Origin of the sequence: Pseudobacillus sp. 179-B 2D1 NHS (genome assembly GCF_045370945.1) — a bacterium.
In the GTDB taxonomy this organism is placed as follows: Bacteria; Bacillota; Bacilli; order Bacillales; family Domibacillaceae; genus Pseudobacillus.
Map to the genome: position 1 here is coordinate 1 of NZ_JBIQDP010000017.1, position 55897 is coordinate 55897.

Sequence of the window (55897 nt, forward strand, 5' to 3'; positions counted from 1 at the left end):
GCTTGCTTTTTATTGCAACAGTTTACTTTTAATGGAAAAAATCCTGCGGACTAGAGCAGCAACCCTGTCACTAAGCCATAAAGGTAAAAGCGTTAGGGAGGTTGTTTTTGTCAGCATACTCGTTCCATCCAGAAATAGTGGTAAAATGAGCCGCGTTTCTCTCTGCAATCATAATAAGATCAGTGTTTGAGTATAGAGGGTGAAGACGTACAGCATTTTTTGTTGCCCTCCACGATCCAAAACATTTTTCATAAGTTGCAACCGATGGCAGGTTATGTCTTTGTGCGTGCAGTTCCCAAGTTTTTATGTTCTTTAACCATTTTCTATGTTCTACTGCTATACTTAACAACTCTTCTTTTGTCAATAACTCTGTCATAATCAACTTTCTCCTTTGATCTCGAGCATTTCACCGCCACTTTGTTTTAATTCCTTTTGTCTGTTTTTTCTTTTTAGACAATATTTACTCAAGTGATAAAAGTCTATCTTCGAATATTTTAACTCTCATTTTTGATCCAATTGATTTCTTCTCAAATATATCCCTCGGTACTGCGATATTATAATTCTGTTCATCAACATACAATTTTAAAGAGTAGTTGCTTGATGTTGTGCCAGGTATTATGGAAGCAGTCGTTAATGTCATATTACCGACCATAAATGGCGTCATCATTAATTGATCCGCGGTTGAATTATTGACTTCTTTTTTATCAATCACCAAGGCTTCAGCATCTTTTCCTTTTCTTAAGATTTCTGCTTCCAAACGCTCTGCTTCTTCTTTAGATTCATTCGCAGTTTTTCCTATATCATTAATAGCTTCTTTGTATGAGTCACCCGTATAGTCAGCAACAAGAGTAACAGTAACAAGTAATACTAAACCAACCAATATAGTTCCGATCAAAATTCCATTATCCTTTATTACATCCATTTGTTCATCATTCTCCTTAAACTTTTAAATTAATGGCGAAAGCCATTTTGTATGAAAAATATTCCTGATGTTGCAAACAAAAAGACAACAACAACTCCACCTACTTTTTTAAGCACATCCATTATCATGCTAGGTAACGTAATAGTGTCATCCTGTAATTTATTTTCTTTTGAAGCAGAATCATTAACTAATGATTGGATATCGTTATCGTATTTTACAGGTTCATGAGTATCGGAGTTAATGTAAACAGGCTCTCCATCATCGGTAATACTGTCTAATAGTAAATACACACCAGCAGCAGTTAGAAGTGTTGTTGGAAAGGATGTGTTATTCTTATTTGAATTTGTTTTATTAGTTGAATTATTACTTTGATTGGTTGACTTATTTTTCGATCCGTTACTTTTTTGTGCGGGACTTTTTATTGCTGTATTACTTCCTTTGCTGCTAGAATAACCGGTTGTTTTTGCTTCCCCAATAAGAGGAACATTTAGAAACAGGATAATAAACAATACGAAGAAGGAAACTATTTTCACCATGATTTCTCCTTTATTCATTTTAAATTTCTTGTTTTATTAATTGATTACTTTTGAATCAAAGTATGTTATACGTTCATTCACCTTTAATTTCTTACTTAGATACTTCCTAGCTAGAAAAATCCAACCTAAAAAGAAGGCAATTACTCCAATCCAATAAAACAGGTTATCAATCTCCACAATTTTACGGTTTAACAATATAAGAAAGAAGCTGAAGCCGCTTATAAAATAACCATTCAACAGCATTAACTTGATAATAAATTTTTTTGGCATTCTCATTTTTTTATTTCTCCTTTATTTTTTCGAAGTAGTAATACTTTTGGTTTGATATTTCATTTAAATTGCCTCTATAGCAGCAATGCATATATGAATCTAAAAACTATAGATATTATGAAGAACAAAACACATTCGTCAAGGTGAAATTCAAATAATGGACAGAAAGGTTTCTCTACTTTTCGTCAAATTGAAATTTGGCGCAAAGTAGGAAATTCCAGAGCACGCCCCTTCTTGTACAGTTGACGGTTGACACAAAAGTACGTATAAATGTACAGCGACAAGAAATGCGCTACTCTCCTAAAATATTATTATGTATATAATAGTGGGCAGGATCAACGAATTGCGACAGCTTACTGAGCGGTTTTATCTGCTCTTTCATAGAAGCAGTGGTGCCAAAACATTAAGCATATATATAAATAGAAGATCGCTCCAGCAAAATATAAAAAGATAAGTAATGTTGTTTTCACAGTAAAAATAATTCCAATGCAGTAAAGGAATATAATAGTTAATAAAACGATTATCAATCTAGCATACCGAATAGTATTTCTTTGATTTGTACCTAATCCCCACATTATAAAGCCAACCCCCACAAAAGAAGAAGTCACAAAGACATAATATGAAATAGGTGTTTTGCTTGGCTCTCCATTGAAAAATATGATTTGTAGTGCTTCTAAGAGACTAGGTGCAAAAAAACCGATTATTATTCCTAAAAGTAGAGTATATGTTTTCTGACTCATGAGCTATCCGATCCTTTCTTTATATATTCCTGTAGCATACAATTGAATTTGTTTTTTCATTTGAAACTCAATGTCTCCGTGTATTTCCTCCACAGAAAGAGACATGGTTATCTCCGATAAAAATTCACCTCTAAAAGTTATTTAAGAATTTTTCTATACTCCTATCATCAAATTCTCTTTGTTCTTGTATCCTTTTATTAACGATATACTTTTTATAAATTTTATAATTAAGAGCAAGACAATCAGCATGATAATCCATCCACTTGTATTCCTCTTTAACCCTACTAACCTCATGATTTAGACAATACGGACAAGCATCTTCACTAAATTCTCTCTGATAACCTCTATGATGTCTATTGCAATTCGCACACTCATATACAAAATTTAACATTTTTATTGGAAAATGGCTTCTTTTTGTTACGTAGTGTGTCCTCAAAATAATATCCTCGATAATAGAGTGTAAGTTTACTTGAAGCATAATTGTCTCCTCTTCTACTGTATTAATTTGCATTCTATTCATACCTCACAGTTTCTTTCACTTTTTATGTCAACCCCGCTTTATCTACGTACACAACTCTACATCCTTTTGACAGTTGACACAAAAGTCCATACTCTTTGATAAAAATACCTTTATATTAGGGTTTTAGCTGTACACTTCTTTTTATTTTGAAATATTGCTTAACTTGCATCATTTTATTTAGATTCTCTTTTATTGCTCACTTTCTTTTTCACTGATAATCTCTTCCAGAACTACAAGAAGCAATTGTCGAATGTTAGTAAGCTTTCTAAAATAATAAATTGAAAGACCAGTGGATATAACTGCTACGATGCTAGAAATAATCGTGTACATAGTTGGATTAAAAGATATAGCAAGCTCTCCATTTATGTACATGATGAATAAAGCTAACAAAAATGAAAAAGGCACGAAACTAAAATGCGAAAGCCAATAAGTAACAGATGAAAATTGTTTAAAGCTAAAGTATTGCTCTATTATATCTCTTTCATCAGCTCTTTTTTGTTTCCATGTTTTTTTTGCATTTTTTATCTCTATAGGAAGTTCTGTATCCATGTTTTCTGTATCAATGTTTTTTGATGTATGACGAATAATAATCTCTATACTTAATAGCAAATGCCAAAAGGAAAACGAAAAAAGTAATAGATAAGAAATGGTTGTATATATCCCTAAATTGTGAACACCGGCAGATTTATTGAACAATTTAATCATCACCGCTGAAAAAAGAACAGAAACAATAATCATTGATATTTTCTTTATTGAAGGCCCATTTTTCTTTTTTAAGATTTGTTGTTCTTTCATAGTTCCCTTCCTTCTTTCTTATTAAATGGAAATTTATCCACTATTTTACCTATGTTATTTCTTTAGTAATGGATCTTTTATCCTTCCCTTTCAAGAATCGAGTATAGCATACCTTTAATCTGGGTGTCTTAGTAAGATAAACTTTTTAAGGTGTATCAGAACAAATTCATAATCTCTCAAAACTTTACCTTGACTAGAGAGAATTACTGATCATAATTTCTTTGAAAACAAAAGTCAAAAGCCTTTATACATAAAATTTTTGACTGCTATTGAATTCTTGTATAGTGAGGAGACAAATCAATGATATTAAAAGGTAATGTTGAATTTACGGTAAAACAAGCGAGCATTAATGAGTTCACTGAATTGGTGGGAAATATTCATAAATATAACATTTTGATTGCTGGTTCTATGGGAAGCGGTAAAACCGAATTATCAAAGATCTTATTAAATTTAATGGATCGCGGGCAAAGGAATATTGTCATTTGTAATTATTCTAATGAGTATTTACAAATGAACTCATCAAACTATATACACTTTAATAATGAGGGCTATGAGTTGAGCCTTAAGAAGTCTCTGAAATTGAATCCTGACCGAGTTTTGTTAGACGAGACAAGGCTTCCTGAGGATGTTGTTCTACTATCTAACCTAGCCTCAGTAGGTAAGAAAGTAATTTCTACTATGCAGGCTACTTCTCGTTTCGATGCTTTTTCACGCTATCGCAAACTTGGACTTGAAGGATTGGAAAGTTCTTCTGAAGCTGCGGAAGCGGAAATTTCTAAGTCTATTGATGTCATTCTTTTTGTTGAAAGAGTAGATTCAGGTCCTCGTCAGATAAGTATAGAAATGATGCATGACTAATTTCTTCTTGATTATAACTTTGTTATAATATCTCCTATACAAAAGAAAACCGTTTCTAGACACTATAGAAGCGGTTTTCTTTTGTATTTAGCCGTTAACCTTTTGATAATAAAGTAATTTTCTTTCACATATTATGTGAATGTCGCACTATCTACGTACACGGCTTAATATCCTTTAGTGGCAATTTAGTTTAATCAATGGAGTTTGAATATATGGGGTATATTGGATATAGTTTAGATGCAAAACAAAAGAGAAGTGCTGTAACACTCCTCTTTTGGCAACATTGCCGTAAGGACGGTTGTTATTATGTTGATGAATTAAGCTTTATGCGATCCACCCTTTTTCTGCTTGTCACGGCGAGGGGTGGATTCTTCTTTATCTTTTAAAATGTTTCTCGGAATACATATGCTGAATCATGAATTTATTTCAACTCTTTCATTAGTTTCTTAACAAAATCGATAGACCCTTTTTTACTGTAAATCTAATATCAAAAGTTATGAATCATTTGTTACTTACTCCTTTTTTGAGGCTTACTTTTGAGTAATTGCAATGTAAAGCCTATTAGTGTTACTCCCATTAGATACGGGAAAATAAGCATACCATAATCGGTACCGTACTCTTTAATATCTGAAGTGAAATGAAGATATATTCCCCACATGGCATAAGCGACATACCCTATTAATGCAGTTATAAACCATACCCATTTCTTTGTAAGTAGCGGAAAGATCAATGGACCACCTAAAATTAAAAAAAGGATGACCATACCTAAAAACTTATCGATCATACTGTTACCTCTCTCCCGAACAATAATTATTTCTTCATTTTCAACAGATCAATATATTCACTATGCTTTTGATAGTTGAGGTAGTGATTATGTTTCCTCAATCACTCACTCTTGGTTAGTATGCAGGTTTCTCGGTGCTACATTACTAGATGGAAATCTAAATTCCCCATATCTTTTCTTTAATTTTTATTGTCCAAAATGCTATCGTTGCAAAGCCAATAAGAGCTGTTGCAAATACTGCATAAAGTGAACAAAGAATTCCAAGTGGGCTCCAAAAAATAACCTTAAATCCAACATATAAATAACCAATATAGACAAATATCGCGTTAACATAAACAAGTATTAGAAATGGCAATAATCTGCTGGATCTTCCACCTGGAGAATCCGGCAGATTGTTTAAAAATGTACATGAGATTAACACTAAAATTTGCAAAATAACAAGACAGATTATAATATAATTATTCATTTAAACTATTCTCCTCTAGATTGCTGCACTAACAGCTTTGTCTCAATCATTTTCAATTCTCCTCCTAGTTAACGACGAAAAAATAATCGCATTTTTTATTAGTTATCACTTTTTTGATATATATCGATTTTAAGTCTTAAGCTGCAGAGGATACATTAAAATAGATATAATAAACTCTTTCGTCCATTTCTACCTCTAAAATCTCTTTACTAGAAATTGGCATACCAAGTCGATATTGAGTTGCTAAATAATAAATATCTTCTTCGTTTACCCAGTTCAGTAATTCCTGTTTAAGATTTTCACCTATTTTTCCATTCACCTTATGTAAAGGGACATTAAATACTTTAGAAAGGGTAACAGAGGTGTATCCTTTTCCGAATTTATTTGAGTTTATATAGTCTTTTACATACTCTTTAATATCTTCTTCATCTACAACCATGAAATTTGTTCCACTCGAAGCTGCTCCATAAATAAAACGTTCACACTTATTGTTTGCAGTCCATGTTAATTTTTCTAGAAGTGCTAGTTTGATTCGATCTTTGTTTGTTAGTATCAAAAAATTCTCCTCTTTTCTTCTGTTTTCTGTTTAGTGTTGCTAACGTTGTTATAACTTCCCTTTTTAACCAAAACAAAAGAGCATCTGTTTATAGCAACAACTAGTGACAGTATGATTGCTATGGGCTATCATTCGAAGAGCGACTTTGCATAACTTTAATAAAGAAAACCGCTTCTATAGGGCCTAGAAGCGGTTTTCTTTATTAAGTCATTATCATTCTTGGTAATAAAGTAAAATTACTTACCCAAATTGCTGGTTTGTCGAAATTACCAATATCTATCTTTGTTATTCTACCTTAGAGAGCATTTCTATTATTGTATTTGAATACGCTTCTATCTGGTGTAACCCTGAATCAATACCATCACGAAGATATTCTTGGACAGTCATTGGAGCATGTTCTACCAGGTTGATGTCGCTAACATTGGTTTCCCAATACTTTATAAGTTTTTTTGCACCACTTTTAATATTAGCTGTTTTTTCAGAGAACCACGGTGTAAAATCTACTCCCCTATTATCCATTATCTGTTTTGGGAAACGAGCACCACCAACGACTTCTTTAGGTAGCCCAAAGAATTCTCCTGTTGTCTTATCTGGATTAAAAGTCTGTGCTACATCATCACTAAGATTTAATATTTGAAGTAGCTCATAGGAAATGTTTGGCTTTTCCTCGGAACTTATTAAGTAACCAGCTAATTTTTCTTTTACAGCTTGTGTCATTTCATTAATTTTAGTCAGTTTAGGAATTAATTCCTCTCTAATATCCTTCATATTTAATCACCTTCTCCTTCATAATTCTCTTGTCATTAGAATCTAGTTAGTTAAGTATCCTTGTTAGCAGTACTGCTTACTTAGCCCAATTCATGATATTAAAATATCCAGTGCCCATTACAGTCCTCTCTTTGTCCGATTAGGAATATTGTATCAGAATGATTACGGTCGTGCAGACAGAAAACCACCTTTAGAATATAAGAAACTGTTCATTACTTTGAGCTAGTCCTCTTTATACGAACTATTACATATACTCTTCATAAACAAGCTATCTATTGACTTATACTTCTAAAACCATATTGTGTTAAAATTGTGATTGTAAGCCATTAAAAAGGAAGGTGCCTGGTATTGAATAAACGTTGGATTGTATTACCTATCTTACTAATTGTTCTATTAGGTCTTTATTTTCTTATAAATAGCGGGAGGTCTACATCTATTCAAGAATTATTTACAGATGAGGGTATAAATCGGTCTGAAATTACGTCCATTGATACAGTGAAATCTTCAACAGATGAGAAGGTATCCATTACAGAGCCAAAACAAATTAATAAAATAGTGACCGAAATATCTAAATTACAATTAAAGGAAGAAAACTTTACTGAAGCAGAGAATTCTCAATCATATTGGGTAACCATAAAAGCTAATAATGAGAGACGATTGGGAATGACTTTTTTTGACCAAGATTTTTTATCAATTTATAATTTTAAAGATAAAAAGCAATACAATTATAAAATCACTGATAATTCAAATATAAATGCCATTAAAGATTTATTTAAATAAAAGGAATGCCCTGAAAAATATGACGGGTTCTCTTTTGGAAGGGAAAACAATAAAATAGACACCGAAATAGCAGACAAATTAACAATATATTAGTCTGCTATCTTTATTGAAAAATTGTGTATTTTACCAAAATCCAATGAAAAATAACAGTGTATTTGCACCTGATTTTCAAGAGGACAACAAACTTTGTCTGTGCTAATTAAATGTCTGAGTTTGAAGCATTACGAGAATTAGGTGTGATTCATGAGTTAGTAATTAGCCTCTTTGAAAAATTGGATGGCCAAGTGTTACAAGACGAAGTATCAGTTATTAGAGAAAAAGTTGTCACAGCAACTCAAAGACTATTGGACTCTTAATTACTGCATAATACGAGTGTTTAATTCAATTAGGCGTTAAAAAGGCACCCAAAACCGGATGCCTTTTCTAGTATTAAAACCTTTGCTAATTCCATTGTTATTTGTTGCTTATAAGGTCGCTTTCTCTTCCAAAAGAGAACCAGTTATGAAAAACAGGGCATTCTCTTTTTATAAGGTGATCCAGCCACTTTTAGATTGTACTCTTTTTACTACGCGTTTTCCGGTAATTTTATTTGGTTTTCATTTCAGAAAAAGCTACTCCTGGATAACTAAACTTGTCAGGTATAATTTTTTTAATAATCTTACAAGCTTCTCGTGGGAATGTTTTTTCAGAAAAAAAGACTGCCTTTTATTAGACAGTCTTGATACAAAAGAGTAACAAAAAGTTATTTAAACTTTTTATAATCTCTCAATTAACTATAATATCTTCTACTTCAGGAGCCTGATCGTCTGGGGTATTAGAGTTTCCTCCGTCTTCCCTTTTTAATTTTTCTAAGTTGTATAACATGATCGCGAGCTCTCCTCTAGTGAGCTGATCTGCAGTTCCGAACTTTGTTTTGGTCTTTCCGTTAGATATTCCATTAGCAACTAATGTATTAACAGCTGATAGATAGCGTGGAGATACATCAGAAAATTTTGTCGTACTCTCATTCACCGGGGATAAATCATAAGCATTAACAAGAATGAGAGCCGCTTCACCACGTGTAAGTGTATCATTTGCACCGAATAATGAGGTAGTCTTTCCATTAATGATCCCCAATGAACGAAGTACTTCTACTGCTGGTATTCCCCTTGTTGGTACATCAGTAAATTTAGAAGTTTTTGCTGCCTGTTCAGGAATGAGATTTCTAATTTTGGCAATCATGATTGCACTATCGACACGCTTTATAGGTTCTTGTACTCCAAATTTCGTTTCCGATAGCCCTGATACAATATGATTATTGTGGAGATAGGTTACCGCTTCAATATATCTGTCTGATACATCAGTAAAAGTAGCTGCTGAAGTATTGCTAAAAGACGCTGTAAATACTCCTCCAGCCAAGATACCTGCAATCATAGTTTTTGTTACTTTATTCTTCAATGCTTTTCTCTCCTTTTGGTAAAATGGTCCTTTGTATATAAAATACTATAATATTAGCAAAATAAGTATTTAGTTTTAACTTCTATATCATAGCATAAGGATTTTTTCTTTGCTCGGCTTGTTGGAATTCAAGACTATTTACCTAATTATGTTTTAAGTATATAATTTAAAAACCGCGAGCAAGAAAGGATATCTCATCTTGTTCGCGGTTTAATCTATTTTTTACATTTCTTCTTTGGTAAGTGGATCATTCATCTTCATAGTCATATGGGTTGATATTATTTGCTATTTGCCAATTTTCTAATTCGGCTTTCTCAATCATTTCTTGTTCTGCTTTTATTTCTTCATATGTTGGGTATTTCATTGCTTTTCCTCCTTAATTTGTATGTTCAACTAAAAATTTATCTATATCGACTAATGTTAATAGCCTAAATAATTAGTAAGTCTTTTCGCAATCCACACAAACATCATCTACATAATCAACGACATTAACTTTTTCTTCTTTGTAAGAGTGGCCACAAACAGAACAAGTTATTAAGCTCTCATCTTCTAACATCCATATTGTTCCCCTCGATTCAACAGTGTCATAAATTAATTTTTTCAAATCTTTATCTGCTAGCATTTCGGGTGAAACGTAACCCAGGACTCGAAAATCTCCATTTTGAAGCACACAGATATTTCCTCTATTTTCTTTTTTAAATGTTTTACCGATCCAAATATGTCCTTGATAATGCTCTAATGTTTCAAAGTTATTCCACTTGTTCACTGTAAACGCTCCCCTCGTTGCACATCTGCAAGAAGTTGGTTTAAAAGACTTAAGGCTTCTTTCTCTTTCCCTTCTTCTAAAGCAACAATTACAGGGTTAAGCCGCAGCATTTCTTCCTCATATTCGTAATCTTCCAATTTTAATTGAATATCTTCTGCTCTTTCCAGTGTAGGGTTATTGATAAGTTGTTTAATTAGCTCAATTTTAATAACATACGGTTCAAAATTAGGAATTTCCTTTTCTCCCCTTTGCATTGGAACCAAAACAGGGAGTAAATATTTGGCTAAATACTCCTGGTTAGAACAAGACATAAGAAATCCCATCGAGGTTGCTATTAATTGTTGATCAAATACATCGGTAATGATCACATTTTGCATGTGATACTTCAAAATAAACGCACTAATTTGTACCGGGTTATCATGTATTAAAATTGTATCTTCTCCTTTTACATAACCTAATAAAAATTCTGCCTCTGTGTTTGCTAGTCTCTTGTTTTCCATTTCATATCTTCCTTTCGATTATAATCTGATTGTTTAACTAACCATTCTGATAGCCTACTTTGTTTACTTTTCTCTCAAAATAATTTTTCATATAAAATGAAACTTTACGGATTTAAATAGTTTTTATTATGCAATCCCCCTATATTTATTTTTCAACAACAAAAAGCCCATCGGGATGATTATTCAAAAACAGCTAAACAGAAGCTGTTGATCAAATCACCCGATGGGCTTGTAATTATTGTTGTTTTGGTAAATTAAAAAGAAAAAAAGAAAATACTTCTATGTTGAGTGTACTAAATTTCTATATGAACTGCAATCACTTACATACATAGACACAACCAGACCTTGCTGATATTTACTAAATGTTTGTTTACTCAATGCGGAGCTTCAGTCGCAGCCTCCCCCACCAGAATCACTACTTGATGAATGCGAAGATGAGTCATAAGATCCGCTGTCCTGGTAATGAGTATGAGACGACGATTTATGGGAAAGCATATCTGAACAACTTCCTGACCTATTATCATGGTTGTCCGTCCACAATGGTGTTACGGAGTATAAAGGATCTACTTGTTGAGAATCAGACTCCCTTTTTTGTTTATAGAATTCCTTTTGTCTCTTTTCTTGCTGTGGGATAGAATGGCCACTTCTCCTTCTGTTTTCAAAACTATAGGTATCAATACCTTCTCTATTACGCTTTTTTAAAGAGGGATCTTCTTTAAAAAACCACAAGTAGGTCTTAATCACTCCCCATAGCAGGGAAATACCTATTAATACCATTATCACGATGACAAATTGATTCATGTATAACGCCTCCTTTATTTCAGTGGTTATAGATATGATGTTGGTTCTCTCACGATTTGTAAAGGGATAATTAACCTTAAATTCAATACTTTTGTATAATTGAAATATATTTACAGACTAGAAGCCTTTTATGTAAAAAGGGTAGAACAAGTATGAGGAATTACTTCCTGTTATCCTTTGCTGACCTCACAACCTCTTGAGCTGTTTCCCAGGTGCTGAAGTGGATACAGAATGTGCTTCCCGTTGGAAGTTGATGATCTTTCGCATAGTGATTCCACTCTGATATTTTTAAATTAAAATGGTTAAAGTGCTTTAAAGCAATTCCAATTAATTGGTCACTGGAATACTTTCTAATTGACTGGCGCTTTAGAATTGCTGCTGCGTCGTTGAATATTTGTTTTTTTGCATGGTTCCAGCTTTGAAAATGCTTTATAAAGACACCACTTCTTAGTAAGTCATGTTGAACAGCAAATGAATCCCATGCTTTTATAGAGGTAAAGTGATCTTGATATTTTTTCGCAGTCTCGATTAAGTTTTCTTTAGAAAACGACCTTTTTTGCTGAAGGACCGCCTTACTTTCTTGAAATATACTATCCTTTGCCTCATTCCAACTATTAAAATGATTTATAAAAACATGAGCATTCGGTAAACCGTGCTGAGCAGCATAGCGACTCCATGTATTTTGGCTAGTAAAATAAGTGCTATGCTTTCTGGCAATCATGACAAGTTGTTCTTTGGTGTAAAGGTTCCGGAAGAGCGGCCTCTCGGAACCAAAGATTTTTATTTTTGCTTCATTCCAACCGTTAAATTTATGCATATAGACTTTGCTACTGAGCAAATCCTTTTCCGACGCAAAAAAATTCCAATCTTTCTGCTTTTGAAAGTAGGAGCTATGTTCTTTGGCGATTTGTATTAACTCTTCTTCGGTAAAGGAGGGTTCGAATCTTGCTCCAACTGGTACATTATCACCAAAAATCTCTTTCTTTGCTATATTCCATGATCCAAAATGATAAGCAAATGTTCTTGCTCTAGGAAGTTGATGCTTTCCTGCATAACTATTCCATATCGAAACGGAAGTGAAATATTCATTGTTCTCTTTCGCTATGTGCTTTAGTAAGGTTTTATCATACCTCATCTTAGACTCCACCCTCTTAAGAATGTAATAAAAAACAGGAGGTGCTAAGCCCCCTCCTGTTAGAATATCAGATATATGTGCAACTGTAGCAATGATGCAAGGATTGTCGTAATTTTTAAATGTCGAGCGGCTCCTTATATGGCTCACTTTGCTTGAATATTTTACAGGTAGTAAGACAGGATACTTCTGCACTTTAGTAATATAGATGAGATTGTAGCTTTATAAAAAAGATTGATTAGAGCAACAGCTTTCTGATAACGAAAAGAGCCTATAAAAAAGATTAAATAAATTCAAGCTAAACTAATTATTATATAAAGAAGAAAAAGGAACAGAAAAATACCACTCAATATGTAAATAGGAACTAAAGCAGCTTCTAACGCTGGTTTTGCTAAGTGTGGCTTATTATCTTTCCAAAGAAAGTACATTAAAATGCCTAAAGGAAAGATAAGAAAAGAAATGATTTGCACTCTATCAATACGCTTAACTCTTTTCCTATACGCTTTAGAACACGGTTTGCATCTTTTCTTCAATGGATAATAAGGATCTATTTTGTATATTCCTCCACAATCTATACACCTTGCTTCTGTAACCCATTCCCGAATACGAGCCATAATCTTCCCTCTCCTCATACATGAAGTCAGTACGTTTTTTTATGTATATCACTAAACAGTGACGCTTTTGCGTGTCTACCCTATAGGGAATCTTTTATTATTCATCAAGGGTCGTTGCCTGTTCGTCAATTGCAGACTTTTTATCTCCATTCGTTCTGTACACCCAGACGTTGTTATCTTTCTTATAGAAATAAGAGAATTGAAGCGCTTTGTCATCCAGTAGCATGACTTCGAGTACATATTCGATATCTTCACTTAAAATTTTATCAAATGGAAGGAACGCTGGATCGAATTCTACAGTTTCAGGGCTTTTGTCAGTTTCTTTACTGTCATATAACCAAATTTCGTATTTTTTATCATTTGTAATTATTTTCGGTTCACCAAATATGTTTTTTACTTCTTCTTTCGTAAAGTTTTCTTTTGTTTTTTTTTCTACAGATTCTTTTGTAATGGGCGGGGGTTCAGATGAACATGCACTTAACATAAGTATAATGATTAGGATTGCAAACAAAGACATCTTTCTCAATTTAAAGGCACTTCCTTTCGTTCATGAATTGCAACCAGATGCACCTAATATTGATTATAAATTCACAATAAAAATTACTCGAAGTGGAATTATGCGCTTAACTGGAAAACATGATGGATTTCCTGCATATGAGTTATGGAAGAAAATTGATGGCCAATCTCCAAAGAAAGTGTGGTCTCGACTTCCTGGGCCTGGTGATACTCCACTTTTACTAGGCGGTGTGATGGATAAATCGGTTGATAAAAACTTAGAAAAATAACCATTTTAGGCGTTAACAACTATTGGGTATTTTTTCCGCTAAATAGGTTGTTTTTTCCTTTTTAACCATACTTTATAAGGTAAGTTAAGTCAAATGCGGATTCTAATTTTTCATAAAAAGACCCTCTTTACTGATGAATGTAGTCGAGTTTCTTCTATAAGACAATCATGGGAGCAGAGTTATCACATTAAGAAGAAAGAAGCTACCCGTTTGGACAGCTCCCTTAAAACAATTAATCTTTTTAACAAGCTTCATTTTACACATCATGGATTCCTGAGTATGTGTGTGTTCCAGCCGAACTGGACCGACCATTAAGTCATTGGTCCAATTTGGCAATGCCATTTGTGCTCGCCAAGCTTAATTGTGGATCGACTGTATTACATTTCGACTCTTCAAAAAGTAAAGCCTTTTCTGATTGATGAATTAACCAGACAGCATGTTCAACTGGTAAATTGACGGTAGGTACTTCATTAGGAACTGAGCGGCTCCTGGTTATGCTCACTTCGCGTTTGGCCACTTTTATTATAGGATGATCCGATCTTTCTTCCGTCCTATCTTCTTTTATTGAATATTTCTCTACCTCTTGTATGAGCCAATTAATTTGCTCTTTATTGAGGCTTGTATGAGCATATTCTTCTCCCTCAGTCTCTGTTGCAAAAGCTAAGTTTTCCTTTATTTCTTTAAGTTTTGACATTCCTTTTCTCTCCCTTTGATTGTATGTGTAGCTCCCAAAGATCAAGATTACCAGTTCTTATTTTTTAGTCTCACAACTCAAACAAGTAAAGCTGTAGATGACTTTTCCCTCGGATTTAATAGCTTGTTCTGAATTCATAATCATCTTTTCCTTACATTTAGGGCATCGCATAAGAATTTTCCCTTCCTCTCTTTCCTTTTTCAAAGCAAGGAATTTATCTATTCATTTAAACTATGATTGTTTGCATTTTATCAATGAAATACAGATTAATTTTAGTCATTATTAGTAGGACTAAAAGATGAAAGTGGATTCAAAGGATTCAATAGAGAATTTGAGAAATCATCTTTTTGAATATATCTATCACTGGCATTATTACTTTTGCTTTCTCCCTTAATAGAACCACAAGTCTGACATTTTCCATTGATATGCAATCTAACACAAAAACACTTGGGACAATTAATAAATTTCTCCAATAAAAATACCACCTTTAATAAACAACAAGTGTCAATAACATAAAGAGTAGATGTTACACTTCATTCACGTACTGTTCATCAACTTCTTTTACTGATTCTCCATCCAATTATTGGTACAATAAAGGTAGGAGGTGTTTTTAGTGATCAAAAAATATTCATTCATTGTGTTTTGTTTTATATCCTTACTTCTTGTTTTTACTGGATGCCAAACGAACGACTCAAACCTAGAAAAATCCCCTGCTCAAAAACGTTCCGAATCGGAAAATGGTGTTACTATCAAAACTGAAAAAGCGGAATATCCAATTTCAGTTAAGACGATCACTGTTGAAATTCAAAATGACAGTAATGAAGAATATATGACTGGTGCTCACGTTTTTCTTGAAAAAAAAGTAGAAGGCATATGGCGTACAGTGCCCATGAAAGCAGAATCTTTCACAGAGCAAGGTATTATTCATCCTCCAAATAAATTGTCATCTCTAGATCTTAATGTAAATGATCTAAAATATAAGCTTACGCCAGGTGAATATCGGGCTACTATTGGCGAACTTGCTGCTCCATTTAAAGTTGTAGAATGAGAGAGAACTGCTGCTGGTTCTTTCTCTTTTAAATCAATTATTATCTGAACTATTTCAAAGTATGTGTCAGAAACGCAGCAAATTAATTTTAGGCTTTATCCACGAACAGTGACATAATTACTTTCCCAAGATAAAGGCATAAATATAGTCTCTCCTTTCATTTTATCTTTGCAGAATACATGAATACCTTTTCCTAAGTCTCCAAAAAAACCATAAACTTTCCAATCACATGGTTTTTTCTGAACTTCCTTCCCACTATTACACTTATATGGATTTGATGAAATGCCTTCGCAACCAGGGCATCTAAATTGCTTTTCTCCTATTGCCTTCAACATATCTTCAACAGTTTCAAAAATCTTAACTTTGTCTGCATCAATGGACGGTTGATTAGCTTCCTGATAGTAATTAATAGCGCTATAATCTCGCTGTTTTTCCCAGGCTTCTAGAATGACCTCTTGAGGGATATTTAGAGCGGTGGAATATTCTCTTAACTTGTTTCTTAAATAACTTTCAAGGTCTTCGGCTCTTTGATCACCGGTTTCTCCTGATGATGATTTTCGGGCTTGCTCTTTCAGTTTCTCTATTGTCTGTTCCATTATTTTTCCTCCTTCAATATCACATCATTAGTTTGGTTTGTTACGGAAGCATCAAACCTTTGGTCTGCTTCCAGTAAGGCCATATTTGCAATAAAACTTGCGGGGGGCTCAAGTTTGGCACCAATAAGCATTAAAGCATGCTTATACATTTCTGCTCTTTTTGCTTGTTCAACTAGCCAATCAAGGACTGTAGCATCTTTCTGACTAACTATTAATTCCTCTTCACCGTTTTCAACTGCATGTTTTATCTCCTCGGTTAAATCGTTCGCATAATCTAGCATTTTATTTTCTTCCACTCTGCTCACCTCTTGTCACTCTATATACCTAAAACTATCCACCATACGGCAGCTAGTTAATCTCTTATTGGCAATAGCTTGAAATACTGGATACACGAATTTCAATAAATAAACATTCATAGTAATCATGTGGAGTTTTTTAAATTTGTAAAGAGAGAAATTTATACAATACTAAAAAAAGAAGGACACATTAAGTATCCTCCTGTAAAACAAATGGTCTTCTAATATATTTATTCAATCTTCATATTTCTTTAAGCCCTTATGTGTAAGAGCAATATTTGTTTCCGAAAGTTTAACAGTGTAATAGTAAGCATAGAAAATAGATGTTGTAATACGAGCCTTTGTAATAAAAGATCCATAGTCTTTTTCCGGATAGTGTAATCTTAAGGTATATCCATCGAACTCATAATTCCATGTGGTGTTTCTTATAGAATCTTCTATCGTTAACAGGCCTTCCTCTGCAAAATTAACTCCATAGGGGTCTAATTCTTTATAAGATCGTTGAACTTCGATTACTTCACCTATATGACCAGCGTACTTTCCACTTATAACCTTTACTTGATCCCCTACTTCAAATGCAACATCTGCATATGCATCCTTTAACTCTACTATTCGGTCATGAATCTCAGTGATAGGTGCATTATTTAAACCATGACCTTTAAGGTTTCTTGTTTCACCTATTTTTGGAGTGTATTCTACAACAATTAAATGGTAATTATTTTCCTTTGTTTTATCCATACGAATCTCAAATGCGATGTTACGGTTGATTTTGCCCACTTCTATTCTTTTTGTATTTGAGTCTTTCTGTGGTACTTCTTTTTTTAAGATTTCTAAAGCTGTTAGTAAAGATTGAGTCATTTAATTACTCCTCCTGATTTATTATGGTCGTAATCCTTTTAGTAGTAATGATTAATTTTTAAGCCAATCAATTGCAGCTTCCTTAAAAAAATCCATTATGTTATCTTTGGATATATCTTCTTTAAATGAGTTTGACAGGCCGTTCCCGGTAACTTCGTTATATCCCACTTGGGAGACGGCATAATCCGGTAAGGACCAAACCCCTTTGTTTTGTTCACTTGCTTCTTTTTCAGCGTTTAAAAACTCTTGTAAGTATCTAGTGTTTGGCTCCTGGACATAGCGGACAATGCCCATACCTTCACGTAAGACCATTTCTTGAAAACTCTTCCCATCCACATACAGATAAGCCAAATATCGACCATAGTGATCTTTCTTTTCTCCTTCATCAAATTCAAGTTCCACAGTTTTATTGCTGAGTGTTCTCTTAGCAAAATCACTTGCTTCTTTACCAAAAGGCATTCCTGCATTTGGACCAACAGACTCCGGTGTATCTAATAAAAGTAGGCGAACCTTTAATAGACTTCCCTTCTTAATAGAGAGATTTTCTTCGGGATGGACATAATTTGATTCAGCTCTAACCGTTACTGTGTCGCCATCCGATATAGTCTGTATGCTAGCAAAAAGGCGGTCAGGAGGGCTGGATCGGTCCTCTTTTAGATTATTCTTAACTGGATAGCAACCGCTCCCAATCATTAATAAAATGATGATACAAAGGCTCGTAAATATAGATTTCTTTTTTGTTATCCGTCTCTTCTTTTTCCACATTTTTTGCTTTAAAAAATTCTTCATGTTTTCTCCTCCATTGTTTTTAATAATTAATAGTCTCAGTCCTCTCTAAATAGCTCGTCTATCTCTCCTTCCTGTGCAAAACACAAAAAAGCCCTTTGGATTGGTAAAACAATGCATTGAAAATACATTGTCTTCACAACCCAAAGGGCGTATGTTTGATTTTTGATAAAAAAATTAAAAAGAAAAAAGAAAAAAATACTCCAATATATACAGCTTATCATAAAGCCTTGTTAAAGAAAATTGTTGATATATAAAATTAAAAAATCTCTTGTGGAAGGAGAATGGATATTTACACTATTGTTTCTATTTACGTGAAGCACACGACTTTTTTATAAGCAGTACTCCCTTATTTCAAACCTACATTTGATTAACAATATGCAGAAAACGAAACCAACTCAAATTTAAATGGAGACAGTAGAAAAAGTTTAAAAGTGGCAAGAAAGGTGCGCAGCTGGGACATAAATGGCAAGCTAAACTTTTCGACAAACCTCTTAATGCTCAAAAATCATTTGCGTATCGGAACATAAGTTCGTATAATTACAATAAAAAGAACTGGTGTTCTAGGAGGCGTTTTAGATGTTATATAATGACCGCAAAATGATGAAATGGAGAGGGCTCTTGTTATCCGAGCATTCTGAGGAGTTGCAAAAAAAGGATATTCTTAAGGAAGCCCATTATATTGATGAGCAAGAAAAAGAGCAGTTTAATCGGATTGTAGAAGAATCTTTTCATTTAAAAGTACCCATTACTGTCAGGTTAAATACCTTCGGCCGCCCCTATTTTAATGTGATAGGTATAGTTGAATCCTTGGTTGACAAAAATTACTTACACCTTTCTGGTACCGGTAAAATTCCTATTGCTGATATTGTCTCCATAGATTTGGCTTCCAATGATGGTGAAAGGAATGGACATTGATTACAGTACTCTTCCTAAAAGGTCTATACTTTGTGTAGATGTAAAATCTTTTTTTGCGAGTGTTGAGGCGGTAAGGCGTAAAATCCATCCACTTGATGCATATATCGTTGTTGTTGCAAATAAACAACGGCCTGGTGCGGTAGTGTTAGCCTCATCTCCTCTGGTAAAAAGGGAATTTGGTATAAATACTGGCTCCAGAGCTTATTCAATCCCGAATGATCCACGCTTAATCATAGTAGAGCCTTCAATGAAGTTATACTTAAAGGTTAACAATATGATTATGAATATATATAAGCGATTTGTTTCTGACGACGACTTACACGTCTATTCGATTGATGAAGCATTGATTGATGTTACTGCATCTGAGAAATTATTTGGTGATAAATTTGAAATTGCTCATAAGATACAGAGAACCATTTTTAAAGAGTTAAAGCTTATTGTCACTATCGGAATTGGAGATAATCCTCTTCTTTCGAAGCTAGCACTCGATAATCAGGCTAAAAATGCCGCTAACGGCTTAGCATACTGGTCATACGATAATATCAAAGACACTGTATGGAAGATCCCTAATTTAAAAGATATGTGGGGTATTTCAAGCGGATACATAACTAGATTACAAAGCATGGGTATTAATTCTGTGTATGATCTTGCCCATGCTGATAAATATAAGCTGAAAGAAAAATTTGGAGTATTGGGTTTACAAATGTTTTATCATTCATGGGGTGTAGACTATACGATCTTATCGGAAAAGGTAGAAACAAAGTCAAAATCCTATTCCAAGAGCCAAATTTTAATGCGTGATTATTATAATGAGCGAGAGATTTTGATTGTGATTCATGAAATGGTCGATGAAGTAGCTATGAGACTTCGTTCGCACCGTGTATCAGCAGGGAAAATTGCTCTTGCTATTAGTTATTCTAGGGACATTGAAGAGAGAGGATTTAAACATCAAATGCAGCTGCCTCGACATACAAATTGCACAAAAGACCTAAATACTCAATTTGAAAAACTGTTTAAGAAGCATTGGAGAGGACAGCCAGTCCGACAAATTTTTGTGGTATGCGGCAAATTGGAACCTGCCTTGTACGAACAAATAGATTTATTTAGTACTAATGAAGAATTGGAGAAAAAACATGCACTTGATGAAGCAATGGACGAAATTAGGTTCCGTTTTGGGAAAAGTTCAATCTTTTGGGCGCACAGCCTGCTACCAGCAGGAACATTCTTAAAAAGAGCTAATACAATTGGAGGACATAAAGGCTAAGAAGAAGAAAAGAAAATTAATCGTATACTGATAACAGGCCGGCACACATAAAGTACGTGCCAGCCTGTTATTTTATTGACATAGAAGATTACGATTCTTTACGTTTATTCCAGGATTGAGCCTTCATTAGAGCTGAGTCTTATTATTTGGGTTGGATTATAAATAATTACCTCACTCTCATCAGCACCTAATGGCGCTAAGGTAACATATTTGGAGTGTATGAGTATAAATTCCGTTGAAATCTTTCTCTTAAGTGTTAAGTCTGACCAGTGAGTTTGATTACTATATTTTTCATTGATGTTATCCCGGTAAGAAAAGGAAGAAAGGATATTCGTATCCAAGGTCACTGGATTCATTCCAGCATACACCCCTTGATTTTTCTCATTCTTTGACAGTTGGCGCCACAAGGGGATTGTATTTTCTCCGGCTTTTTTTATTTCTTGTTGCGTTTCAGATACAATAAAACGCAATTCATTTAATGCACGCTCATACTCCTCGGGAAATTGTTCCTTAAAAGAGTCATATATAGGCTGAAAGAGTCGGCGTTTCTCTTCCATTTCCCCATGTTCCTGCGTTCTCTTAATACACTCTAAAGCATCGTAAGTAAGAGCGGTAAAAAGGTGACGCCCCAAACTTCTTGGTTCAGCTCCTTCTTGATAGCCCTTAATATCAAAGTCATACCTATGTTCCTTATAAAAATTCCAAATTTCCTTTTCTTTTGGACTCATATAAACCCTTTTTCCAACAAGAGCACACATGAGTAGAGGTTCTTCAATGAAATGAATGTTCACTTTTACTTCCACCTTCGGATATCATAAATTTGATCTCTAGAGCAATCTGTTTAATAGGTCTTTATTTATTATAGAAGTAATTTACATAAGTATTAATATCATCGATTTCTACTTGAAATAGAATAGTGCTCCCTGGCATATGCCAAGATTGGTCTGCAGTTAATAATGTCAATATCAAGCCCCTTTCCCTAAGCCAATTCGTTAATTCTGTGGAAAGGGCAATTGTCTTTGTATCTTGATAAGGCTGGGACACTAAAACCCTAGAACCGTCTAAACGTTCATAAATACTAAGGTGGTCCGAATAAGGCATAATGTCATTATCGCGTTCCGCAAAATGTCGTCCTTTTAATAGACAAGTCCATGAACAAGTTTCACTTACCTTCTTCTCAATTTCTTGTTCCCTTACCCATGATAAAAATCGATTTTTATCTGCTAAAGAAGATAGGTCGTCTAGCAGTTTAATTTCATCTAGTTGAACACATGGCATAATCCCTCCACCATCCTTTGATTTCTTTTATCATGATGAATGTTTTAAAAATCTTATATGGCCCGCCTCTTTCTTACAGCTTCCAACAATGCTCCATAAGGATTTGTTTTCACTATATTGCTACGAAGAGCTTGAGAAAACGCTGCTAAGTAATCTGACTCAAATTGGATACCGCTTCCTTTTCTCAAAATAGACATTGCTTCTTCAGATGTAAACGAACGTTTTCTATAAACTCTTTCTTCGGTTAATGCATCATACACATCTACAATAGCAACGATTTTCGATAAGGGGTGAATTTTATTTGTTTTTAATGCTTGAGGGTAGCCGCTTCCATCATTCCGTTCATGGTGTTGCAGAGCAACAGTACTTAATATATTTTTCTTTTCATCTTTTAATGCCATTAAGCGATTATAGCCAAGCTCGCTATGCATTTTGATAATTCTGTATTCATCGTCGCTTAATCTTCCAGGTTTGTAAAGAATACAATCTTCAATATCTAGCTTTCCAACATCATGAAATAAAGCAGCTGCACCTAAATTCATCATCTGTTGATGGTTTAGCTTTAGCCTTTTTCCAATCATTAAACTAAACATCATTACATTCACAGAATGGTGAAATATATCTTTTCTACGATGCAATTCTTGATAAAGGGTAAATCGTTCTTTGCACTTCTTGGTTTCATCCATAATGCTTTGAATATACAAGTTAATCATCGAGTTACTCGACCCCTTCTCTGTGTTTTCACAAGAGAACCCTCTTACTTCAGGATTTCTATAATCAAGTCTGTTATCTAGGGAATCTTTGTTTCAACACCTGATTCTGAGAATAATTAAAGGGGTGGAAACGTGTATGTAAGAATAATATTGTTTTTAATCCCAGAAGACTTTAAATAGTAAGAGTTTGCTCTTATTTTGCGCTTATCTCTTCAACAGGAATTATGTGGCGATTTGCTGATTCCGCAAGGGCCAATTTTTATTTTGATTTATCTCTAATTGAATGCTGTCACAAAAAAGACACAAACGTAAATCGTCTATTTATATTTACCGATAGTATGATTAATCAATTAAATGTTCATCCAATATATTCAACACTACTTTTTGCATATTAGTCTTCTCTTTCTCTGCTTTTTGTCGAATTTTCTCCTTTAACTTAGAAGGCAGTTGTATGGTCATGAGATCCATACCGGATTCAATTAACACCTGTTTACCTGTGACTTCTATTCTCCCTTCTTCTATTCTCTCTTTTAAAAAACTACTGAGTTGCAGGGATACGTTCTCAAATACTGTATTTTTTAACTTTATGGTAAGCATTGTTGGAGATACTGCGTCAAATTCAAAATAAATGTTAGCAAGATCACTTTGCTGATAAATTATATCTATCCATTGAAAAGTAAGCGGATGATCAAGTGGAAGGGTCGCTGTAGCCAAGCCAGGATGACCAATTTGTTCACCGTAAGTTAGAGCGTAGTCTGGAGTTAAAAGATGTCTATAAATCCCTTCATGAAATGACAATATCTCACGAGTAGGGAGAATCATAAATTGCCACTTCTTCTTTTTATCCCAAATTAATCTGGCTTCATTAATTGAAGGAGATGAAAATCTTTGATACAAAGCGATATTATGCTCTCGATCATAGAAAGGACGCCTTTTGATGTATTCCCTTCGTATATATCTTTCATGCTTTTTGCCAAATATACGAACATCCTCTTCCTTAATGTAATAGGCATCTTTCCCTTGCATTTTCCCCTTTATAGCTGGCAATTGCCCTTCGTGAATAAAGTGCTGAATGGTCGAGCGGGAAAGACCAAGAAACTGAGCTGTCTCTGCTGTGGTCCAGCCCAGTTTTTCATCTTTTTGTTCTTTAGCTAAATTTTCAACATCTTTTTTAGAAAGCAATCGCATTCCTCGTTTTTCCCAGTAAGTAAGAAGTGTAAGCTTTCCTTCTTTTATGTATTTATAAATAGTGGATTTTGATTTATTTAAAATAGTAGCTGCTTCTTCAATTGTATAGCCCTTAGGTTGGTAAACTGACATGTGGTACCTCTCCTCCAGTGAAAGGGGAATTAGTTCTATTAAGCTGCCTATACTCTCTTATAAAAGATGGAATTTCGGAACAATAAAAGATTTTCAATTCATGATAAGAGATAGGTAACCCTCTTCTTATAACCTTTTTATATATTACTTCTAAGATAGAGTCTCTTACTTTTTGAGGTAAGACTATACTCGGTTCCTTTAATTCATGTAGATACCTCTCTCTAAGCAGATTATAAATCCAGTCTCTTTCTACTTTTGATAATTTATAAAATCTACTCTTTTCATGTGTGAAGTTCTCTTTGTTTTTCAATTCTTTGTTCATTTTTTCTTTCCCCTTTATGTAAGTATAGAACCTTATCGTACTTCCACCCATCCCTTTTTGATAGCGCTTACTACAGCTTGTGTTCGGTCGTTTACATTCATTTTTTGCAGGACACTACTTACATGATTTTTAACCGTTTTATCACTTATATCAAGATGCTCTCCTATTGCACGATTACTTTTGCCGTCAGCTAATAGCTGCAATATGTCACATTCACGCGGGGTTAAAAGATGAAATGGTCTTGCTACCTCTTTTTGTCTAAAACCAGTTTTGTGTATTGATATTCGACGATAATCTTCAAGAACGTTTTTTGTTATTCTTGGATGTAAGAAAGATCCACCATCTAGAATGATATTTAAAGCCCTTATTAGATCAGCTGCCCCCATGTCTTTTAACATATAGCCAACTGCTCCTGCTTGAAGTACATGGGTAACGTAACTTTCATCATCATGAAAAGAAAGAATCGCTATTTTTGCGTTAGGATCCCTTTTCATGATTTCTTTGGTGGCTTCTACTCCATTTAAGATAGGCATGTTTATATCTAATAGAATAATATCAGGACGATGCTCTTGATAGAGAGTCAATGCTTCCACTCCATTATTACCTTCTGCTAAAATTTCAAAGTTATCTTCAAACTCAATAATACGGCGTATGCCTTCTCTAAATAGTTGATGATCATCAATTAGAATAATGCTGCTTGTCATTTTTTGTCACCTTTCTTTATACTCTTCTAAAGGTACTGAAATTAAAACAGTTGTACCTTGTTTAATTTTAGATTGAATTGTAATCTTTCCATTTAATAGATCAGTCCTCTCTTGCATCCCCATGATTCCAAAACTGTCTACACTTTTCTCTTGGACATTAAATCCTGTACCATCATCTTTTATTAGACAAATAATTCTATCTGTCTTCATTTCAACCTTAACTTGAATCAGACTAGCGCTAGCATGTTTAATCGCGTTTTGCACACTCTCTTGTACCAATCGAAATAAAGCCACTTCTATTTCTCCTGGCAGCCTTTTCTCCATTCCTAGATTGATAAACTCAATAGACGTGCCCTTTCCGCTTTCCTTAATATAATCATTTGTTGTTTTTAAGTACTTTTTTAGTGTTGGAAATAGCCCTAGATCATCAAGAGCCATTGGGCGTAAATTATAAATAATTTGTCGTACCTCTGATAAGGTAGAACGGACAGTTTTCTTCATGTGTCGAATTTCTTCAAATGCATACTCAACACCCTTCTCAGTCCAAAGCCTTTCTATCAACTCAGATCGAATTAGTACATTGGCTAACATTTGAGCCGGCCCATCATGAATTTCACGAGATAGTTTTTTTCTTTCTTCCTCTTGTGCCTTCATAATTTGCAAAGCAAATACTTGTTTTGTCTGCGCGTGTTCTAGAGCTGCACCAAATTCTTTCATATCTTCAGATAAGAAACTCAGAATGACCGATACCCGAGAAATGAGTAACTCAGCATGTTCTATGGTTGCTTTCAATTCTCTTAACCGTCGTTCTATATCATTTCTTCGGTTAATCATTTGTTTTTCTTTTTCTTCATGAATTAATAAATTGACATGTATTTGGTGAGCATACTCATATGTACTCTTAACAAGTTCAGGGGATGAGTTTTTAAAATCTTGGTTAACTTCGGCTAGTTTTTTTCTTGCTAACCTGGATTTGGACTCTAATACTTTTTGCTCCTCGAAAGATTGTTGAATATCAAGCTTTAACTTTTCTAGTTCAGTTGTAAGGCGTTCATTTTCATTTCTCGACTGATCTACTATACGAAAAACTTGACCTTTACTTTTAGTAACGTTTTCAACCATTTCTTCAAGTATCGAGTTTAAAAATTGAGACTCGTTACTTACCATATCCTTCAGACTTTCCTTTCTATTTGCAGAATGTGCTGTTCTTAAAGAGTTGACCATACTATCGTCTCCTTGATTTTAGAAAGATATATTCTTTCCATATCTGCCGTAATAAAAGTTAGCATTCCAACGTAACACTTAAGACCATTATTTACTTATAGAAAAAGACAAAATAGTTACAACCAGGTTATCTGTTCATAGAGGTCATCATTTTTTTCACTTTACTTTTATCAATCTGCTTAACCTGTTCATCACAAGAAGCCAGTGGATCAATATTTGAAAAGTGTTTCGATTCTTTCAGAAGAATTGACTCCTTTATAACGTGAAATTTTCGTGCTTCAAAACAACCGGTGTGTGAATATTTATTGGGAAACTGAGAAACATAAAAATAATCTGAGCCATTAGGGAACAGATAAACAAACTCCGGAAAGGAGCCGGCTAACTCTTGATCTACACATTTTCCTATCATCATGTTGGCTGTCTCCTTTCAATTGTGTAAATACTAGTTAAATTACGCCTAGTTCAGTATCATAAAAGATACCTACCTCATCAAGCGTCTCAAATTTAACAAATACATTGTACCTATGCTCCTCATCAGACGGATAAAGCACCTCTTTAATTTCAGTTACCATACCCTTTTTTTTAATAAATCGTGAGCAATAGGCAGCTGATTCCACTGAATAATCTGTCGCATCTAGAACTACAACAAGGTCATTTACCTCCACTAAACAGGAGCGTTTCTTCATTTCTGATCTAATAACAGGATCAATCGCTTCAATATCCACTTTAATTAGTTTTTCATTTTCCATGTTTTCTTGTATAGAAAAAGCACTAAATAAATCCCATGATTCGTTTACGGTATTTGTTTTTTCATCCAATAGTATCAACTCCGTTCATTTTTAATTAACTGCTTTTCGATATTAATGAAGCGAGCCTCTTCATACAGATTGATTAGGACCAATACATTAATTCCATACTATATAATGAAAGGAATTGCGACTATTTATCCATTACATTATAACTAATTTTTCATAAATTATCAAATATTGGTTTATTTTTTATATATTCTAATATCAAAAAAATATTTATATATTAAAATATATAAATAGATAAGTATACAACGTATCAATTTAGCCGCAGAATATATATTCATGAGGACACAATTTGAAAGTTATTTAAAAGCATTACAAATAATTTTCTTTAAAAATCGATCTAAAGCGGGTAAAAACATGGTTAAATGCAAATGTATCTATTTTCCTAAAAGAGCGCTTTAGAGATAATTATGATGTTTAAAAGCGTTGAATATAAGACTAAAAAGAGAGGAAGGAGAGTGGATCAGGAATAGAAGAGATAAAAGTAGAGTTTCAAAGGGGTTGAAGTTTTTGCATTTGAGCCCATTTATCAATAAAGTAATGAAAGTACAAAGGGTGACTAAGATATGATTTGTGCATATCTTAATCACCCTTAAATAGAATTTTTTTGACAACCTTTAACTACTCTTTATTAATATTATTTGTTGACCTATCTATCTTACCTAGACAAACAGCTTCATTATCCTCAATTTTGACTCCGAAAGATTCAACTTGAAATTTGTCATTTTCATAAGACCCTTTGTTATGACCTATTATGTCTTCAGTTGAGAGTTCACTTACTTGTTTTCCTTTTTCATCTACATAAACATAAGAGGTCTCATGAAAATCAGAACTTCCCTCTCCTTCCCAGGCAAAATCAGACGGAGAAGATGTGTACAGAACTCCTTCATTATTAAACCTATAGGTAATACTTTTGTCTTTTATCTCTAACGCTGGTGCACTTTTTACATCGTATACAATAGCTGCACACCCTTTAAATCCCAAAGGTAGCTCGTAAGAAACTGAATAGCGTTTATCCTTAGTTATAAATATATACACAAGCCCTCCAATAACTATAAAAAGAACAATACCGAGCAAAAACCATTTATTCTTCATAAAGATTTCTCCTTTCTTTGGTGTAAAGGTAGAAATTCTATATACTTTTTTTCAAGCCGCAATTTCGGCATTTTCTCAAAAAAAGCCCATTTTTCACCGAGCTTTTGAATTTTGCTTGTCCGCACCGATCGCATCGACCTGGAATAACATCCGGAAAATACTTATAGTCATAAACGGTATCATTATTGTATTCATTTTCCTTGTCCATAGTAGGTAACCCTCCCTCTTATGTGTAAATTTGTTTTATCTAGTTGGATAATTAACTTCTTTGGTTCCTGAAGATTCTTTGACTATCAGAAGTTATAACGAACAAACTTAGCAAAAAAACCGAGTTTCTTCTATTATATATATTTCCCTAGGGAATCCTCTTTCCACTTTAAAACAGCGTGTTGCTCCCTGTTCATGATTTTTTGCAAGTAGATCATTGTTGTTTCGATTTGTTCATGGCCTAGTGCCCGCATAATATCATACACATCCACTCCGTTTAAATAGCTGATAATAGCGAAGCTGTGCCTGAACACATGTGGAGTAATCCGTTTCTCTCTCGCTTGAATAGAGTGGATAGGTACTTTTTCTATAGCATTACTCAAAAAGGTTGAAAAATAAGAAGGTCGAAAAGCTTTTTGTTTACTGTTTGGAAAGAGCGGCTCGTTACTTTGATATGGAAATTGCGCTGGAAGAAAGCGTGCCTTTCGATAGCGAATAATGCTGTCCATGACTTTCCCTTTTAGTGGTATTTCTCTCTCTTTGTTTCCCTTTCCTATCACTCGTAAATAATACCCTCCCAATATGGGATCAAATAGAACATCAGATACTTTAAGATGGCATAATTCTTCATTTCTGAGCCCGGTACCAACCAGGACATGGATTAAACTAAAAACGATAGGATTACCGCTTTGTTCGAAATAATCTAGAAGTTGGATTACTTCGCTTGGACCTAAGTCTCGATTTGGGCGATCATCTTTTCGAACAGTCGCTGATAACAAGCTATTATGTAGTGGTTCAGCAATATAGCGCTTCTCATACAAAAACTTAAAAAAGCTTTTTAGAATTACAGTTTTACGCGATAATGTAGCTGGTGAATAGGATCCGTTCTTCTTCACATAAGGACTGCTCTCAGCCATCCACGTTTGATACCTGCGAATATGACGGGGCTGTAAACTTTTAAACAACGATCCCTCTACCACCTCATCTATGTCAATTCCGATATCGGCCGCAAATTGTAGAATATTTTTAACTGTCTGTTCCAATTCTAACTCATACTCATGAATGGTTCTTTCCGAACGCTGCGCTGCTTCATTTAAATTTGTATTCCGGTACAAAAAATAATGAATTACATCTCGATCATCAAAATAATAAAAAGCATCTCTTCTTTCTTTTTCTGCACGATCCATTCGATGGATTAAATTCTGAACAGTTCCTTCACGATTTTCAGGAAATAAACTCTCACTCATTCTTGCAAGTAAAGAATTAGCCATTTATCTTTCTCCTCTCACATATGTATCTATGTAAATTTTATTTAATAGTCAATTAATTGTTTTCTTTTTAATTAAGATAATATATTAAAATTTAATTGTTTTATTTAACTATTTATTAAGTATAACTAATTTATAATCATTTTTCTTTTTTAAAAATCAAATCTTAGTGAAAAAAATCCTTCATTTGTTTCACTAGTTATATTTGTTTAAATATCAAAAATATGTATAATTAAAGTAGTTAATGATTATCTAATTGTTTCATAAAATAGCTAAATAATAATATATAACGTTCATTAATTCCTTGTCTATTAGTTAATATCAAAAAACGTTTCGGACAACCTATCTAAAAATAATATAGAGAATGGAGAAATGGTATATGGCGATGTTTCAAGATTCAAAATTCGTTGAACTAGAGGAGCAATTCAGTTGTGGTGTGGAAGTAAAAAATGAAGGTCATTCGTTCAGTTTAACGCTTGTACAAAAAAATGCCCCCTTAATACCTGAGAAGATTATTGACTATAATTGGAAAGTAACCTTAGCTGATGGATTTGAATTCCGAGCTCCGATGGGCAGCGCCCAAACAACATATCCTCCTACGAGATTGGAAAATATTATCAATGCTTTGAAAAAAGCAGGGAAATATGATGATCCATTTTTAGCCCATGCAATTAATGATACGATTGATGAAATTTATAGAAAATATAGCTGATGTAACCAAAGAAAGGAGCATTCTGTCTTGAACAATATGAATTACTATACCACTAAAGAAGTAGCGGAACGGATTAATCGTTCTACCGTGACTGTACATAAATACGTACAAGAAGGAAAGCTAAAACCAGTTGAGGATATTTGGGGCGGCCATCATGGTTTGCTTTTTGAAAAAGCACATATAGATGCCTTTATTGCAAATATGCCTGATGAAAAGCCTGGATATACTTTAAGCGAGGCAGCAAAAACATTAGAAACCAATCGAACAACCATTCAAAGTTATTTAAATGAAGGCTTACTCCCTTATATTAAACATCAATCTCGCGGACGCACAGTAACTTTTATAAAAGAAAATGATCTAAAGGAGTTTTCTGAGATTTACGAGAAGCGGATACGTGAGGACCGGTTGAAACAACGACAATTTTATAATAGAAAAAGGAAAGAAGCTGTTTATCAACTTTTTTCATCACCTTCTCTTCCAGAAGCAAGACTTTTTCGAAAAGGATTAGGAGAGTGGCACTTTATTATTCCGCAAACGGGAAAAGAGCTATCATACAATGAGGGTATTTATCAGTATCAGTTGTCACCAGTTTACCCGGTTGAATTCGGAAAGAGAATTGGAACACCTGGTTATGCAAAAATCAACCTTCCTCTCCGTTATTCTCTCACCTATCAGTTTATAGACTTATTGTATCAAGATGCTTTTGTGGTGAATATGTATATGGACATTCTGCAAGATCGAATGATTATATTAATGAAAGATCATGTGTTTTATAATGCCTCTGAAGAATTAGCAGAGTTTATTTCATCAAGGTTAGAAGAAGGAAAATCCTATTACAAGCAAGGAATATTAGCTATTGAGTCGGAGCAAGATACATTATCTATCCGGTTATCAAGAGAGATAAAACAGTGGATAAAACAACTATCTAATGAAAAAGGAACAAGCATGCAAGATATTGCTCGGGAGATCATTGAAGAAAAATATAGATCCATACACTCACATAGCATTTAATTTAATAAGTCAGGAACCTAGTATCTGAGTAAGATAAGCGAAGGTTCCTGACTTATTTTTTTATCCAATGATATTAGATAATTCCAGCTAAGACTATTAAATAAATCGAAAAACAATAGCCGCTAAAAACTTTAACTTGGGAAGATTAGAGATCCGTTTTACCTAGTTTCCACTTAGTTTCGATTAAATTATTTCTTTTTTAAGTCTTCGTTTTCCTCGCTAACAATAAAAAGAGAAGTAATCGTTAGAATAATTCCTAAGAGTAACAGAGACCCAAAAATCCCTCCAATCCAAAGCAGTTCATTTTTTGATTCAATTGGCCAGAGTCCCGTAACAAAAACGGAAATAAGCATTGCAGATACTCCTAGCTTTGTTATAACAGATTTGGAGTCTTTTAATAAATATAAACTTGTAACCGCCAAAAGTACATAGACTAAAATCTCAATACCTAACATTATTGCTTCACTCATCTTCCTCAGCTACCTCCATTCTTAATTAAATCATGATCTTTATTGGTTAATATTTTAAGAGCAAATTCTTAACAATTCCCCTTCGAATCAAAGCAAAACCCCTCACAATTATTAATAAGAAAGGAGGATTCATTACTCACCAAAACAATAGTGTTTAAACCATTATGAAAATAGTTTTTAGAAAGGAGTGTAATTGTTATGTCTTCCTCAGACCTATCAGGGAAGTTATACGACATTCAAATTGAGGAACGTACTCTAGCTGCTGCTAATCCCTTTCAGATCAACATTCAGATCTCTTACATGGATCAACAGTTTGAAGAATATATCAGAGAGGTTTGTGTAGTGAAGCAAGTGGTTCTATATGAAATGCATGATCCAATGCTCAAACTTATAAGAAAGCCAGCTTTTGTTCTGCGCATTGATCGCCTTGATGAAATTAGGAAATTCCATAAAGGGCACTTCAACCCAAATATGGTATTCCAACTTGATCTAACCCAACCATTAATGTATGGATTTGAAAAAGAGAAAATTCGTATGCGTTTTAAAAAGCAGATCACACAACATCTTCGTCTGTTTTTAAGCTATGAAGCCAAACAGTTCCTATCCTTACAAAAGAAATTAAGAGACCAACACGCCACAGCAATAGCCGTACCGTCCTCTCTAAATGCAGCGAGAAAAATATCAGAAGATGTAACATATGATGTCCATGTATCTGACGACGGGCTTGCGACTCCTATTATTTATGATAGGAAATTATAATTCAAAGCTTAATATGTCTATAAAAAGGAGAAAACATGAATAAATTTGTTAAATCAGCCACTATTAGTGCTTGCTTAAGCGGCATTCTTTTAACATGCACTGTGGCTCATGCTGATTCAAAAGTGGGTGACACCATTGTAACAATCGGTGAAGATCTGTCTCAAAAAGAAAGGAAACAAATATTAGAGGAAATGAGTATAGAAAAAGAAACACAAATTCTGACCATTTCCAACGAAGAGGAACATCATTACCTAGACAGTTATATACCTAAAGCACAGATCGGTTCAAAATCACTCTCCTCTACTCGTATAACTAATATTTCTCCAGGAAGTGGAGTAATGGTGAAAGCTCATCATGTAACTTGGGTAACAGAAAGCATGTTTGAAAATGCACTTGCAACTGCTGGAGTGAAAGATGTGGACGTTTATGTTACTGCTCCCTATGATGTTTCTGGGACGGCTGCTCTAACAGGAGTGATGAAGGCATACGAGACAAGTACAAATACGAGTATACCGGAAGAAAAAAAGCAGATCGCCAATGAAGAGATGGTAACTACCGCTCAACTCGCTGATACTCTTGGCCCTGATAAAGCCCAGGAGTTAATGAAACGCCTTAAAGAAGAAGTAGCAAAGCAAAAACCTGAATCAGAGGATGAAATGGAGAAGATTATCCGTCTTACATCAGAAGCAATGGGAATCTCGCTTCCTGATCCGATCGTTTCATCTCTTGTAGACTTGTTTTTGAAGATGGAGAAATTAGATATTGACTGGGGTTCTGTTATTTCTCAAGTCATGGCATCAGGAGAAAAAGTAGGAGACATCATACAATCAGATGAAGCCAATTCTTTTATCAATTCTGCAAAAGAATCCCTACAATCCTTCTGGAAACTGGTAACCTCTTTATTTAATAAATAAAACAGTAGAGCCGCTTTGTTATATACAACAGGAGGATAAACTCGTGGATTCTATGAAAGATAAAATTAATGCTCTAAAAACAGAATTTAAAGTCTATCTAGAGCACACAGATGATTTAAAAGTAAAGGTGGATGAACAGCTAATGGAAAGTGAAAAAATTAAAAATATGATGATTGAGAAATTAGAAGAACGATCAAAGGATGAAACATAATGCGAAGAATTGGTCTATTCCTTGCGACGAATATTGTCATTATGGCAACCATGACAATTGTTTTTACGATTCTCCAGGCAGTACTGAGTACATTCTTTCCGGAACTTGGACAATCCTCATTAGGGGGAACTGCTCTTTTCTCTCTTGTAGTAGGATTCACCGGCGCTTTCGTCTCACTGGCTATGTCACGTAAAATCGCTAAATCATGGATGAATGTACGTGTCATTGATCCTAGAGGCACTCGTACTGGTGCGGAAATATGGCTTCAGGACACTGTCTTTGAGCTTTGCTTGAAAGCTGGATTAAAACATATGCCAGAGGTAGGGATATATCCATCAAGAGAAATTAATGCTTTTGCAACAGGTCCAACCAAAAAGCGGTCACTTATTGCCGTTTCTTCTGGATTATTTGCAAAAATGGATACCGCGGCGATTGAAGCAGTGTTAGCTCACGAAGTGGCTCATATCAAGAATGGTGATATGGTAACTCAAACACTAATACAAGGTGTAGTGAATACATTCGCAGTATTTTTTTCGCGTTTGATAGCAAAAATCCTCACTCCCTTAATTAGAGAAGAATTTTCAAACTGGGTATACCTTCTACTAAGCTTCCTCTTTGAAATGTTATTTACATTCTTCGGAAGTTTGATAGTTTTTGCACATTCCCGTCATCGTGAATTTGCAGCAGACAGAACAGCATCAGAGTTAGTTGGAAAAGAAAAAATGATTCATGCGCTCCGCTTACTTCTAGGAGATCAAACAGAATGTGCTCGTTTTTCAGATAGTGCAATGCGTTCAATGCAGATCAGCAGTCGGCGCCGATGGATCAATTGGCTTTCTACCCACCCCCCACTTGAAAAGAGAATTACTATGCTTGAAGCGTAAAAATTATTATTTCATAATTAGTAAAGGAGCATGAAGTGGAAAATATTAGTTTATTTCTAAACCAATTATCACCATACTGGATTAACTCTCTTTTTTCGAAAGGTCTTTCTCATATTCTGCAATTAAACAATTATGTTTATTACATCTTCGCCATGATTTTAACAGCTTCAGGAGTGACATTGTGGAAGTTTATGAAACAACAGAAGCAACATATGGGCCCCTTTAACAAATGATTATAGTGTCCATTGATGATAAAGATGTTTAATTTAGAATCAGTAATGCCGCTTTCCTGCATTATTTACTTACAACTGTTGAGAAATAAGTTTTATGAAAAATAGAATTTTAAGACAGAATACGACTTAAATAATAAGGATGAAGGGATATAAAAATGAACCAAACAATCTTAGAAAAGAGAATGGAATATTATCAACCGGAAGAAACAATGAATTTTGAGCAATCGCATACACTGCTTTATACATTTCAATATGAGAACGCCTATGCTCACCTTGTAACTACAATAGGAGGAAATGTTGCCGGAGGAAGCGTTATGCAAACTAATTTTGACACAGGCCTCACAGTTCCAGTAGACCACGAACTAACCAAGAAACATGTTCTGTTTTACGATGATGATGATATAGGTCAACCATATCGAGAAGTTGGAGAAATTGTATTTTGTTATCCAAACGGTGAGACAATAGAGATAAGTTTGGAAGAGTGTGCAAATTTTCTCGCTGGTATCCAAATTATTGACTATAAAACACATGGTAAAGTTACAATACGTTAATTAAACGATTTTATTATCTCTCAACACATATAGCTTAACTAACACATGATCCATTTGAAAGACAATATTGATAAATAAAAACAAACAACACCGTCTAAGAAGAAAAATGACGGTGTTGTAATATTATATAACCTTATAGTATTCAGTAATCGATTACAACTAATGAATTGTGAAATTAAAAAATACTAACGTTTTATTGGCTTAATAATCTATATCTTGGCTTTTTTCTCTTGAAACCAGGATACACAGGCTTAAATTTGTATGCCTTTTCAATATCTTGTTGTAATTGTTGCCCTTTACTTAAAACACGCTCTGTTTCAGCAAAGATTTGGTCAATGTCTTGATAACCTGTTCTTTTCAAATTTCCTTTAAGACCTGTCATCTTGATTCCCTCCCCACACAGATTCTTTATTAATAATTTTATCATGTAATATTAAAAAGGTACATAAGCGAGCATAGAATTCTACAGTACGGAGATCTGCTTCACTAAACCCTTCTATAGTCTCAGATTGCAAACAAAGTACCCCTATAATTTGTTCATCTACTGTTAATGGAATTCCCATTATTGATCCTATAGGAGTGGCAGCTACTCCTTGATCGTCAAAACGTTCATCATCTTCCTCAATAACATTAACTATTTCAGACTTTTCATTCTCCCAAACATATCCTGCAAACCCCTCGCCTTTTTTAAATACTCTTTTATCGACTGACTCAGCATTAATTCTGACTGACTCAATAATTTTTAAGTCTTCTCCTTGGACTTTAAATAAAGAGATGGATTTATCACTCTGGTCTTTCTCTAAGATAGTAATACACTCATTAAGCGTTGCTCTTAACAAACGTTTAATATATCCATTCTCTTCAGATTGTGAGTAAAGATAATTAAGTGATTTTAATAAGCGGTTTGAGTTTTCATTGTGTCTTAATAAAACTCGTACTTTCGAGTAAAACTGCTCCAAAATCTCCTGCAATTCCAAATTGATTTTCTGGCTTTGCTTTAACAGTGCTTTATTGGTTTTATATTCAGTGTGTAAATCTTTATATTGGCGTTGAAGCATTATAGGCCCCTCTTTATAACTTGGATCATAAAAAGGATTGGGAAAATTGGTTACAGCAGTACCTATCTCATTTTGTGGAGCTGACCTCCAATGGTTACCTAAGTTTATGGTTAATTTAAATATAAAAAAAATGATTGATAATCCAGTGATCACTTTCATCCTACTAACTTCATGTTTAAATATATTTGTTAAAATATCTGCAAAAATACCAGAGAAACCATATAAAATAGCTAATACTAATCCTAATGCTACTCCATAACACAAGGACTTCATAAACCATCCTAGCGGTTTTTCATATTTATCTTCTTGATTTATTTCTACTACCCCTTCATCTTGTTGCTTTAACTCATTTTCCATTGTTTTCTCCCCTTGCTTTGTCTAATAGTATTTAATTTTTATTTGTATTAGAAAAAAATTTCTGACTACTTATTCATTACAATAATTTTAGATGAACATGCAGCTGTATTAAAGCAAAAAAAGAGCGTTGCACACGATTGATTGCTCCGCTCCCTCTGTTTTTATTATCACTTTCAGTCGTATGACTGTTTTTCTTTTCTTTTTCCTGATAAATAATTTTGATGAATTGTTTCATGATTTTGTCTCCTTCTTCCACCTGTTTAATCTATACGTTTAAAATCGTATACCCTATTTATCCGTGCCCTATTTAGGTACAAACCTCATTTTTTATTCCGGTTCTTATAGCCCAACAGCTTATCAAAAATTGTTGACCCACTGATGCCTGCTGGAATGGCCGCCAAAATAGTCTGTATATTAATTGCATCTACAGGATTAGCGCCTTTTGAAAAATGATTCATAGCTAATCCCGCCATACCACCTATCACAAAATCGGCGATAAATCCTAATTGTATTCCTTGCTTTACTCTTTGAGGAAATTTCAGTGTCTTGTTATTCGTAAAAATACCAGCTGAAACTCCACCTACTCCTCCTGCAAAGAAAATTCCCACGTACATTACTATTTGTATCATTAATAAATTGTTAAACATGATTTTCCCAACCTCCATTTTTTGTGATTCCCTTGAACACAAAAAAACGGCATCTCAGGTTAATTGATAGAACAGTACTGTAAAAAAGGTACTGGTGATCAATAGCCCGAGAGGCCGTTTATTGTTTACTAAGGGTTAAAAGTCAGGAAGATAAAAAAGAAAATTGATAACACTTGTAATTATATCACTTACATGGTTATTAGTATATAAATAATACAAAAAATAACAGCAGTTTTAATGCTATGTAAAGTTAGTTCATTCACAATTGGTCGTGCTTTTACTGATAAAATACCCAAAGCTAAAATTTATAAAATTTCCTCTTGCGCATTCAGTCATTCTACTCATAATTACATATGATCATAAATAAAACTAAATTGTTCCTAGCAGGAGGATTTTCAAATGCACATACACATACATAAAGAACTATACCCACACACACTCTCTTCAAAAGTTTGGACTTCAGAAGATGATGATCTATTGATTGATATTATGAATGCTCATATACAAGAAGGAAAAGAAAAGGCAGGCATTGCTTTAGCTGCAGATATTTTCTCCCGTTCGATACGCGATATCCACACCCGTTGGAATCAACTAATTAATTATAATAAAGCACCTGCAAACATGGATGTTAAAAGCACCATTGAGCAAGAAATGGCACTCGCTGCTTTATTTGACCGCGGAACATCAAACCATGCTAATCCTCATCTAGAGGGAATGTCGTATACTAAAGAAAATAGAGAGGCAGTATTCTCGATTCTGAATGATAAAAATAATTCCTTCTTGCATTACAAAGAGAAAAGAGAACAAGAATTGCAGACACTTCAAAAAGAAAAGAGTGATCTGGAATATACAAACTTAGAACTACAACAGAAATTAAATGAAGTTATAGTCCAGTATCAGTTGCTACAAGAAAATGAATATGAAAAAACGCTCGAAATCCAATCATATAAAAAAGAGAATGAGCAATTATTGTCTCAATTAGTACGGTATCAGCAAAAATACGAATTTCTTCTTCAATTTGTAGGAATATAATTTGTGAAATATTTTTATTATCATATTTAAGCCCCCCTTAGAGCTAATTATCTAAAGGGGGCTTATCTTTACGTGCGTTCTATTGAACTCTTATTGGTTAATCTCTCTGTAAAAATCACGTGCTGGCTGATAGCCTAAATTCATCGCTTTGCGCAAGTACATCCTTCCTGCCTTTTCATCTTTTTTAACTCTAACCGCCGCTTCGTCTCCATATTGAAAAAACCCTTGTATAAACATTTTTCCAAGTAGAAATAGCGCCTCCTGATCATTTTCATTCAATGCCGCTTTTTTGCATTGATAAAGCGTTGACCCCTTAATTCCCTCATGTTCAGATAAAATTAAGTCTGCTACTTTTTTAGTATCCTGTTTTTGGTTAACTTGTTTACACTTATCTTCAATACACCGAATGAATGGGATTAACTCCTTGCCATATATAACTGGGCATTTCTCACGAAAATAAGTATCAGAAGTTTGATTAAACGTGCACCGATTATCACTAACTAATACAACAGCGGCATAAATAGGAAGATTTATATTGTATTCGTTCAAAAAGGAGGATAAGTGCATAGCATGAGTAAGTGACTGGAGTTGAGGACTATTAAGGGTGTAATTTTTATTTCGTCCATTTAATTCCCATGTATTACTATCTAAGGCTTTTGCTTCCCCACTGTAATGTTTGGTTTCAATGCATAAGATAAATGACTCATGAATTAATGCATGATCAAGCTGTGTCATATCAAACTCTTTTGTTCGTACAAATAAGTCATTAATTAATAAGTAATTGTCTGATAAATTCTTTTCTAAAATTGAACAAATAATATCTTCTCCCAGGTCACCTGCTTGTTTCACAAAAGTATCAGTTCTGCCTTCATATAATTGTTCTTCATCTCGTTCCTTTAAAATAATCGCCATATTCATTCAACCCTCCCATTAAACTAACAAGAGGAGGTTATCAAAACCCTCCTCTTATTTGCTTTATGTAGTTTTATTTTCTGTATTTACCAATTGATTATATAAAAGTGAAAAGGTGACATTGACATAAGACATGAGAAACAAAAATGCGAAATACATAACAGCTGCAGTTACAGCAAAAATCAAGAATACCCACCATTCGCCTGCATAAAGGTGCATATAAACAAATTGACCGATAGAAGGAACTAAGAGAAGTAGTAGTGGTGATACAATTAGTAAAAACCAGCCAAAGAATGTCAATCCCAATAAAAAAGCATCCTTTTTATGTCCGTTCATCAGCCTTCTGGACTCGGTAATAGCCTCTAATGGCGATAACTCAGGTCTATCCCTCAGAATATAGACAGACATCATATAAGAAAAAGACTTAATAATCCCCGGGATAAACAATAGTATGGACCAGAAGAAAGTAAACAAGGTTTGTAACCCAAAAGTAAGAATAGACTTCACAAATGCTGATTGATAAGGTTTAAACATCTTACGAATTCCAATCGAATCTCCACGTGATAAATCTATCCACGCCCACATAAAACCAGCCGTAAGCGGTAGCAACAATAAAGTACTAAGTATGTAAAGAAGACTTCCTTCCAATACTTCACCTAATTGTGTAAGAATATCTTGCCCTTCATCCATTAATGCACTTAACTCTAATGAAGGTGAGAATAACTGTGGCATTTGTAATATCACGAGATACGGCAAAGTAAAAAGTGCTGATTTCAACCATTTTCCCTTTAGTATTCCCCGTGCTTCTTCACGCAACTGCCCATATGATAATTTAGCGCTCCCCCGAACTTTATATCCCAGTGTATTCAAAGGCTGTTTCCTCTCTTTTGAGCTGCCTCTAGATAAGATTTAAAGGATCGGTTGTCTTCCTTTACTTTACTATTTTTATCCTCTTTTCTCTTTTCGGGAATGATGCCTTGAGATAAAGCTAACGGATGAAATAACATGTGGTTCCAAGACGGTTGTTGATCCAATAATTTCATTTCAATCTCTCCTTTCTTAAGTTTGAAAAGCATCACTTTAAGTGCCTCTATTAATTATTATAATTAAATACACTTCGTTAAACTTTTATAAATCGTCTAGAAATTAAGGAGTCACTTCTTCTTCATATGCTTCTCTTTTTTCCTCTGGGATGACTTCAATTTCTTCTTCTGTTTGAATAACTTTCTTTCCGATTTCTTGTAACTCTTTAGCAACTGAACAATCTCTTACACAATAGTTGTAAGCTCCTTTATTGCCCAGCTCGGCTCTATTTTTTTCTACCAACTCACATTTACTACAAATCGAATCAATAATATCGCACGCTTTAATTCTCAATTCTTGTCTTTCTTCTCTAGTTATTGTCATTACCGTGTGTCGCACAAAGCTAAGGAAGCCTGTGCTTCTCCTCCTCTACAATATAATTGTCATTTTAATAAGTTAGTTGAAATTCCAAATACCTCGTTTATTTACCTTCGAATCAACTTCTAAGGCTTTAAATGCGCGATCATACACTGTATGACCATATTCACGATGAGATTTGACATAGCCCTGGTCAATCATTCGAGCATTCAAATTTACCATTTCATGATTGTCGCCCTTCCATACATAAACAGGAATTGGGTTTTCTTTTTCTGCTCCTGGTGGAGTTTCGATATAGATATTTCTATCGGCTAGAAGAATAGATAAATATCTCTGTGCTGCTTCTTCATTCAATTGCACATACTTTCTTTTCTCCTGTGTTTTTTCACCTTTGGCATCTATACCAAGCAAGCGATATCTCAATCCATCTGTTGCCTCAAATGTTTCCCCATCAATAGTTTTGCTGTATTGAATTTTCTTCATTGGAAACTTTGCGTCATCCGGCCAGAACTTCACAATTGGTTTTGGAGGAGCTTTAACCTTTTCACTTGCTGCTTGTCCCGGTCCAGATAATGGATTTTGTAAAAATTCCATACTTTCACCTGATACGATTGCACTGTTTTCAAGGTCTAAAGCTCCTCCGCTACATCCGGATAGAATTATGACCCCACTTAATGCAGTACAGATAGATGCTACCTTCCTCAAAGCAACACAATCCTTTCATATTTGATTTATAGTAACCAATAAATGTTAAATATTTAAAAAAGGGATAAAGGAATATTCCTTTATCCAAATCCCTCAAATTAATTTGAGAGAAAGAAAGAGATAGAGAGAAAATATAAGGTTATCCTCTACCGTACATGGTGGGGAATCCAAATACATTGAAAATCAATTAGAGAAATAACCATGCATAGATATGATGTGGATTTTTTCTGAAATTGTAAGGGGAAAATGAAAAAAAAAGAGGAATTTTTTTAGAAAAAACTAGGAAGAGTCTTAGTAAATTATTTTTGCTTAAAAAATTTAAAATTTCGTCTTAGAAAATACCACCCTACCTTTCATCATATAAGTAATAACATTTCAACTTATCTGCGTAATCAATACCTATACTTCGCTATGCGTAGATATCATTAGTAGGCGAGGAAAATTATTAAGAAAGAAGTGTGATGTTTTGATCATTTTGGATTTTGAAAAAAGAAAAGGCTTTGTAAATAAAGTGAATGAGGTTTTAGCCTGTTTATACGACGAGTTGATTGAATATAGTTTCTTTCTTGAGAACACGACTAATCTCCTTGCGAATCATCGTTTAAAAGAGACAAAGGTGGCTGCAATTTCTCTCATTGTTAATCATTTTAAAGATTATGACTCTCAAGAACTTCCTTTAGATCTCAATAGTGTAAATGATCTTAAACGATATAGTCCGTATAATATATTTGCTTGGATGAAACGGTTTCGAAAAATAGAAGATAATCTTAGGATAAAAAAAGAAGAATATGTGAAGAAGATTGTTCCCTTATTAGAGTGGGCACAAGAAACTGAGGAAGAGGTTGAGAGCTTTTTAAAGCAACGACATTCTCCTCAATTAAAATCATCTCTAGAACAATTGAAATATCGGATAGATTCACTCCAAAAAATGATAGAGATAAATCCTTTTGAACAGGAACCTCAATTAGAGCTATTGAGTTTGATTTTTTATAATGGCTGGAAAATGGATAAAAACAATTGCCTATCACTACTTTCACTCAACCGTAATAAAAACCGATTTCTGCTGTATAGAGAATCTACACATAAAAATAACATTCCGGATTTGATAGACTCCTTACCTGAAGAGATTAATGTAGAAACATTTGAAAAAATGATTTTGATCCAGGAGATCGAAGCCCCGCAGGAAAACTATTTCTTTAAAATTCTGGATAGTATGGCGAAAGAAAGTTTCTTCCATACTTTAAAAACCTCAAATTTTAAGAATACAGCAGATTTTACAAAGGCTTGGTCATCTCAAGGGAATCTCCGCTTACTCTCTAGTCCCATCGAATAAAAGTAGTTGGTTACTCGCTATTAATAACGGTGTTTAATTTTAGATGATAAGCTGCATTAAAATATTATAAGATTCTTGTTATTATTTTAAAATTCATTTTAGCAAAACATTATAAGACTCTATGAAATATACACAAATAAAGGAGAACTAATGAATCAAGAGGTTACTTGCCATATATGACAAGTAGAGAAGGAATTAAAGTAAATCGAAGACACAATCTTTTCTGTTTAAATCCGAGACGCTAAAAATAATTGGCTACAGTTAATCTAAGAAATAAGCACTACACTAATGATGCTTTAAAATAAAGTTTGATCAAAAGTATCTCTCAAGCACATACTTAATACTAAATAAAAAGAATCCGTTTTGAAAAAAGTTTGTCAAAATGGATTCTTTCTTTGTGTTTAATTCTTATTCAACTAAAGCACCCGTTTGTTTAAATACAAAATCTCACAGCCATTCTTGCATACATAAAGAAAAAAGAACTTCTAATTGAAGAAACATTCTTCTTTTAGAGGTTCTTTTTTTTACGAAACTTTGCTAAAAATAAAATTTAAACGTACAAATTAGTAACCTCTATATTCTTTCCATTCACCATTGGCAGTATAATTTAAGGAACCTTCATACCCGCAATGATTCCACAGAATATCAAAACTTGGCTTTAAAAGGGTTTCAATATTTTCTTCCCAGGAATTAACAATAACAACAGGTAGCCTTAATGTAGATTCACTTATTCTTTCTCTAGGAAGTTTTGGGTTTGATGATATAAAATAATCTGAAACATTAAAAAGGGTAATACTTATCGCTATTGGCAGTTTAACATCAATGTTTCTTAAAGATTTTAAATAATAATCCCTTATGTGTGTAATTATATCCTTTTCAAACTTTATAAATGGTATATACTTCAATTCATTATTAGACATGAGCATACCTGAATCAACAGATTCAATTATTCCATTTCTAAATATTTGAACATATGCGTGAGGATCATTAATCGCTGGCCATTTAGCAAATGTACAAAATCCATCTTTATTTACTTTATAATCCCACCCAGATGTATAAAAGGGTTTTAGAGAAGTTGCTTGCATTAATTCGTTTATGGGAAATTGTAACTCCTTTGCTAGTGATTCTAATGGAATTAGGTGCACAACAAGTTTTGCTCCTTCGATAATATCATTGGCAAATTTATTGTCTTCAAGATCATTAATACGGGGCACTAGCCATCTATCATACCAGTTTCCAGCGACTGTTTCGTCTTTTTTTTCTTTCTTTTGAATTATTCCTGGGAACGGAGGTGGGGCCGTTGGTTTTTTTCTCTCATTTAAGACTCCTTCAAGTATTTCTTTCTTTGCTTTTTCCTCATCTTTACCAACCAAATCAATATAAACAATTTGGGGTAAAAGTCCCTCTAATTCTATATCTTGAATCCTTACTGGAATTAGCTTTCGTAATGCTCCTGTTGGATCCGAGCCAAAAGCTGCTGCCCACTCTGGTTGAGTATATAAGGATGAAAGATAATTCTCTGAAATAAGAGCTAGAGTATGGTGAGCAAATTTTGCTCCTTTTTGCATTTCAAGGATGAAGTTGTTACCAGCTTTGAAATCCCAGGCCTGGTAAAAAGTTTTATAACCAGCCTCTTCCAATAAATAAGCAATCCAAGTGGCATATTCTTCATCGTTATGATTATAGCTAATGAAAAAGTCATAACTTATCTCATTCATAATCTTTAACCTCAACATTTATAAATTAAAAAATATGATGATATAGACGGGATTTATATGGCTTGAAAAGGACTCATTATTGTTGAAGATATCAACATAGTTTCCCGATTATCAGTTATACATCTACATTTTCCTATACAACCATATTTTTCTTGTATTATATCATATAATAGTCTATCTTTTTGCTTCTTAATTAAGCTAAACTGCCCGTTAGTTAGAAAAGGACTTTTAAACAACATTATTACTTAACGTTTTTAATCAAACTGTATGATAAATGATTAGTCTTTTTATAAAACTACAACTAAGACGAAGAGCCATAAAAAAGACCGTAGCTTTTCTTCATAAAGAAGCGCTACAGTCTTTTTCTATTTTGTTAGAAAAATATTTTTTCTTTTAATTAAGCCATTTTTCTTTCTTGTTTCCTTAAAGTATGAGCCTGTATATATTCTTCTTTTAGTTCCTCCCATTGCTCTATTGTAATGAAGTATGCAGTTCTTGCACTCCCTACAATATTAACTAAACAACGTTCAAACACCTGTTGATGTTGCTTTGCCGCTTCCACTTCAGCTTCAGTACGGAACACAATTACAACATGTAATTCAGATGCAAGTTCAATATAACCTTTGTTAAATATTGATTCCCCAGTAAAGTTGCTCATCTCAATTTGCATATTAGTCCACATGGATCCTAAGAAGACCTTCTGCTTTTTTGTTGCAACTGAAAATACTTCCTTCTGAATAATTTGTTTAATAGAACGTCCAGTTCTATCTACATTTGCAATTTTATTAGAGGCTGGGGTCTCTTGTGTCTCATTTTCCAGCTTTCTTTGTTTGGCGACATTCTCTTGTATTGCGCTTGAATTGTTTTCCCCTTGAGATTCTTGTCTACTTGCTACAGCCGGCTGGATACCTGCTAACTTAATCATGGCTACCTCTAGCGTAGTTTTAGCAGAACTTGCCCACTTTAAGAGAGACTGTTGCTCTAAAAGTTCCTGAATCATTTGTTGAAGAATTGAAGAGTTAATCTCTTTTACAAGTGATAAAAAGACTTCATCAGCAAGGGCTGTCGTTAGTTGAGCTTCATCATTTGTCATCTGGTAAATGAGTACATCACGACAGTAACCTGCTAAATCATTCATAAAGTATTCTGGTTCTTTTCCTTGATTAATCATTTCCTCTACTTTAGTTAATACTGTTCGTAATTCTTTGTGGTGTATAGCTTGAATGACAAGCCCAATTTCCTTTACTGAAGTTTTTCCAACCACTGTAGTCACATGCTCTTCTTTTAATGGACCGTCCGCATAACAAATAGCTTGATCGAGTAAACTCAAGGCATCCCGCATACCGCCTTGTGCGGATTGAGCAATTAAACGAAGAGCTCCTTCTTCTGCTTCTACTGAAAGATCTTGAACAATGAATTTCATACGCTTCAACATATCTTCCGGTGAAATTCTACGAAAATCAAAGCGCTGACACCGAGAAATGATAGTAAGCGGCACTTTATGAGGATCAGTAGTGGCCAAAATAAAAATGACATGTGCCGGTGGTTCTTCTAATGTTTTCAGTAGAGCATTAAAAGCACCCGTCGAGAGCATATGCACCTCGTCAATAATGTATACTTTGTATTTTCCATCGGACGGAACAAAATTAACGTCCTCCCGAATAGAACGGATCTCATCTACACCATTATTAGAAGCGGCGTCAATTTCTTTAATATCATTCATTGCATTTTTAGAAGCGGCATGACAGTTTCTGCACTCATTACAAGGCTCACCATTTACAGGACTTTCACAGTTAACCGCCTTGGCTAATAGCTTTGCAATAGACGTTTTTCCCGTTCCTCGGGGACCGGTAAATAAGTATGCATGAGAAAAACGTTGATTTCTTAGTGTATTTAAAATTGTTATGCTAATGTGTTCTTGACCAATAAGATCTTGAAAACCTTGCGGCCGATACTTTCTATAGATCGCTTGGTAAGCTTGGTCAGTCATTTGGATAGTTGTCATGAGTAATTCCTCCAATTTTATTGTTTTAGATTTTTATCATTAATTTCGGTTTCTGAAAAAAGAATTATTTCAATGATTAATAATTACTTGCTGTTTATATACGAAAAGCATCTAATAGAAAACGAGAAATCTCTCTCTCTTTTTGGTTATATATTTCAGGTGAGGATATATAAAGAGACTGTCTAGCTCTTGTTAGGCCAACATAAAGTATTCTCCGTTCTTCTTCCATCGCCATTTCTACAGCATCGATATTTTCATTCCTAATTCTGTCATTTTGTTCATCTGCTTTCTTCGCGGAGCTGTGAGGTAATACATCCTCTACTACACCAATAGCATAGACTGTTTCAAACTCTAATCCCTTGGATGCATGTATAGTCATAAGATGGACAGCATCCACATTAGGGTTACTTTTCATTTCATCCATTTGTTGGTTTTTTTCTATTACTCTGTCTACAAATTGGATATAGTCCTTTACACTTGAAAATCTTTTAGCGGAGTTTTGCAAAGAGTCGATCATCTCCTTGACCATCTCTTTATGTAAAGACAAAGTTCTTCTATCATCCATTTCTAAATATTTATCATAGTTAATGCTGCCACCCCGAATTATTTCAATCGCCTTTACAGGTTCCATCATTTTCAAGGCCATTATGGTTGCTTTATGAGCAACTAATTGTCTTTGATGAAAAGGTTTAAGCTGATGTTTCAACTTCTCGAATACGGTTGTCATTTTATATTCATTTCCTACAAGAAATGATGCTCGTTTAATAGCAGCCAATTCTGCCATGACGGCATCCTTACGTAAGTAGAGAAGTGGTGATGCTCCTATAAGCGCGTCTTCGTTATTTGGATTAAGAGAAAGTCTCAGCAAGTCCAGCATGGGCTTTACAAATGAATTTACATAGAAGCTATTGTTCTTATGCCCATGCAAAACAAACGGAAGGTCTTGTCTAACTAACTCATCAACAACTGCACGGCTACTGGAGTGTGTCCGAAATAGAATCGCCATATTCTTGAGTTTTTTACCTTTTTTGAAATTCTTTTTTATCTCTTTCACTATAAAGTCAGCTTCTTCTTCTTCATCACGAGGTCTAACAAACGAAGGTACTTCATCTGACGAATGTACAGACTTCAACGTCTTTTTAAGGCGCTTTTTATTGTTTCTTATAACATCATTTCCAATGCCTACTACGCTATCTGTTGAACGGTAATTTATATCAAGTGTTATTTCCTGAGTATCTGGGTACATTTCAGGGAACGATAACATGAATTCCGGTTCTGCTGAGCGAAAGCCATATAGGCACTGGTCAACATCTCCGGTTAAACATAGGTTAGGAGAACTTTCACCGGCTATGAGCTTAATTATTTGAAATTGAATTGGACAAGTATCTTGTGCTTCATCACAAATAATGTATTTAAACCTCTCTTGATAATGCTTTCTAATTTCCGCTTTGTCTCTGAGCATTCTGTAGCAATGAAGAAGGATATCGTCAAAATCCATCTTTTTTTCTTTCCATTTCCATTCTTCATAAGCAAGGAAGACTCGTTTAAACTCTTCCTCTATTTGGCTTTTGGGCTTCAAATCCTCAGCTTCTATCATGTTATTTTTATAATTTGAGATCATCGCAAGTACGGTTTCTGGTTCAAAAGCATCCTGAAGCCCTATCTCACGCATCTTTCTTTTAATTATTACGTGTCGAAATTTCTCTGATGATAGTACTTCTAACGCACATCCATTTTCTCTCAGCATTCTGAGGAAGATTGAATGAAATGTTCCTGAACAAACGCTTGCTTTCATTTGTTCCGTGATTCCTGGTAAATTTCCAATTCTTTCTTTCATTTCATCTGAAGCTTTCTTTGTAAAAGTCACAAGAAGAATCGAACTTGGTTCTACTTTTTCTACGGAAAGCAAATAACCTGTTCTAGAAATGATTACTGTAGTTTTACCACTACCTGCGCCTGCATTTATTTGCACAGGTCCTTTTGTTGTACGAACTGCTTTTAGCTGATTAACATTAAGATATATACCTGATCTTTCAAGTTCTCTAAAATAAAAGGCATCATGCTCATGATTTGCTACAAGCTGCTCCGTAGTTTTGGGCGAATCAACAATTGCTCTTGGTTGCACCTTAAACCAATCTGATAAAGGCGAGAAACCTCTCTTTTTAGTTTCTGCTTCACATTTCATATATTTGACACGCTCCATTTCTGAAAAAAGTGTAATATTTAATTGCTCTAAAAATCGGCTGATAAGAAGAATTACTTATCATTACTTTTTATGAATAGCCTGAATACTGTGGATCACAGCCTTTTCAAGACAAAGCTGAAAACTCACATTTGATGCCATTCGTTTACGTGCTTCTGTTAAAGCTGATAAGGATTCCGCTAAAACGCTTGGATTTGTTTTTCTAGCTTGCTCATAAAGATCTTCTCTATTTTGTGTAAAGTGAATGGAATCTTCTTTTCCTACTTGAAGATAAAGCACATCTTTTACCCAAACAGATAAAAGTTCTAAAGCAAGTAGTTGTTTGTCTTTATCTGAGAAATGCTGCACCCATCCTTCTTGAATTGCGATAAATGCGTTCATAGGTTTTTGAAACCATAAACTAGCCATTTTTCGGGTTAGTTGAACAGCTTCTATGAACCAATCTTCTTCTTCCCAACTTTTTGCTTCTTCAATATTATGCGTAAGTGCGGATAACACTTTTGCTATTGATTCGGATATTCCCTCCGATATAAGTTGTTGAACGAACCTCTCTTGTGGCAACGGAAGAAATGATAGTGGCTGACATCTAGATTTTATTGTTTGAAGAATATTTTGCGGTTGTTCTGTTAAGAGAATTGCTAAAGAATCACCCGTTGGTTCCTCTAAAAACTTTAATAGGCTATTAGCGGCAGAGTCCGTCATTTTATCAGCATGTTCTATGATGTACACCTTTTTATCTGATTCAACGCCTGACATGGAAAATTCACGTTGCAAATTCTGTATTTGCTCTTTTTTAATTGAGTTTCCAGTTGGGATTACCATATGAAGGTCTGGTAAGTTCCCTGTTCTAATTCTCTTGCATGTTGAACATTCCTCACAAGGCTCCTGTTTAGATGTTGGTTCTTCACAAAAAAATAACTTGGCAAAATACAAAGCTGTTTCTCTTTTTCCGGTTCCCCTTTGACCCTCAAACAAATAAGCATGGGCCATTCGCCTGTTTTTAAATGCGTTTTTTAATGTTTGGTTAACAACTTGTTGCATACGATTGTTTCTCTCCTTCGTTTGGACACAAAAAAGCCTCCGAAGGCATAAGAGTGATTAGTAAATCTAGCTCTCATGCCCGGAGGCTGTGTCATTGTTAATTTGGTAAAAAAAAGAAAAAAGAAAAATAAGTAATTCTATTCCTATTTTACCATTCACCTAATATAAAAAGCCAGCCTCATTCTTTTGCTTTTTATAAAAGATTCGATTAGTATCCTTTCTTCCAAAGCTTATAAAAAATAAAAACAACAATTCCTAAAGCAATCCATGGTAGAAGTTTTATGATCATTCGAAAAAATAATAGACCACCTATGAGTAATGCAATGCTAATCATCAAGGTTATTTTTCTATCAAAGTCTGTATCCGGCTTTTTAGTTAGTTTCTTTAATAAATCTGAAAGCACTCATTTTCACTCCTTTACTTAATGTTTCTTATATGATGATCAAATTTGCTACTTATTCGAAGTGAAAAATACCGAATAAAATAAAAAAGCTTTGACCGCAATAGTATAGGTCAAAGCTTTTTTTCTTTTTTATTAATTCTTTAATATCCTGGACGAGGATGCTCTAAATATCCAATTTGATTCCCGATCAAAATAGCGTACTGTCCCCATCCATCATGGTCTACATACCAGCAGATACGGGAGCGGAGTTCATGCCTACATTGATGATCATGCAGAGGAAGAGGTGAACGATACACTCCTTTTGCCCAACCCTTTTCAACATCATCTACACTTCTGGGCAATTTCATTAAACCTGAAGCAGACTCATTTAAAATCCAGCAGCCGTATGTGCCTGATACATCTGTATGCCAAAACACATTCATGGGAACACCAGAGACCGGATCACTCGGAGAATTAGGATAATTTTCATTACCTCCTCGATCTCCTGCTATTACAAATGAAAAGGATACCTCCGAAGATTCAGATCCTCCTGTTGACAGTACAGGCTCTGTACCATTCTTATATTGAAAGTTACGGCAGCGTTTTGGTAACAATGGGTCGTCATACGAAACCTCGCGAATGATTGGACAGCAGTCGTGTTTTTTGTTAAACAAGTGGCAACTCGAGCGACAAGTAACCTCTTTCTTATTATTCACCAATAGTTTCAGCATAGAATCCCTCCTTCCTGACTGTATATTTAGTAATATTATAGATTTTGAATGATCACAGGGGTAATGAGCGAAAGAATAAAAACAAGGATTGAACCATTGAAAAGTGACCGGCTCCATCTAAAGTATTTGGGGTGCTCAAACATTCGATAAAGCATTTTCAAAAATAGACTCACCAATACCATTGTGACAGCGAAATAAAATAATGCATGTACTAACAACTCAACAGCTGCAGTAATTAACATCGTGAAGCTGGTAACATTGACTGTCAAAAACAATATGGGTACCAAGCGAATGATTAGTATTGTGATTAAGGTAAAAACCATTGTATTGCTTGACCACTTCATCCACTGTCCATTTTTTAACGTAATTGCTCCTGCAAGTACCACTACCGCACCTACAAAAATGATAGTAAAGATCTGAAAAGCCACATTGTACATCACTGAAAATGAATAGTCTGTATCTTTCTTCACCTGCTGAGAGAACTCTTGAAAACTTTGTGTATGTTCTAGCTGGTATTGTTGGTATTCATTATAACCCTTTAAATCAAATTCTGCCGCGTCAACTTGCATGTTGCTAATAAAGAACGAAAGAAACATTAAAGCAACCAGTAAGCAATTTCTCATTTTCACACTCATTAGGTTAATTTAACACGACATGTAGATGTTTCTGACAAGCGAAAATATGCCCCTTCGTTGCGACGTGTAGCATAAAAACGATAGGTATGTAGCTCTTTACGCTGTTCTATGTATGCCTGTGCTTCCTTCCAAATATTTATGAGATGGTTTGTATACAGTTGATACGCTTCCTGTTTTTTCTCCTTAAGCTCTTCTATTTCCAGTGACAATAATTCACGGAGTGACCGCTCATATGGATTAGTTTTCATGTGAAAACAGATTTGCTTTAACCTTTTCGACTCTACATTAAAGGCTACAAATTGAACGTTCTCATATAAAAAGTGCAGCTTTTGATATTCATTGTCAAGAAAGGCTATCCAATCTTTTGAATGTTCTTCTGGTATACTGACATTTAAAGAGACATCCAATGCTCCTGTCAGTTCTCCAGACGAATCAAACTTGGACTTAAATTCAATAATGTCGCCTTTTTTGCATATAAATTCTTCAAGCGGCACTATCCAATCCATGTATCCGTCATATATACTTTGATTTAATGTCTCTTTGCTTTGCTTCATTGAAGGGACATGTTCGTTAACAAAGTTCAAAAAAGCCATAGGCTTTTTGTCTTTGATACGGTACTCAAATTCACATTCAGAAATGAGAAAATCTTTATGCGAATCCAGAAACTCATTTAATGCTCTTGTAATTGATGCTTGTGTTAATAATGGTGATTTCTTTATTGGTATCATACTTCAGCGTTTAGCCACTTACCGGTTTTTACCGCGAAAGTAAATAGCCTAACTTCCCTCCATTCTTTTTACTGTTATTCCAAAATTTATAGATTCCTTTATTATACTATAACTCCTTTCATCTACTATATTAGAATTGTTATTAAATAAAACAGAATTTTACTTCTTCCTTTCTTTTTTGTTCATTTGTAGATATCATGATGAGCAACCAAGATTTTGTGAAGGGGTAATTTAGAAGAAATAGCAATTTTTTAACCATTTTTTTAAAATGTAATATGAGTGGATATTTCATTTCTATTCTAACCAGTTTGATAGCATAAATGCTACCATATTTTTTCCTAAAAGCATACAAAAATGTAAGTATTGCATAAGAAATAGACCGTTAATACAGCTTTTCGCGCATTGAAAGGCACTATTAAGCTTGGCTTAAATTGTAGTATGCTCCGGGTTAACGTAGGGAGGGACAAAAAATGGATGATTTTTCTAATGGGCAGGAAATACACAAAAGTGATGATCTTATAGAAAGACCATTAAAAGAAGGGAGTATTGCGTCACAAATTAAAAAAGCAAGAAAGCAAAGGAATCTATCGCAACAGGAGCTCGCAGATATCGCAGGAATCCCAAAATCGACAGTGGGAAGAATTGAGGCAGGGCTCACCAGTCCCAGGGAGAATACTTTGTTGCAGCTATCTAAGGTATTAGACACCCCTTTTATTATCGATGGTACTGCTGATAAATGATGTGTCTTCTCTACAAAATTTATAATCCATTCTAAAGCAATGTATTAAAACATTTAATAAGGAAGCGCCCCACTGATAAATACAATGGGGCGCTCTTTGATTAATTTGATACTTCTTTAAGAATAAAAATATCGTTTGCTTTTACTGTTTCTCCAATCTTGTAATCTACATGAACAATAACAAGATCGTGTATTTGAATTTGATCAATTTTATTTTTCACAAATATCCACTTTCGATGAGTACTGTCACGAAAATGAATATATTGCTGATTCTTACCAATTACCCGACCAATCCATTTTTGTTTTCCTTCAGTGTTTTTGCCAATACTGTCTGTGGTTAACCAGGCATACTCATCAGGTATAAAAAACGGGTCATCGCTATCTCTAACAACATCATCGGGATGGATAGGAAACATCAATAACTCTTCAGCCTCATAGCTCCATTTTTGCATAATCTTTCTCTCCTTAATTTTTTTTCTTAAATAAACCAGGGTATTGTTTTCTTATTAATTCCATATCTGACTTTTTCCCCTCATGGCGATACAAATCATAAAGTGTTAGGATCGTCTCGTCCATATTTTCCTGTGTTTGTGGTAGTTTGGATAAATGTGTGATTTTTTCAAGCAATAAATACTGCTTCCGCTCCTTTTCTGTCATTGCAACCCACTTTTGTTTTTTCATTTTTACATATCGCTGTGTTTCTATATCAATACGATTCATAAAAGTAATAATTTGGTTCTGTTCCACTGCTGATATAACGGATTGTTGCGGCTCCTCATGTTCATTTCTCTCAAAAGGGAAGTCTTCCTCTTTCGTAAAAACGATATTGGGTTCCGCAATAACGCTATTATATATTTCAGGATTAACCGGAATATACTGATCCTCAAATGGTGGATTATAATATGGTTCTTCTAATAATGGCGCATGCTCATTCGCAGCAACAACTTCTTCGGATACTGAAAACTTTTGCTTCATTTCTTGTAAAAATGTACTTTCTGGAAAATGGCTGTATTTAGGTGGTTCCCTATCAGGCTCTTGATGGTCTATTGGAGGAGATTTGTACTCCTCATAAACATAAGGTTCTTCACGCGGTATCATGTCTCCCTCTGGTTCGTATGAAGGCGAAAATGTTGGAATATCTTCATAATGCATAGCATCTATATCTCTAAATGCTTGGGATTCACTAATATACAAGTCCGGCTCCACTGCAGGCGAGTATTCTTCCGGTTCACCAGGTACAGGTTGAGATATAACTCTCTCCTCCCCTTTAGCCTGTCTTTCCACCTCTACTCTTTGCTGTTTTAACAAAGCCTGTTCTGACCGGATTTTCTCTTCTAACAATTTAGTTTTTTCTTTTTCATATAACTCGAATTCTTCTTTATGTTGCTTAAGATAATCTGTTATAAAACCATCACAATTAGCAGAGTCATTCAAGACTTGCTCCCTTCTTCTCTTTTCATAGCTTTGTAGCATCTTATCTGCTAGAGCCTCTTGTTTCTCTTCTAATGTTTGAGGGTTTTCTTTTTTCTTCATGCTGCGAGCAATAATTGCAGTAATGAAGATAAACTGAAAGATTCCTAATACAAACAGCCCTACTAAGAGAGCAATCACTGAAAACATAAAGCCTACGCTCCTTTAAGTTGAACACCTCTCTTTTATAAAAGAGAGGTGCAATCACTTATATTATTATTTACGCAAATAAATCTAGGGCAAGCTGTGCATCCTCAGACTGAGTAACACTTTTCGCATTCTTGCCTTTTCGTTTTTTAATTGGTTCGGCAATAATTCGAATTTCAACATCTTGAAAGCCAGTTGTTTTGGGCTTATCACCAAGAAGATGCTGAATTAAGTCTCCATCTGTTACACTGCCAAATCCAAAAGCGATAAATTCATCGATTGATAATACATTTTGATCTATATGAAATCCAACAATTTGTTGCTGCTGTAGACGAGAAATGATGACATCCTTTTTCTCCTCTATAGTCGATATAGTGATATGATCCATACTTTTTGTTTTTGCCCAAGCAATAAGTTGATCGAAGAGCGTTGCAGATTTCTTTTTCTTTCCTATGCCACTCAGAAGCTCACGTGCACGGTCAGTTGTAGCTGAAACCCACTCTTCAGATGACCCTTCAAGTTTCTCATTGTTCTGGATGCTCTTAATTAACATAGTTTGAAGATCCCCTTCATCTCCAAGCATAGCGTTTAATCCGTCGCTAGAAACATCGCCATTAATAGCACTCGATGCTTTATTTTTTTGAGCAATTAACAAGGCCATGGTTTCCTGGAATGTATTTGCATATGCTAGGTAAAAAAGGCGGCACTCCTCTGTTTGTCCAATGCGCCAAGCTCTTTTCGAGGCTTGACCCATTGTAAACATGGACCAACTGAATTGATAGAAAATAATCGTTGGAGTTGCCAGTAAGTCTAATCCCACTTTAACGAGCTCCATTGAGACAATGATAACGTTGTGTCCTTCCTTTTCTACCTTTTTCTTCAACCAGTGAGAACGTTGGTCCGTTTTGGTCGTATTATTTCGTAAAATAGCAACTTTTGCCCCATCCACGTTTTCTTCAATCACTTTTTGTAAACGGGGTTGGATATCTCTATCAGTTACCGAAGTTCCGGTATCCCTGACATATACAATAGATGGTCTTCCTTCCTCAATTTCTCCTTTGATAATCTCTATTAGCTTCTTCTCTTTTGGAGTGACATAATCTTCTTCCATGTATTCAACAGGTGACCAAATATGGTGCCTCAATCCGTCAGTGCCTTTGGCATTAACTGAAGGAAAACGGTGTGGATTGTCTGGATAGGCAATCCCTGTATCCGTGTATAGCAACCATAAGTTATTAAACTTCTTGTCTTTTCCTTTGTTATTATTAATCTCATGTTCAAAAGTGTCTTTCATATCTTGATATAGCTGCTTGGAACGTTCGTCCATATCAACCATGATGGTAGGAACATTTACAAGTTCAACCGGATCTGGCCATACATCAAGCAGCCGTACCAGGACAGTGTTTTGAAGGAGAAAGCGCCCGAAAACAAACGGAGAGATCCCTGGTAACACCTTTTCTGTCGATTTTGTTCTT

General features: G+C 34.4%; 71 protein-coding genes and 1 pseudogene (1 of these 72 cut by a window edge). 16 read left to right on the forward strand and 56 right to left on the reverse strand.

The genetic code is table 11. The features are described 5' to 3' along the window. Window positions 1-70 precede the first annotated feature (70 nt). From ACH0BF_RS16255 to ACH0BF_RS16285, 7 genes are all read right to left on the reverse strand, one after another. On the reverse strand, window positions 71-376 hold the full coding sequence (locus ACH0BF_RS16255; protein ID WP_406909692.1) for a hypothetical protein: 306 nt from the start codon (window positions 374-376) through the stop codon (window positions 71-73). An 84-nt stretch (window positions 377-460) separates the two neighbouring features. Then, window positions 461-922, reverse strand: a complete 462-nt coding sequence (locus tag ACH0BF_RS16260) for a hypothetical protein (protein ID WP_406909693.1) — start codon at window positions 920-922, stop codon at window positions 461-463. Between the two features lie 29 nt (window positions 923-951). Then, entirely contained in the window at window positions 952-1458 is a 507-nt protein-coding gene (locus ACH0BF_RS16265; RefSeq protein ID WP_406909694.1) for a hypothetical protein, read from the reverse strand. Between the two features lie 36 nt (window positions 1459-1494). After that, window positions 1495-1734 (reverse strand): hypothetical protein, encoded by a 240-nt coding sequence (locus tag ACH0BF_RS16270; protein ID WP_406909695.1) that lies wholly within the window; start codon window positions 1732-1734, stop codon window positions 1495-1497. A gap of 347 nt (window positions 1735-2081) precedes the next feature. Beyond that, window positions 2082-2468 carry a hypothetical protein gene (locus tag ACH0BF_RS16275; RefSeq protein ID WP_406909696.1) on the reverse strand — a complete coding sequence of 129 codons (387 nt, stop codon included), beginning with the start codon at window positions 2466-2468 and terminating at the stop codon, window positions 2082-2084. A gap of 130 nt (window positions 2469-2598) precedes the next feature. Then, window positions 2599-2979, reverse strand: a complete 381-nt coding sequence (locus ACH0BF_RS16280) for a hypothetical protein (RefSeq protein ID WP_406909697.1) — start codon at window positions 2977-2979, stop codon at window positions 2599-2601. Window positions 2980-3177: 198 nt separating this feature from the next. Then, window positions 3178-3783 carry a hypothetical protein gene (locus tag ACH0BF_RS16285; RefSeq protein ID WP_406909698.1) on the reverse strand — a complete coding sequence of 202 codons (606 nt, stop codon included), beginning with the start codon at window positions 3781-3783 and terminating at the stop codon, window positions 3178-3180. Window positions 3784-4083: 300 nt separating this feature from the next. Between ACH0BF_RS16285 and ACH0BF_RS16290 the strand changes: the two genes are divergently transcribed. Then, window positions 4084-4641: an ATPase, T2SS/T4P/T4SS family gene (locus tag ACH0BF_RS16290; RefSeq protein WP_406909699.1), complete on the forward strand. Its 558-nt coding sequence runs from the start codon at window positions 4084-4086 to the stop codon at window positions 4639-4641. Window positions 4642-5149: 508 nt separating this feature from the next. Here the strand turns inward: ACH0BF_RS16290 and ACH0BF_RS16295 are convergent. The 4 genes from ACH0BF_RS16295 to ACH0BF_RS16310 form a co-directional block, all read right to left on the reverse strand. Beyond that, window positions 5150-5425: a hypothetical protein gene (locus tag ACH0BF_RS16295; RefSeq protein WP_406909700.1), complete on the reverse strand. Its 276-nt coding sequence runs from the start codon at window positions 5423-5425 to the stop codon at window positions 5150-5152. A gap of 157 nt (window positions 5426-5582) precedes the next feature. Further along, window positions 5583-5891: a hypothetical protein gene (locus ACH0BF_RS16300; RefSeq protein ID WP_406909701.1), complete on the reverse strand. Its 309-nt coding sequence runs from the start codon at window positions 5889-5891 to the stop codon at window positions 5583-5585. 136 nt (window positions 5892-6027) lie between these two features. Next, a complete protein-coding gene (locus tag ACH0BF_RS16305; RefSeq protein ID WP_406909702.1) occupies window positions 6028-6447 on the reverse strand; it encodes a hypothetical protein in 420 nt (139 codons plus the stop codon). Window positions 6448-6732: 285 nt separating this feature from the next. Then, entirely contained in the window at window positions 6733-7215 is a 483-nt protein-coding gene (locus tag ACH0BF_RS16310) for a hypothetical protein (protein WP_406909703.1), read from the reverse strand. A 348-nt stretch (window positions 7216-7563) separates the two neighbouring features. Between ACH0BF_RS16310 and ACH0BF_RS16315 the strand changes: the two genes are divergently transcribed. Then, window positions 7564-7995 (forward strand): hypothetical protein, encoded by a 432-nt coding sequence (locus ACH0BF_RS16315; RefSeq protein ID WP_406909704.1) that lies wholly within the window; start codon window positions 7564-7566, stop codon window positions 7993-7995. A gap of 765 nt (window positions 7996-8760) precedes the next feature. On the opposite strand, the gene ACH0BF_RS16320 is transcribed toward ACH0BF_RS16315, so the two are convergent. The 7 genes from ACH0BF_RS16320 to ACH0BF_RS16350 form a co-directional block, all read right to left on the reverse strand. Continuing rightward, window positions 8761-9432 carry an S-layer homology domain-containing protein gene (locus ACH0BF_RS16320; protein WP_406909705.1) on the reverse strand — a complete coding sequence of 224 codons (672 nt, stop codon included), beginning with the start codon at window positions 9430-9432 and terminating at the stop codon, window positions 8761-8763. A gap of 436 nt (window positions 9433-9868) precedes the next feature. Then, window positions 9869-10198: a hypothetical protein gene (locus tag ACH0BF_RS16325; RefSeq protein ID WP_406909706.1), complete on the reverse strand. Its 330-nt coding sequence runs from the start codon at window positions 10196-10198 to the stop codon at window positions 9869-9871. Continuing rightward, the gene (locus tag ACH0BF_RS16330) at window positions 10195-10698 is read right to left on the reverse strand and encodes a hypothetical protein (protein WP_406909707.1); all 504 of its coding nucleotides are present in this window, start codon (window positions 10696-10698) and stop codon (window positions 10195-10197) included. Before ACH0BF_RS16330 ends, ACH0BF_RS16325 begins: the two co-directional genes overlap by 4 nt. 387 nt (window positions 10699-11085) lie before the next feature. After that, complete coding sequence (locus ACH0BF_RS16335) at window positions 11086-11499, reverse strand: hypothetical protein (RefSeq protein WP_406909708.1); 414 nt, start codon at window positions 11497-11499, stop codon at window positions 11086-11088. A 160-nt stretch (window positions 11500-11659) separates the two neighbouring features. After that, complete coding sequence (locus ACH0BF_RS16340; protein ID WP_406909709.1) at window positions 11660-12634, reverse strand: hypothetical protein; 975 nt, start codon at window positions 12632-12634, stop codon at window positions 11660-11662. A 290-nt stretch (window positions 12635-12924) separates the two neighbouring features. Beyond that, window positions 12925-13245, reverse strand: a complete 321-nt coding sequence (locus ACH0BF_RS16345) for a hypothetical protein (RefSeq protein WP_406909710.1) — start codon at window positions 13243-13245, stop codon at window positions 12925-12927. A gap of 97 nt (window positions 13246-13342) precedes the next feature. Continuing rightward, the gene (locus ACH0BF_RS16350) at window positions 13343-13771 is read right to left on the reverse strand and encodes a hypothetical protein (RefSeq protein ID WP_406909826.1); all 429 of its coding nucleotides are present in this window, start codon (window positions 13769-13771) and stop codon (window positions 13343-13345) included. On the opposite strand from ACH0BF_RS16350, the gene ACH0BF_RS16355 reads away from it, so the two are divergent. After that, entirely contained in the window at window positions 13737-14030 is a 294-nt protein-coding gene (locus tag ACH0BF_RS16355; protein ID WP_406909711.1) for a DUF3238 domain-containing protein, read from the forward strand. The genes ACH0BF_RS16350 and ACH0BF_RS16355 overlap by 35 nt on opposite strands. 316 nt (window positions 14031-14346) lie before the next feature. Here the strand turns inward: ACH0BF_RS16355 and ACH0BF_RS16360 are convergent, their stop codons facing one another. Beyond that, window positions 14347-14724 (reverse strand): hypothetical protein, encoded by a 378-nt coding sequence (locus ACH0BF_RS16360; protein WP_406909712.1) that lies wholly within the window; start codon window positions 14722-14724, stop codon window positions 14347-14349. Between the two features lie 613 nt (window positions 14725-15337). Here ACH0BF_RS16360 and ACH0BF_RS16365 point away from each other — a divergent pair. After that, window positions 15338-15772, forward strand: coding sequence for an immunoglobulin-like domain-containing protein (locus ACH0BF_RS16365; RefSeq protein ID WP_406909713.1), 435 nt, complete (start codon window positions 15338-15340; stop codon window positions 15770-15772). 95 nt (window positions 15773-15867) lie between these two features. Here ACH0BF_RS16365 and ACH0BF_RS16370 read toward each other — a convergent pair whose 3' ends face one another. The 4 genes from ACH0BF_RS16370 to ACH0BF_RS16385 all read right to left on the reverse strand — a co-directional run bounded on the left by ACH0BF_RS16370 (window position 15868) and on the right by ACH0BF_RS16385 (window position 18311). After that, on the reverse strand, window positions 15868-16368 hold the full coding sequence (locus tag ACH0BF_RS16370; protein ID WP_406909714.1) for a hypothetical protein: 501 nt from the start codon (window positions 16366-16368) through the stop codon (window positions 15868-15870). Beyond that, on the reverse strand, window positions 16368-16664 hold the full coding sequence (locus ACH0BF_RS16375; protein WP_406909715.1) for a hypothetical protein: 297 nt from the start codon (window positions 16662-16664) through the stop codon (window positions 16368-16370). The genes ACH0BF_RS16370 and ACH0BF_RS16375 overlap by 1 nt, the downstream gene beginning before the upstream one ends. A 234-nt stretch (window positions 16665-16898) precedes the next feature. Then, window positions 16899-17522, reverse strand: coding sequence for a KOW motif-containing protein (locus ACH0BF_RS16380; protein ID WP_406909716.1), 624 nt, complete (start codon window positions 17520-17522; stop codon window positions 16899-16901). 51 nt (window positions 17523-17573) lie between these two features. Then, on the reverse strand, window positions 17574-18311 hold the full coding sequence (locus ACH0BF_RS16385) for a thermonuclease family protein (RefSeq protein WP_406909717.1): 738 nt from the start codon (window positions 18309-18311) through the stop codon (window positions 17574-17576). Window positions 18312-18887: 576 nt separating this feature from the next. Here ACH0BF_RS16385 and ACH0BF_RS16390 point away from each other — a divergent pair. Together ACH0BF_RS16390 and ACH0BF_RS16395 are read left to right on the forward strand one after the other, a co-directional pair. Beyond that, the gene (locus tag ACH0BF_RS16390; protein ID WP_406909718.1) at window positions 18888-19226 is read left to right on the forward strand and encodes a YolD-like family protein; all 339 of its coding nucleotides are present in this window, start codon (window positions 18888-18890) and stop codon (window positions 19224-19226) included. After that, window positions 19216-20490 (forward strand): Y-family DNA polymerase, encoded by a 1275-nt coding sequence (locus ACH0BF_RS16395; protein WP_406909719.1) that lies wholly within the window; start codon window positions 19216-19218, stop codon window positions 20488-20490. Before ACH0BF_RS16390 ends, ACH0BF_RS16395 begins: the two co-directional genes overlap by 11 nt. A gap of 104 nt (window positions 20491-20594) precedes the next feature. Here ACH0BF_RS16395 and ACH0BF_RS16400 read toward each other — a convergent pair whose 3' ends face one another. From ACH0BF_RS16400 to ACH0BF_RS16450, 12 genes are all read right to left on the reverse strand, one after another. Continuing rightward, entirely contained in the window at window positions 20595-21281 is a 687-nt protein-coding gene (locus tag ACH0BF_RS16400) for a hypothetical protein (protein WP_406909720.1), read from the reverse strand. 61 nt (window positions 21282-21342) lie between these two features. Then, on the reverse strand, window positions 21343-21768 hold the full coding sequence (locus ACH0BF_RS16405; protein ID WP_406909721.1) for a hypothetical protein: 426 nt from the start codon (window positions 21766-21768) through the stop codon (window positions 21343-21345). Window positions 21769-21821: 53 nt separating this feature from the next. Further along, a complete protein-coding gene (locus ACH0BF_RS16410) occupies window positions 21822-22481 on the reverse strand; it encodes an HD-GYP domain-containing protein (RefSeq protein WP_406909722.1) in 660 nt (219 codons plus the stop codon). A gap of 342 nt (window positions 22482-22823) precedes the next feature. Beyond that, window positions 22824-23801, reverse strand: a complete 978-nt coding sequence (locus ACH0BF_RS16415) for a helix-turn-helix domain-containing protein (RefSeq protein ID WP_406909723.1) — start codon at window positions 23799-23801, stop codon at window positions 22824-22826. Next, entirely contained in the window at window positions 23782-24123 is a 342-nt protein-coding gene (locus ACH0BF_RS16420; RefSeq protein ID WP_406909724.1) for a hypothetical protein, read from the reverse strand. Before ACH0BF_RS16420 ends, ACH0BF_RS16415 begins: the two co-directional genes overlap by 20 nt. A 32-nt stretch (window positions 24124-24155) precedes the next feature. Next, window positions 24156-24827, reverse strand: coding sequence for a response regulator (locus tag ACH0BF_RS16425; RefSeq protein ID WP_406909725.1), 672 nt, complete (start codon window positions 24825-24827; stop codon window positions 24156-24158). Window positions 24828-24833: 6 nt separating this feature from the next. Beyond that, window positions 24834-26051 carry a sensor histidine kinase gene (locus ACH0BF_RS16430; RefSeq protein WP_406909726.1) on the reverse strand — a complete coding sequence of 406 codons (1218 nt, stop codon included), beginning with the start codon at window positions 26049-26051 and terminating at the stop codon, window positions 24834-24836. Between the two features lie 127 nt (window positions 26052-26178). After that, window positions 26179-26463, reverse strand: a complete 285-nt coding sequence (locus tag ACH0BF_RS16435) for a hypothetical protein (RefSeq protein ID WP_406909727.1) — start codon at window positions 26461-26463, stop codon at window positions 26179-26181. A 34-nt stretch (window positions 26464-26497) separates the two neighbouring features. Continuing rightward, window positions 26498-26869, reverse strand: coding sequence for a hypothetical protein (locus tag ACH0BF_RS16440; protein WP_406909728.1), 372 nt, complete (start codon window positions 26867-26869; stop codon window positions 26498-26500). Window positions 26870-27484: 615 nt separating this feature from the next. Next, window positions 27485-27958 carry a DUF6843 domain-containing protein gene (locus ACH0BF_RS16445; RefSeq protein ID WP_406909729.1) on the reverse strand — a complete coding sequence of 158 codons (474 nt, stop codon included), beginning with the start codon at window positions 27956-27958 and terminating at the stop codon, window positions 27485-27487. 37 nt (window positions 27959-27995) lie between these two features. Then, on the reverse strand, window positions 27996-28166 hold the full coding sequence (locus ACH0BF_RS25110) for a DUF8096 family protein (protein WP_483879964.1): 171 nt from the start codon (window positions 28164-28166) through the stop codon (window positions 27996-27998). Between the two features lie 133 nt (window positions 28167-28299). Beyond that, complete coding sequence (locus ACH0BF_RS16450) at window positions 28300-29436, reverse strand: tyrosine-type recombinase/integrase (protein WP_406909731.1); 1137 nt, start codon at window positions 29434-29436, stop codon at window positions 28300-28302. 376 nt (window positions 29437-29812) lie between these two features. Here ACH0BF_RS16450 and ACH0BF_RS16455 point away from each other — a divergent pair, with 376 nt between their 5' ends. Together ACH0BF_RS16455 and ACH0BF_RS16460 are read left to right on the forward strand one after the other, a co-directional pair. After that, on the forward strand, window positions 29813-30145 hold the full coding sequence (locus ACH0BF_RS16455) for a hypothetical protein (RefSeq protein ID WP_406909732.1): 333 nt from the start codon (window positions 29813-29815) through the stop codon (window positions 30143-30145). Between the two features lie 36 nt (window positions 30146-30181). After that, window positions 30182-31156, forward strand: a complete 975-nt coding sequence (locus tag ACH0BF_RS16460) for a helix-turn-helix domain-containing protein (protein WP_406909824.1) — start codon at window positions 30182-30184, stop codon at window positions 31154-31156. Window positions 31157-31344: 188 nt separating this feature from the next. Here the strand turns inward: ACH0BF_RS16460 and ACH0BF_RS16465 are convergent, their stop codons facing one another. Next, window positions 31345-31626, reverse strand: a complete 282-nt coding sequence (locus ACH0BF_RS16465) for a hypothetical protein (protein ID WP_406909733.1) — start codon at window positions 31624-31626, stop codon at window positions 31345-31347. A gap of 198 nt (window positions 31627-31824) precedes the next feature. Here ACH0BF_RS16465 and ACH0BF_RS16470 point away from each other — a divergent pair, with 198 nt between their 5' ends. The 5 genes from ACH0BF_RS16470 (at window position 31825) to ACH0BF_RS16490 (ending at window position 35178) form a co-directional block, all read left to right on the forward strand. After that, window positions 31825-32385, forward strand: a complete 561-nt coding sequence (locus ACH0BF_RS16470) for a hypothetical protein (RefSeq protein WP_406909734.1) — start codon at window positions 31825-31827, stop codon at window positions 32383-32385. A 35-nt stretch (window positions 32386-32420) separates the two neighbouring features. After that, window positions 32421-33299, forward strand: a complete 879-nt coding sequence (locus ACH0BF_RS16475; RefSeq protein WP_406909735.1) for a DUF1002 domain-containing protein — start codon at window positions 32421-32423, stop codon at window positions 33297-33299. A 43-nt stretch (window positions 33300-33342) separates the two neighbouring features. Next, the gene (locus ACH0BF_RS16480; protein WP_406909736.1) at window positions 33343-33510 is read left to right on the forward strand and encodes a hypothetical protein; all 168 of its coding nucleotides are present in this window, start codon (window positions 33343-33345) and stop codon (window positions 33508-33510) included. After that, window positions 33507-34394, forward strand: a complete 888-nt coding sequence (htpX, locus tag ACH0BF_RS16485; RefSeq protein WP_406909825.1) for a protease HtpX — start codon at window positions 33507-33509, stop codon at window positions 34392-34394. Before ACH0BF_RS16480 ends, htpX begins: the two co-directional genes overlap by 4 nt. 388 nt (window positions 34395-34782) lie before the next feature. Then, window positions 34783-35178 (forward strand): hypothetical protein, encoded by a 396-nt coding sequence (locus ACH0BF_RS16490; protein WP_406909737.1) that lies wholly within the window; start codon window positions 34783-34785, stop codon window positions 35176-35178. Between the two features lie 193 nt (window positions 35179-35371). Here ACH0BF_RS16490 and ACH0BF_RS16495 read toward each other — a convergent pair whose 3' ends face one another. The 4 genes from ACH0BF_RS16495 to ACH0BF_RS16510 form a co-directional block, all read right to left on the reverse strand. Then, a complete protein-coding gene (locus ACH0BF_RS16495) occupies window positions 35372-35560 on the reverse strand; it encodes a hypothetical protein (RefSeq protein WP_406909738.1) in 189 nt (62 codons plus the stop codon). Then, window positions 35547-36593 (reverse strand): GAF domain-containing protein, encoded by a 1047-nt coding sequence (locus tag ACH0BF_RS16500; protein ID WP_406909739.1) that lies wholly within the window; start codon window positions 36591-36593, stop codon window positions 35547-35549. The genes ACH0BF_RS16495 and ACH0BF_RS16500 overlap by 14 nt, the downstream gene beginning before the upstream one ends. Before the next feature lie 76 nt (window positions 36594-36669). After that, window positions 36670-36828, reverse strand: coding sequence for a hypothetical protein (locus ACH0BF_RS16505; RefSeq protein ID WP_406909740.1), 159 nt, complete (start codon window positions 36826-36828; stop codon window positions 36670-36672). A gap of 85 nt (window positions 36829-36913) precedes the next feature. Continuing rightward, on the reverse strand, window positions 36914-37258 hold the full coding sequence (locus ACH0BF_RS16510; RefSeq protein ID WP_406909741.1) for a DUF4257 domain-containing protein: 345 nt from the start codon (window positions 37256-37258) through the stop codon (window positions 36914-36916). A gap of 381 nt (window positions 37259-37639) precedes the next feature. On the opposite strand from ACH0BF_RS16510, the gene ACH0BF_RS16515 reads away from it, so the two are divergent. Continuing rightward, window positions 37640-38272 carry a hypothetical protein gene (locus ACH0BF_RS16515; protein ID WP_406909742.1) on the forward strand — a complete coding sequence of 211 codons (633 nt, stop codon included), beginning with the start codon at window positions 37640-37642 and terminating at the stop codon, window positions 38270-38272. A 90-nt stretch (window positions 38273-38362) separates the two neighbouring features. Here the strand turns inward: ACH0BF_RS16515 and ACH0BF_RS16520 are convergent, their stop codons facing one another. From ACH0BF_RS16520 to ACH0BF_RS16540, 5 genes are all read right to left on the reverse strand, one after another. Next, window positions 38363-39190, reverse strand: a complete 828-nt coding sequence (locus ACH0BF_RS16520; RefSeq protein WP_406909743.1) for a nuclease-related domain-containing protein — start codon at window positions 39188-39190, stop codon at window positions 38363-38365. Window positions 39191-39247: 57 nt separating this feature from the next. Further along, window positions 39248-40054 (reverse strand): DUF975 family protein, encoded by an 807-nt coding sequence (locus ACH0BF_RS16525; RefSeq protein WP_406909744.1) that lies wholly within the window; start codon window positions 40052-40054, stop codon window positions 39248-39250. Next, complete coding sequence (locus tag ACH0BF_RS16530) at window positions 40051-40227, reverse strand: hypothetical protein (RefSeq protein WP_406909745.1); 177 nt, start codon at window positions 40225-40227, stop codon at window positions 40051-40053. The genes ACH0BF_RS16525 and ACH0BF_RS16530 overlap by 4 nt, the downstream gene beginning before the upstream one ends. Window positions 40228-40330: 103 nt before the next feature. Next, window positions 40331-40591, reverse strand: a complete 261-nt coding sequence (locus tag ACH0BF_RS16535; protein ID WP_406909746.1) for a zinc-finger domain-containing protein — start codon at window positions 40589-40591, stop codon at window positions 40331-40333. A gap of 72 nt (window positions 40592-40663) precedes the next feature. Further along, on the reverse strand, window positions 40664-41179 hold the full coding sequence (locus ACH0BF_RS16540; protein WP_406909747.1) for a thermonuclease family protein: 516 nt from the start codon (window positions 41177-41179) through the stop codon (window positions 40664-40666). A 577-nt stretch (window positions 41180-41756) separates the two neighbouring features. On the opposite strand from ACH0BF_RS16540, the gene ACH0BF_RS16545 reads away from it, so the two are divergent. Continuing rightward, a complete protein-coding gene (locus tag ACH0BF_RS16545; protein WP_406909748.1) occupies window positions 41757-42623 on the forward strand; it encodes a hypothetical protein in 867 nt (288 codons plus the stop codon). A 563-nt stretch (window positions 42624-43186) separates the two neighbouring features. Here ACH0BF_RS16545 and ACH0BF_RS16550 read toward each other — a convergent pair. The 8 genes and pseudogenes from ACH0BF_RS16550 to ACH0BF_RS16585 form a co-directional block, all read right to left on the reverse strand. After that, complete coding sequence (locus ACH0BF_RS16550) at window positions 43187-44341, reverse strand: toll/interleukin-1 receptor domain-containing protein (RefSeq protein ID WP_406909749.1); 1155 nt, start codon at window positions 44339-44341, stop codon at window positions 43187-43189. A 397-nt stretch (window positions 44342-44738) separates the two neighbouring features. Next, the gene (gene dnaX, locus ACH0BF_RS16555) at window positions 44739-46346 is read right to left on the reverse strand and encodes a DNA polymerase III subunit gamma/tau (RefSeq protein WP_406909750.1); all 1608 of its coding nucleotides are present in this window, start codon (window positions 46344-46346) and stop codon (window positions 44739-44741) included. A gap of 94 nt (window positions 46347-46440) precedes the next feature. Then, on the reverse strand, window positions 46441-48531 hold the full coding sequence (locus ACH0BF_RS16560) for an ATP-dependent helicase (RefSeq protein WP_406909751.1): 2091 nt from the start codon (window positions 48529-48531) through the stop codon (window positions 46441-46443). 81 nt (window positions 48532-48612) lie between these two features. Continuing rightward, window positions 48613-49602: pseudogene (gene holB / locus ACH0BF_RS16565) on the reverse strand (DNA polymerase III subunit delta'); the annotation flags it as partial. 196 nt (window positions 49603-49798) lie between these two features. Then, entirely contained in the window at window positions 49799-49993 is a 195-nt protein-coding gene (locus ACH0BF_RS16570) for a hypothetical protein (protein ID WP_406909752.1), read from the reverse strand. Window positions 49994-50133: 140 nt separating this feature from the next. Next, window positions 50134-50703: a hypothetical protein gene (locus tag ACH0BF_RS16575; protein ID WP_406909753.1), complete on the reverse strand. Its 570-nt coding sequence runs from the start codon at window positions 50701-50703 to the stop codon at window positions 50134-50136. Window positions 50704-50738: 35 nt separating this feature from the next. Then, window positions 50739-51326: a hypothetical protein gene (locus ACH0BF_RS16580; RefSeq protein WP_406909754.1), complete on the reverse strand. Its 588-nt coding sequence runs from the start codon at window positions 51324-51326 to the stop codon at window positions 50739-50741. Window positions 51327-51337: 11 nt separating this feature from the next. Next, the gene (locus ACH0BF_RS16585) at window positions 51338-52066 is read right to left on the reverse strand and encodes a hypothetical protein (protein WP_406909755.1); all 729 of its coding nucleotides are present in this window, start codon (window positions 52064-52066) and stop codon (window positions 51338-51340) included. A 470-nt stretch (window positions 52067-52536) separates the two neighbouring features. On the opposite strand from ACH0BF_RS16585, the gene ACH0BF_RS16590 reads away from it, so the two are divergent. Beyond that, on the forward strand, window positions 52537-52806 hold the full coding sequence (locus ACH0BF_RS16590; protein ID WP_406909756.1) for a helix-turn-helix domain-containing protein: 270 nt from the start codon (window positions 52537-52539) through the stop codon (window positions 52804-52806). A 100-nt stretch (window positions 52807-52906) separates the two neighbouring features. On the opposite strand, the gene ACH0BF_RS16595 is transcribed toward ACH0BF_RS16590, so the two are convergent. The 3 genes from ACH0BF_RS16595 to ACH0BF_RS16605 form a co-directional block, all read right to left on the reverse strand. Further along, on the reverse strand, window positions 52907-53257 hold the full coding sequence (locus ACH0BF_RS16595) for a hypothetical protein (RefSeq protein ID WP_406909757.1): 351 nt from the start codon (window positions 53255-53257) through the stop codon (window positions 52907-52909). A 13-nt stretch (window positions 53258-53270) separates the two neighbouring features. After that, on the reverse strand, window positions 53271-54425 hold the full coding sequence (locus tag ACH0BF_RS16600) for a hypothetical protein (protein ID WP_406909758.1): 1155 nt from the start codon (window positions 54423-54425) through the stop codon (window positions 53271-53273). A gap of 70 nt (window positions 54426-54495) precedes the next feature. Continuing rightward, window positions 54496-55897, reverse strand: the 3' end of a protein-coding gene (locus ACH0BF_RS16605; protein WP_406909760.1) for a helicase-related protein. 1967 nt of this gene lie beyond the right edge of the window; only the last 1402 of its 3369 coding nucleotides appear in the window; its start codon lies beyond the right edge, outside the window; the stop codon is at window positions 54496-54498.

Bases quoted from the DNA above. Each gene is read 5' to 3' on its own strand.
- ACH0BF_RS16255 (WP_406909692.1), bottom strand. From the start codon at position 376: ATGACAGAGTTATTGACAAAAGAAGAGTTGTTAAGTATAGCAGTAGAA.
- ACH0BF_RS16260 (WP_406909693.1), bottom strand. From the start codon at position 922: ATGGATGTAATAAAGGATAATGGAATTTTGATCGGAACTATATTGGTT.
- ACH0BF_RS16265 (WP_406909694.1), bottom strand. From the start codon at position 1,458: ATGGTGAAAATAGTTTCCTTCTTCGTATTGTTTATTATCCTGTTTCTA.
- ACH0BF_RS16270 (WP_406909695.1), bottom strand. From the start codon at position 1,734: ATGAGAATGCCAAAAAAATTTATTATCAAGTTAATGCTGTTGAATGGT.
- ACH0BF_RS16275 (WP_406909696.1), bottom strand. From the start codon at position 2,468: ATGAGTCAGAAAACATATACTCTACTTTTAGGAATAATAATCGGTTTT.
- ACH0BF_RS16280 (WP_406909697.1), bottom strand. From the start codon at position 2,979: ATGCAAATTAATACAGTAGAAGAGGAGACAATTATGCTTCAAGTAAAC.
- ACH0BF_RS16285 (WP_406909698.1), bottom strand. From the start codon at position 3,783: ATGAAAGAACAACAAATCTTAAAAAAGAAAAATGGGCCTTCAATAAAG.
- ACH0BF_RS16290 (WP_406909699.1), top strand. From the start codon at position 4,084: ATGATATTAAAAGGTAATGTTGAATTTACGGTAAAACAAGCGAGCATT.
- ACH0BF_RS16295 (WP_406909700.1), bottom strand. From the start codon at position 5,425: ATGATCGATAAGTTTTTAGGTATGGTCATCCTTTTTTTAATTTTAGGT.
- ACH0BF_RS16300 (WP_406909701.1), bottom strand. From the start codon at position 5,891: ATGAATAATTATATTATAATCTGTCTTGTTATTTTGCAAATTTTAGTG.
- ACH0BF_RS16310 (WP_406909703.1), bottom strand. From the start codon at position 7,215: ATGAAGGATATTAGAGAGGAATTAATTCCTAAACTGACTAAAATTAAT.
- ACH0BF_RS16330 (WP_406909707.1), bottom strand. From the start codon at position 10,698: ATGGAAAACAAGAGACTAGCAAACACAGAGGCAGAATTTTTATTAGGT.
- ACH0BF_RS16335 (WP_406909708.1), bottom strand. From the start codon at position 11,499: ATGAATCAATTTGTCATCGTGATAATGGTATTAATAGGTATTTCCCTG.
- ACH0BF_RS16340 (WP_406909709.1), bottom strand. From the start codon at position 12,634: ATGAGGTATGATAAAACCTTACTAAAGCACATAGCGAAAGAGAACAAT.
- ACH0BF_RS16345 (WP_406909710.1), bottom strand. From the start codon at position 13,245: ATGGCTCGTATTCGGGAATGGGTTACAGAAGCAAGGTGTATAGATTGT.
- ACH0BF_RS16355 (WP_406909711.1), top strand. From the start codon at position 13,737: ATGATTAGGATTGCAAACAAAGACATCTTTCTCAATTTAAAGGCACTT.
- ACH0BF_RS16360 (WP_406909712.1), bottom strand. From the start codon at position 14,724: ATGTCAAAACTTAAAGAAATAAAGGAAAACTTAGCTTTTGCAACAGAG.
- ACH0BF_RS16370 (WP_406909714.1), bottom strand. From the start codon at position 16,368: ATGGAACAGACAATAGAGAAACTGAAAGAGCAAGCCCGAAAATCATCA.
- ACH0BF_RS16380 (WP_406909716.1), bottom strand. From the start codon at position 17,522: ATGACTCAATCTTTACTAACAGCTTTAGAAATCTTAAAAAAAGAAGTA.
- ACH0BF_RS16385 (WP_406909717.1), bottom strand. From the start codon at position 18,311: ATGAAGAATTTTTTAAAGCAAAAAATGTGGAAAAAGAAGAGACGGATA.
- ACH0BF_RS16390 (WP_406909718.1), top strand. From the start codon at position 18,888: ATGTTATATAATGACCGCAAAATGATGAAATGGAGAGGGCTCTTGTTA.
- ACH0BF_RS16395 (WP_406909719.1), top strand. From the start codon at position 19,216: ATGGACATTGATTACAGTACTCTTCCTAAAAGGTCTATACTTTGTGTA.
- ACH0BF_RS16405 (WP_406909721.1), bottom strand. From the start codon at position 21,768: ATGCCATGTGTTCAACTAGATGAAATTAAACTGCTAGACGACCTATCT.
- ACH0BF_RS16410 (WP_406909722.1), bottom strand. From the start codon at position 22,481: ATGATTAACTTGTATATTCAAAGCATTATGGATGAAACCAAGAAGTGC.
- ACH0BF_RS16415 (WP_406909723.1), bottom strand. From the start codon at position 23,801: ATGTCAGTTTACCAACCTAAGGGCTATACAATTGAAGAAGCAGCTACT.
- ACH0BF_RS16420 (WP_406909724.1), bottom strand. From the start codon at position 24,123: ATGAACAAAGAATTGAAAAACAAAGAGAACTTCACACATGAAAAGAGT.
- ACH0BF_RS16425 (WP_406909725.1), bottom strand. From the start codon at position 24,827: ATGACAAGCAGCATTATTCTAATTGATGATCATCAACTATTTAGAGAA.
- ACH0BF_RS16430 (WP_406909726.1), bottom strand. From the start codon at position 26,051: ATGGTCAACTCTTTAAGAACAGCACATTCTGCAAATAGAAAGGAAAGT.
- ACH0BF_RS16435 (WP_406909727.1), bottom strand. From the start codon at position 26,463: ATGATGATAGGAAAATGTGTAGATCAAGAGTTAGCCGGCTCCTTTCCG.
- ACH0BF_RS16445 (WP_406909729.1), bottom strand. From the start codon at position 27,958: ATGAAGAATAAATGGTTTTTGCTCGGTATTGTTCTTTTTATAGTTATT.
- ACH0BF_RS25110 (WP_483879964.1), bottom strand. From the start codon at position 28,166: ATGGACAAGGAAAATGAATACAATAATGATACCGTTTATGACTATAAG.
- ACH0BF_RS16450 (WP_406909731.1), bottom strand. From the start codon at position 29,436: ATGGCTAATTCTTTACTTGCAAGAATGAGTGAGAGTTTATTTCCTGAA.
- ACH0BF_RS16455 (WP_406909732.1), top strand. From the start codon at position 29,813: ATGGCGATGTTTCAAGATTCAAAATTCGTTGAACTAGAGGAGCAATTC.
- ACH0BF_RS16460 (WP_406909824.1), top strand. From the start codon at position 30,182: ATGAATTACTATACCACTAAAGAAGTAGCGGAACGGATTAATCGTTCT.
- ACH0BF_RS16465 (WP_406909733.1), bottom strand. From the start codon at position 31,626: ATGAGTGAAGCAATAATGTTAGGTATTGAGATTTTAGTCTATGTACTT.
- ACH0BF_RS16470 (WP_406909734.1), top strand. From the start codon at position 31,825: ATGTCTTCCTCAGACCTATCAGGGAAGTTATACGACATTCAAATTGAG.
- ACH0BF_RS16475 (WP_406909735.1), top strand. From the start codon at position 32,421: ATGAATAAATTTGTTAAATCAGCCACTATTAGTGCTTGCTTAAGCGGC.
- ACH0BF_RS16490 (WP_406909737.1), top strand. From the start codon at position 34,783: ATGAACCAAACAATCTTAGAAAAGAGAATGGAATATTATCAACCGGAA.
- ACH0BF_RS16495 (WP_406909738.1), bottom strand. From the start codon at position 35,560: ATGACAGGTCTTAAAGGAAATTTGAAAAGAACAGGTTATCAAGACATT.
- ACH0BF_RS16500 (WP_406909739.1), bottom strand. From the start codon at position 36,593: ATGGAAAATGAGTTAAAGCAACAAGATGAAGGGGTAGTAGAAATAAAT.
- ACH0BF_RS16505 (WP_406909740.1), bottom strand. From the start codon at position 36,828: ATGAAACAATTCATCAAAATTATTTATCAGGAAAAAGAAAAGAAAAAC.
- ACH0BF_RS16510 (WP_406909741.1), bottom strand. From the start codon at position 37,258: ATGGAGGTTGGGAAAATCATGTTTAACAATTTATTAATGATACAAATA.
- ACH0BF_RS16515 (WP_406909742.1), top strand. From the start codon at position 37,640: ATGCACATACACATACATAAAGAACTATACCCACACACACTCTCTTCA.
- ACH0BF_RS16520 (WP_406909743.1), bottom strand. From the start codon at position 39,190: ATGAATATGGCGATTATTTTAAAGGAACGAGATGAAGAACAATTATAT.
- ACH0BF_RS16530 (WP_406909745.1), bottom strand. From the start codon at position 40,227: ATGAAATTATTGGATCAACAACCGTCTTGGAACCACATGTTATTTCAT.
- ACH0BF_RS16535 (WP_406909746.1), bottom strand. From the start codon at position 40,591: ATGACAATAACTAGAGAAGAAAGACAAGAATTGAGAATTAAAGCGTGC.
- ACH0BF_RS16540 (WP_406909747.1), bottom strand. From the start codon at position 41,179: ATGGAATTTTTACAAAATCCATTATCTGGACCGGGACAAGCAGCAAGT.
- ACH0BF_RS16550 (WP_406909749.1), bottom strand. From the start codon at position 44,341: ATGAATGAGATAAGTTATGACTTTTTCATTAGCTATAATCATAACGAT.
- dnaX (WP_406909750.1), bottom strand. From the start codon at position 46,346: ATGACAACTATCCAAATGACTGACCAAGCTTACCAAGCGATCTATAGA.
- ACH0BF_RS16560 (WP_406909751.1), bottom strand. From the start codon at position 48,531: ATGAAATGTGAAGCAGAAACTAAAAAGAGAGGTTTCTCGCCTTTATCA.
- ACH0BF_RS16575 (WP_406909753.1), bottom strand. From the start codon at position 50,703: ATGCTGAAACTATTGGTGAATAATAAGAAAGAGGTTACTTGTCGCTCG.
- ACH0BF_RS16580 (WP_406909754.1), bottom strand. From the start codon at position 51,326: ATGAGAAATTGCTTACTGGTTGCTTTAATGTTTCTTTCGTTCTTTATT.
- ACH0BF_RS16585 (WP_406909755.1), bottom strand. From the start codon at position 52,066: ATGATACCAATAAAGAAATCACCATTATTAACACAAGCATCAATTACA.
- ACH0BF_RS16590 (WP_406909756.1), top strand. From the start codon at position 52,537: ATGGATGATTTTTCTAATGGGCAGGAAATACACAAAAGTGATGATCTT.
- ACH0BF_RS16595 (WP_406909757.1), bottom strand. From the start codon at position 53,257: ATGCAAAAATGGAGCTATGAGGCTGAAGAGTTATTGATGTTTCCTATC.
- ACH0BF_RS16600 (WP_406909758.1), bottom strand. From the start codon at position 54,425: ATGTTTTCAGTGATTGCTCTCTTAGTAGGGCTGTTTGTATTAGGAATC.